This window comes from Nonomuraea salmonea (assembly GCF_042428605.1).
Taxonomy (GTDB): Bacteria; Actinomycetota; Actinomycetes; order Streptosporangiales; family Streptosporangiaceae; genus Nonomuraea; species Nonomuraea salmonea.
Window position 1 is genome coordinate 282,694 of the sequence record NZ_JBHMCF010000012.1, and the last position, 47,457, is coordinate 330,150.

The 47,457-nt window shown below is 72.6% G+C and carries 29 protein-coding genes (1 of these 29 only partly in view); 16 read left to right on the forward strand and 13 right to left on the reverse strand.

Features of this window, described 5'->3' with window-relative positions; translation table 11 throughout:
- Positions 1-2,137, forward strand: the 3' portion of a protein-coding gene (locus ACFFR3_RS17790) for an Orn/Lys/Arg family decarboxylase (RefSeq protein ID WP_379483449.1). It extends 101 nt beyond the left edge of the window; only the last 2,137 of its 2,238 coding nucleotides appear in the window; its start codon lies off the left edge, out of view; it ends in the stop codon at positions 2,135-2,137.
- Between the two features lie 204 nt (positions 2,138-2,341).
- Here the strand turns inward: ACFFR3_RS17790 and ACFFR3_RS17795 are convergent, their stop codons facing one another.
- A complete protein-coding gene (locus ACFFR3_RS17795; RefSeq protein WP_379483450.1) occupies positions 2,342-3,244 on the reverse strand; it encodes a 4-(cytidine 5'-diphospho)-2-C-methyl-D-erythritol kinase in 903 nt (300 codons plus the stop codon).
- A 423-nt stretch (positions 3,245-3,667) separates the two neighbouring features.
- Here ACFFR3_RS17795 and ACFFR3_RS17800 point away from each other — a divergent pair, with 423 nt between their 5' ends.
- Positions 3,668-4,654 (forward strand): arginase family protein, encoded by a 987-nt coding sequence (locus ACFFR3_RS17800; RefSeq protein WP_379483451.1) that lies wholly within the window; start codon positions 3,668-3,670, stop codon positions 4,652-4,654.
- Between the two features lie 601 nt (positions 4,655-5,255).
- Here the strand turns inward: ACFFR3_RS17800 and ACFFR3_RS17805 are convergent.
- On the reverse strand, positions 5,256-5,789 hold the full coding sequence (locus tag ACFFR3_RS17805; RefSeq protein ID WP_379483452.1) for an NlpC/P60 family protein: 534 nt from the start codon (positions 5,787-5,789) through the stop codon (positions 5,256-5,258).
- A gap of 827 nt (positions 5,790-6,616) precedes the next feature.
- Between ACFFR3_RS17805 and ACFFR3_RS17810 the strand changes: the two genes are divergently transcribed.
- The 3 genes from ACFFR3_RS17810 to ACFFR3_RS17820 are packed head-to-tail and all read left to right on the forward strand — an operon-like array spanning position 6,617 to position 20,696.
- Complete coding sequence (locus ACFFR3_RS17810) at positions 6,617-11,455, forward strand: non-ribosomal peptide synthetase (protein ID WP_379483453.1); 4,839 nt, start codon at positions 6,617-6,619, stop codon at positions 11,453-11,455.
- Positions 11,452-19,638, forward strand: a complete 8,187-nt coding sequence (locus ACFFR3_RS17815; protein ID WP_379483454.1) for a non-ribosomal peptide synthetase/MFS transporter — start codon at positions 11,452-11,454, stop codon at positions 19,636-19,638. The genes ACFFR3_RS17810 and ACFFR3_RS17815 overlap by 4 nt, the downstream gene beginning before the upstream one ends.
- Positions 19,635-20,696: a threonine ammonia-lyase gene (locus ACFFR3_RS17820; RefSeq protein ID WP_379483455.1), complete on the forward strand. Its 1,062-nt coding sequence runs from the start codon at positions 19,635-19,637 to the stop codon at positions 20,694-20,696. The genes ACFFR3_RS17815 and ACFFR3_RS17820 overlap by 4 nt, the downstream gene beginning before the upstream one ends.
- Here ACFFR3_RS17820 and rsmA read toward each other — a convergent pair.
- Positions 20,693-21,553, reverse strand: a complete 861-nt coding sequence (gene rsmA, locus ACFFR3_RS17825; RefSeq protein WP_379483456.1) for a 16S rRNA (adenine(1518)-N(6)/adenine(1519)-N(6))-dimethyltransferase RsmA — start codon at positions 21,551-21,553, stop codon at positions 20,693-20,695. The two genes, ACFFR3_RS17820 and rsmA, sit on opposite strands and share 4 nt — an antisense overlap.
- 46 nt (positions 21,554-21,599) lie before the next feature.
- On the opposite strand from rsmA, the gene ACFFR3_RS17830 reads away from it, so the two are divergent.
- Positions 21,600-23,909, forward strand: a complete 2,310-nt coding sequence (locus ACFFR3_RS17830; RefSeq protein WP_379483457.1) for a serine/threonine-protein kinase — start codon at positions 21,600-21,602, stop codon at positions 23,907-23,909.
- Positions 23,906-25,099 (forward strand): hypothetical protein, encoded by a 1,194-nt coding sequence (locus ACFFR3_RS17835; RefSeq protein WP_379483458.1) that lies wholly within the window; start codon positions 23,906-23,908, stop codon positions 25,097-25,099. The genes ACFFR3_RS17830 and ACFFR3_RS17835 overlap by 4 nt, the downstream gene beginning before the upstream one ends.
- A 111-nt stretch (positions 25,100-25,210) precedes the next feature.
- Here the strand turns inward: ACFFR3_RS17835 and ACFFR3_RS17840 are convergent, their stop codons facing one another.
- The 4 genes from ACFFR3_RS17840 to ACFFR3_RS17855 form a co-directional block, all read right to left on the reverse strand.
- A complete protein-coding gene (locus tag ACFFR3_RS17840; protein WP_364371774.1) occupies positions 25,211-26,125 on the reverse strand; it encodes a resuscitation-promoting factor in 915 nt (304 codons plus the stop codon).
- Positions 26,126-26,208: 83 nt separating this feature from the next.
- Positions 26,209-27,063, reverse strand: a complete 855-nt coding sequence (locus tag ACFFR3_RS17845) for a TatD family hydrolase (RefSeq protein WP_364371777.1) — start codon at positions 27,061-27,063, stop codon at positions 26,209-26,211.
- A gap of 34 nt (positions 27,064-27,097) precedes the next feature.
- Positions 27,098-28,879 carry a methionine--tRNA ligase gene (metG, locus tag ACFFR3_RS17850; RefSeq protein ID WP_364371780.1) on the reverse strand — a complete coding sequence of 594 codons (1,782 nt, stop codon included), beginning with the start codon at positions 28,877-28,879 and terminating at the stop codon, positions 27,098-27,100.
- A 113-nt stretch (positions 28,880-28,992) separates the two neighbouring features.
- Positions 28,993-30,216, reverse strand: a complete 1,224-nt coding sequence (locus ACFFR3_RS17855; RefSeq protein ID WP_345390371.1) for a glycosyltransferase family 2 protein — start codon at positions 30,214-30,216, stop codon at positions 28,993-28,995.
- A gap of 99 nt (positions 30,217-30,315) precedes the next feature.
- Here ACFFR3_RS17855 and ACFFR3_RS17860 point away from each other — a divergent pair, with 99 nt between their 5' ends.
- Complete coding sequence (locus tag ACFFR3_RS17860) at positions 30,316-31,872, forward strand: hypothetical protein (protein ID WP_364371783.1); 1,557 nt, start codon at positions 30,316-30,318, stop codon at positions 31,870-31,872.
- On the opposite strand, the gene ACFFR3_RS17865 is transcribed toward ACFFR3_RS17860, so the two are convergent.
- Both ACFFR3_RS17865 and rsmI read right to left on the reverse strand, forming a co-directional pair.
- The gene (locus ACFFR3_RS17865) at positions 31,799-33,352 is read right to left on the reverse strand and encodes a dolichyl-phosphate-mannose--protein mannosyltransferase (RefSeq protein ID WP_379483459.1); all 1,554 of its coding nucleotides are present in this window, start codon (positions 33,350-33,352) and stop codon (positions 31,799-31,801) included. The two genes, ACFFR3_RS17860 and ACFFR3_RS17865, sit on opposite strands and share 74 nt — an antisense overlap.
- 43 nt (positions 33,353-33,395) lie before the next feature.
- Positions 33,396-34,244 carry a 16S rRNA (cytidine(1402)-2'-O)-methyltransferase gene (rsmI, locus tag ACFFR3_RS17870; protein ID WP_379483460.1) on the reverse strand — a complete coding sequence of 283 codons (849 nt, stop codon included), beginning with the start codon at positions 34,242-34,244 and terminating at the stop codon, positions 33,396-33,398.
- A gap of 78 nt (positions 34,245-34,322) precedes the next feature.
- Between rsmI and ACFFR3_RS17875 the strand changes: the two genes are divergently transcribed.
- The 3 genes from ACFFR3_RS17875 (at position 34,323) to ACFFR3_RS17885 (ending at position 38,269) form a co-directional block, all read left to right on the forward strand.
- Positions 34,323-35,951 (forward strand): dolichyl-phosphate-mannose--protein mannosyltransferase, encoded by a 1,629-nt coding sequence (locus tag ACFFR3_RS17875; protein WP_364371792.1) that lies wholly within the window; start codon positions 34,323-34,325, stop codon positions 35,949-35,951.
- A 112-nt stretch (positions 35,952-36,063) separates the two neighbouring features.
- The gene (locus ACFFR3_RS17880; protein WP_379483461.1) at positions 36,064-37,257 is read left to right on the forward strand and encodes a hypothetical protein; all 1,194 of its coding nucleotides are present in this window, start codon (positions 36,064-36,066) and stop codon (positions 37,255-37,257) included.
- Positions 37,258-37,333: 76 nt separating this feature from the next.
- Positions 37,334-38,269: a DUF5996 family protein gene (locus ACFFR3_RS17885; RefSeq protein WP_364371798.1), complete on the forward strand. Its 936-nt coding sequence runs from the start codon at positions 37,334-37,336 to the stop codon at positions 38,267-38,269.
- A 186-nt stretch (positions 38,270-38,455) separates the two neighbouring features.
- Here the strand turns inward: ACFFR3_RS17885 and ACFFR3_RS17890 are convergent, their stop codons facing one another.
- Positions 38,456-39,694 (reverse strand): RNA polymerase sigma factor, encoded by a 1,239-nt coding sequence (locus tag ACFFR3_RS17890; RefSeq protein WP_379483462.1) that lies wholly within the window; start codon positions 39,692-39,694, stop codon positions 38,456-38,458.
- 11 nt (positions 39,695-39,705) lie between these two features.
- Positions 39,706-40,116 (reverse strand): YciI family protein, encoded by a 411-nt coding sequence (locus ACFFR3_RS17895; RefSeq protein ID WP_364371804.1) that lies wholly within the window; start codon positions 40,114-40,116, stop codon positions 39,706-39,708.
- Between the two features lie 113 nt (positions 40,117-40,229).
- On the opposite strand from ACFFR3_RS17895, the gene ACFFR3_RS17900 reads away from it, so the two are divergent.
- A complete protein-coding gene (locus tag ACFFR3_RS17900) occupies positions 40,230-41,006 on the forward strand; it encodes an alpha/beta fold hydrolase (protein ID WP_364371807.1) in 777 nt (258 codons plus the stop codon).
- A gap of 320 nt (positions 41,007-41,326) precedes the next feature.
- Positions 41,327-42,496, forward strand: coding sequence for a Cmx/CmrA family chloramphenicol efflux MFS transporter (locus tag ACFFR3_RS17905; RefSeq protein WP_345390399.1), 1,170 nt, complete (start codon positions 41,327-41,329; stop codon positions 42,494-42,496).
- Here the strand turns inward: ACFFR3_RS17905 and pip are convergent.
- Complete coding sequence (gene pip / locus ACFFR3_RS17910) at positions 42,483-43,433, reverse strand: prolyl aminopeptidase (protein WP_345390402.1); 951 nt, start codon at positions 43,431-43,433, stop codon at positions 42,483-42,485. The genes ACFFR3_RS17905 and pip overlap by 14 nt on opposite strands.
- A gap of 157 nt (positions 43,434-43,590) precedes the next feature.
- Between pip and ACFFR3_RS17915 the strand changes: the two genes are divergently transcribed.
- The gene (locus ACFFR3_RS17915; RefSeq protein WP_364371813.1) at positions 43,591-44,373 is read left to right on the forward strand and encodes a hypothetical protein; all 783 of its coding nucleotides are present in this window, start codon (positions 43,591-43,593) and stop codon (positions 44,371-44,373) included.
- Between the two features lie 5 nt (positions 44,374-44,378).
- Here ACFFR3_RS17915 and ACFFR3_RS17920 read toward each other — a convergent pair whose 3' ends face one another.
- The gene (locus ACFFR3_RS17920) at positions 44,379-45,599 is read right to left on the reverse strand and encodes a cytochrome P450 family protein (RefSeq protein ID WP_379483463.1); all 1,221 of its coding nucleotides are present in this window, start codon (positions 45,597-45,599) and stop codon (positions 44,379-44,381) included.
- A 130-nt stretch (positions 45,600-45,729) separates the two neighbouring features.
- Between ACFFR3_RS17920 and ACFFR3_RS17925 the strand changes: the two genes are divergently transcribed.
- Positions 45,730-46,206, forward strand: coding sequence for a GNAT family N-acetyltransferase (locus ACFFR3_RS17925; protein WP_345390416.1), 477 nt, complete (start codon positions 45,730-45,732; stop codon positions 46,204-46,206).
- A 267-nt stretch (positions 46,207-46,473) separates the two neighbouring features.
- A partial coding sequence (locus ACFFR3_RS17930) for a rhamnogalacturonan lyase family protein (protein ID WP_446686044.1) occupies positions 46,474-47,457 on the forward strand: 984 nt, incomplete at its 3' end.

Sequence of the window (47,457 nt, forward strand, 5' to 3'; positions counted from 1 at the left end):
GCTCCACGTACGCTGGACCCACCGCGACCACGACGCCCTGGCGGTGACCGGATCGGACGCGTCGCTCACGGCGGTGCTGGCCTCATGGGACGCGCCCGGCGCCGAACACCTGCTGGGCGCCGTCGCCAAACGGTTCCGCGGGCTGCCCGTCTTCCTGATGGCGCAGGAGCAGGAGCTTCCGCTGTGGGTCTACGAGGTCATCCACGGCTACGTCTACCCGCTGGAGGACACCCCGCGGTTCATCGCCGGGCGCATCGCCCACGCCGCCGACCAGTACGCCGAGAAGATCCTCCCGCCCTTCTTCGGTGCGCTCCGCCGGCTGCAGGACCATCATCACTACTCCTGGCACACCCCCGCGCACGCCGGGGGCGTGGCGTTCCTCAAATCGCCTGTGGGCCGGGCATTCTTCGACTTCTACGGCGAACGGCTGCTGCGCACCGACCTGTCCATCTCGGTCACCGAACTGGGCTCGCCCCTCGACCACACCGGCCCCATCGGCGAAGCCGAGCGCAACGCCGCCCGCGTCTTCGGCGCCGACCGCACGTTCTTCGTGGTCAACGGCAACTCCACGGCCAACCGCGTCGTCGGCCACCACGCCATCGCCCGCGACGACACCGTCCTCGTGGACCGCAACTGCCACAAGTCGGTCCAGCACGCGCTCGCCATCAGCGGCGCCCGCCCGGTCTACCTCGTGCCCGAGCGCAACGGGCTGGGGCTGGCCGGTCCCATCCCGCCCGCCGCGCTGGCGGCGGCCGCGCTCAGGGCCCAGGTGGCCGCCCATCCCCTCGCCTCCGGCGACCCGACCTACGCGGTGATCACCAACTCGACGTACGACGGTGTGTGCTACGACGCGGTGCGGGTCGGCGAGCTGCTGGGCGCCAGTGTGCCTCGCCTGCACTTCGACGAGGCATGGTTCGCCTACGCCCGGTTCAACCCGCTCTACGCCGGCCGCTACGGCATGGCCGTCGACGAGCACACGCTGCCCGGTCCCGGCCGTCCCACCGTGTTCGCCACCCAGTCGACGCACAAACTGCTGGCGGCGCTGTCGCAGGCCGCGATGCTGCACGTCCGCTCCTCGGAGCGGGCGCCGGTCGACTACGACGCGCTCAACGAGACCTACCTCATGCACGCCTCCACGTCGCCGCTCTACCCGATGATCGCCTCGCTCGACGTCGCGGCGGCGATGATGGACGGCCCGTCGGGAGTGTTCCTCACCGGGGAAGCGATCACCGAGGCAGTCCGGTTCCGGCAGGCGATGACGCGCCTGGCCGCCCGCATCCGCGACGACGGCACGCGGGCCTGCTGGTTCTTCGGCGTGTGGCAGCCTCCCGTCGTCACCGATCCGCGCACCGGGCGCACCGTCCCGTTCGCCGACGCCGACCCGGCCCTGCTGTGCTCGGAGCCCCGATGCTGGACGCTGGAGCCGGGCGCCGGCTGGCACGGGTTCGACGGCATGTCCGAGGGCTACTGCCTGCTCGACCCGATCAAGGTGACGATCACCTGTCCGGGCGCCGATGCCGCCGCCGGCACGCTCGACTGGGGCATCCCGGCCCGCGTCGTGGCCGCCTACCTGCAACGACGCGGCATCGTGGTGGAGAAGACCGGCGACCACACGTTGCTGGTGCTGTTCTCGATGGGGATCACCAAGGGCAAGTGGGGCACCCTGATCGACGCCCTCACCGACTTCAAGAACGCCTACGACGCCGGCCTCCCCCTGTCGGAGGTCCTGCCCGGCTTCGGCCCGCCCGCGATCTCCCTGCGCGAGCTCTGCACCCTGGTCCACGACAAGCTGCTCGACTCCGAGGTCGGCAAGCTCCTCGACCAGGTCTTCACCTTCCTGCCCGAGCCCGCGACCACGCCGGCCGACTGCTACCAGGCCATGATCCGGGCGCGCACCGAACGTGTCCCGCTGAGCCGCCTGCCGGGCCGGGTCGCCGCGGCCCCGGTGGTCGTCACTCCGCCGGGCATCCCCATGCTGATGCCCGGCGAGGCGACCGGTCCCGCCGACGGGCCGCTGCTGGCCTACCTGCGCGTCCTGGAGGACTTCGACCGGACCTTCCCCGACCTGGCCACCGACATCCACGGCGCCCATCGCGACACCGACGGCCGCTACTGGATAGAGGTCCTCAAGCACTGACCGCGCAAGCGGATCAGACCACACAGGGCCGGGTCATGCGGGACCGGGTCACACGGGGTCGGGTCACACGGGACCGGACCACGCGAGGCGGGTCACGCGAGGCGGGTCAGGCGGGACCGGACCACCCGAGGCGGGTCACGCGGGACCGGACCACGCGGAGCCAGATCACGCGGGACCGGAGCACCCCGAGCCGGACCACGCGGGTCAGATCAAGGTTGCGCCGTGAACGGGGCCGTGGGCGGCGACGGCCGTGTGGGCGGTGCCCGTCGTAGTCAGGCTGTGGGCGAGATCGCGGGCGTGGGTGGCGTCGATGGCGAGGAACGCGCACGTCGGGCCCGAGCCGGAGACGATCGCGCCCAGGGCGCCGTGCTGGCGGCCGGACTCAAGCGTGGGGGCGAGCTCGGGGCGGAGGTTGAGCGCGGCGGGCTGGAGGTCGTTGCTCAGATGGGTGCCGAGCGCGTACGCGTCGCCGGTGCCGAGCGCCTCCATGAGGGAGTCGTTGAGCGTCGGCCACGGCACGTCGGCGTCGGAGGCCGCCCGGAGCCGGTCGCACTCGGCGTACACGCTGGCCGTCGACAGACCCCCATTGGCCAGCGCGAACACCCAGTGGAACGTGCCCCCGGTGGGCAGCTCACTCAACTGCTCACCGCGCCCGGTGCCGACCGCCGTGCCGCCGATCAGCGAGAAAGGGACGTCGCTGCCGAGATCACCGGCGATCTCCATGAGATCGTCCATGGGCAGCCCCAGACCCCACAGCTCGTTGCAGGCGACCAGCGCACCCGCCGCGTCGGCGCTGCCGCCCGCCATGCCGCCCGCGACGGGGATGCTCTTGTGGATGACGAGTTCGGCGCCGTAGCTGCGACCGGCGTGCTTGGCGAGGGCGCGAGCGGCTCGGATGGCGAGGTTGCTGTCGTCGGTCGGCACCTGGTCGGACCACTTGCCGTTCACCTGGACGGTGATCCCCTCCGACTCCTTGGCCACCACCTCATCGAAGATCGACACGGCATGGAAGACGTTGACCAGGTCGTGGTAGCCATCTTCCCTGAGCGGGCCGACAGAAAGCTGCACGTTGACCTTCGCGGGCACACGTACGGTCACCGAACTCATCGATCTTCTGCCACTCTCATTACTTGCCGGGGTCAAGGACACTCGATGTTATCGGGGCGCGGAGCCCTGACATGCGGTTCTCGAAATATGACGCCGGCCTCTGCCGCCTCCTCACCACAGAGAGTCAAGTTGGTCACCATTTCCCCTGATCCCCCTGCTTGATGAGGTGCGCCCTCTTTCCGCCGCCCCTCCGGAAGGGTCGGAGCGTGCTCCCCAGCGCATCGCGGTAGCCCCGAACGAACCGCAGCACGCCGCGGGGCACAAGGCGGTCGCACCGGACGAACCGCAGCACGCCGCGGGGCACAAGGCGGTCGCACCGGACGAACCGCACGCCCGGGGCACGAGGCGGAGGTTGGACAGGGTTTCCGCGCTTTGCCAGGGTGAGTGAGTGCGTCGGGGTGATGGCTGCTCGGGTGAGGAGTGGTGGACGTGGTGACGGTGGTGGAGGTCCCGCAGTGGCGGGGGTCGGGCGCACCCACGGCGGAACGGCTGAAGGAAGGGGCACGACTGCTCGCCGACATGGTGGGAGCCGGGCAACGGGTACGGGTGACGGTGGAGGACGACCTCGTCACCACGGCGGCCCGGGTGCGTACGGCGCTTGAACAGGCGTCCGAGGACTTCGTGGTCACCACCGGCGGAGACTGCGGGGTCGAGCTGGAGCCGGTGGCGGCGGCCCGCCGACGCTACGGAGACCGGCTGGTGGTCGTCTGGTTCGACGCCCATGGCGACCTGAACACCCCTGCCTCCTCGCCCTCCGGCGCCTACCACGGCATGGTCCTGCGCGCCCTCACCGGCGACGGCCCCGTGGGCCTGGTGGCCGGCGACCCGCTGACGCCACGCCAGATCGTCCTGGCCGGAGGGCGTGACCTTGACGCCGCGGAAGAGTCGTTCATCGAGGCCGCCGGGATCCGCCACGTCCCAGGGCCGGACGCAACGGCCCTGATCGAGGCCATCGAGCTCTGCGGCACTGAACGCCCCCACGAAGGCCCCTCCGGAACGGCACCACCCCACGAAGGCCCCTCCGGAACGGCACCACCCCACGAAGGCCCCTCCGAAGCGGCACCACCTCACGACGCCGACCTGACAACGCCACAGCGTCAGGACACGACGGCACGCGACGCGCGCACCGGGATCACGGCATCGCGACGGATGACGGCAGGGGGCGACGGCACCGTTGTGTATGTGCACATCGACTTCGACGTGCTGGATCCGGAGATCTTCACGAGTGTGGGATCGCCGGCACCCGGTGGGTTGCGACCCGAGGAACTCCTTTCGCTGGTACGTGCGGTGGGCGAGCGGTTCGACGTCGTGGGGCTCGGGCTCATGGAGTACGAGCCCGCTCGTAAGGAGGATCAGGAGCTGCTGTCCTCTCTGGTGACGGACCTGGTGGCGGCCTGCGGCCCCGCGTGAGTCCTTGGAGACACCCGACCGTCTTGGAGGCACTCGACGCCTCAGGCGCGCCGACCTGTTCGAGCCGCCAGCCTGGCGAACCGCAGGAGCGGCCCGAGCACCAGGCCGCCGCCGCCGAGGAGCCGCCGGAAAACCAGGCGTTGTAGTGGACGGACGGAGGAGCGAGGATGATCGAACGTGCCAAGGGGCGCCAGCGGCCACACGGCCCCGGCAGCCGACGACCGTGTGACTCGCCCGGTAGCCGACAGCCGCGTGAGAAGCTGACCGCACCCGGCTCCCCAGACAGAAGCCGGCCGACCGCGCCCCGCTCCCCCGGACCGAGGCCAGTTGACCACACCCGCTCCCCCCAGACCGAAGCCGGATGACGCCACCCGCTCCCCCCAGACCGAAGCCGGATGACGCCACCCGCTCCCCCCAGACCGAAGCCGGATGACGCCACCCGCTCCCCCCAGACCGAGACCGGCCGGCCGCACTCCGTTATCCAGACCGAAGCCGCAGGGGCGGCACCCCGCTGCCTCCCTCCAACCGAAGCTGGATGGCGGTGCGTGGCGGGTGAGTCGGGTCGGGGTGTGCCGTGAGCGCGTGGGGCTGAGGGCGGGGGTCAGCCTGGGCGGACGGCGCCTCTGAATGTCGCGCGGTAGTAAGGGATGTTGAGGAAGCGGGTCTTTCTGACCACGTCGCCGGTTTTCGGGGCGTGGATCATGAGGTCGCGGCCGAGGTAGAGGGCGACGTGGGTGGGGGCGCCGGTGCCGCCGCCGAAGAAGAGCAGGTCGCCGGTGCGGCGGGCGGCCAGCGGGATGCGGCGGCCTTGGCGGTATTGGGCTCCTGTGTAGTGGCTGAGGCGCACGCCGGCTCTGGACCAGGCGTAGAGGGTCAGACCGCTGCAGTCGAAGCCTCGGGTTCTTGAGCCTCGGCCTATGCCCAAGGTGGGGCCTTTGGAGGAGCCTCCGCCCCAGGAGAAGGAGACGCCCAGCTGGGTCAGGGCGGCTGCGGCGGCGATCTGTCCTCTTGTCAGGGCCTTCTTCGTGGCCACCGCTTGGGCGGGGGTGGTGGCGGTGGTCAGGAGGGCTATGACGAAGGAGATGAGCAGGGCGGGGTGGAGGGTGAGCCAGAGGAACACGGAGTGCTTGGTCATCGGTGCCTCCCAGGGCGAACGGGGGTGGGAGGCCAGGATGCGAGGCTGATCGGGGTCAAGATTGGGCCGAACGTGGTTCTGGGGACAGCGGGCGCGAGGAGGGTCAGCCTGTGGATGCGGCCGTGGACCACCGATCGGAAGCCGGGATCGGTCGTGGCTCTCGCGCCACCCGCAACACCGACCTCGCCACCAGCGAAGCCGCACAACCGCGAACCCATTGGCTCGGCGGCGGACGACACCAACTCGACCCCCGACGACACCAGCGCGGGCACCGGCGGTGTTGGTTTCGGCTTCCAGCGAGGTGGGTGGTCGGCCTCCGATGAGGTGGGCGGTCGGCTTTCCAGCGAGGTGGGTGGTCGGCCTCCAGTGGGGTGGGTGGTCAGTGCCCAGTGGGGTGGGTGGTCGATGTCCAGTGAGTGGGTGGTCCTGTTACCGAGGGAACTGCGGGGCGGGTTTCTGGCGGTGAGGGTGGCGGGACGGGGAGATCGGGGGCGGGGGTTCCTCGGCGTTCGACGGACGTCCAGTTGGGACCGGTTTGTTGGGGTTGGGGTGATATGACGTGCAAGCGGCATATCGGCGAGTTCCAAGCGAACGGCAAGGCAGATCACCGATGCTGCTTGCGGAGCATAATGATCTTCTGCGGACAAAATGACCTAAAGGAGAACGACCTCGCGCGGCGAACGACCGCGCCTATCACGCGACGGTGAACCGCCCGCGCGATCCCGCGCGCCCAGCGACGACCTCGCCCGGGGCCCGCGTGCCGCTCTGGAGGAGCGGGCCCAGCCGCCCACCCGGGCACGTTCGACCCTTGCTCGAAAGAAGGACATATGAACACGGATGCGACGGGCGCGAACCGCCCTCTCACTGGCCTGCCCGGCCGGCTCCACGAGGCCCTGGAAGCGCAGCGCCGGCGCACGCCCGATCGCGTCGCCGTCGTCGCGGGCACGAAGCGGCTCACCTACGCCGAGGTCGACCGCATGGCCAACGGGGTCGCCAACGCTCTGAAGGCACGGGGCGTCGGGCGCGGCGACCTGGCGGGGATCTGCCTGGACCGCGACGAGTGGCTGGTGCCCGCGCTGATCGGGGTGCTGAAGGCGGGCGCGGCGTACGTGCCGCTCGACCCGGCCTACCCGGCGGAGCGGTTACGTTTCATGGCCGAGGACTCCGGCGCGCAGGTGGTGGTCACCTCGGCCGTCAAGCGCGACACCGCGTCCCTGACCGGCGCCGCCACCGTGCTCGTCGACGACACGACGCCCGCCGAGCACGGCCCCGAGGTGCCGGGCGAGCCCAGTGACGCCGCGTACGTCATCTACACCTCAGGCTCCACCGGCCGGCCCAAGGGCGTGGTCGTCGAGCACCGCAACACCCTGAACCTGGTGCGCTGGGAGGCGGCCAACTACACGGCAGAGGAGTTGAGCGGCATGCTGGCCGGCTCCTCCATCTGCTTCGACGCCTCGATCACGCAGATCTTCACCCCGCTGTCCGCGGGCGGGACCGTGATCATGGCGGACAGCATCCTGGCGCTGCCGACGCTGCCGGCCCGCGACGAGGTGCGCACGGTCTTCGGCGTACCGTCCGCGCTGTCGGTGCTGCTGCGTGAGCCGCTGCCGGAGGGCGTGCGCATGGTGCTGTCCGGTGGCGAGCGGCTGACCGCCTCCCTGGTCGAGCGCGCGTTCGCGAACCCGGGCGTGCGCCGCGTGCTCAACATGTACGGCCCCACCGAGTGCACCACCGGCAGCACCATGTACGACGTGCGCCGCGGCCACGAGGGCGACCCGCCGCTGGGCGGCCCCATGGCGAACGCGCTGCTCAGCATCCGCGACGCCGACGGCGGACCGGTTGCGGACGGAGAAGTGGGCGAGCTGTGGATCGGCGGCCCCGGCGTGACCCGTGGCTACCTGGGCCACGAGTCGCAGGCGTTCCGCACCGAGCCGGACGGCTCCCGCGTCTACCGCAGCGGCGACCTGGTCCGGTGGGTGGACGGCGAGCTGCGGTACGTGGGCCGCGCCGACGACCAGGTCAAGATCCGCGGCTACCGGGTGGAGCTGGGCGAGGTCGAGTCGGCGCTGGAACGTCACCCCGCCGTGCGCCGCGCGGTCGTGCTCGCGCACACGGACGACGACGGCATCGCCTACCTCGTCGGGCACGTGGAGGCCCCGGGCGTGAGCGAGCCCGAGCTGCGCGGCTGGCTGCGTGACCGCCTGCCCGACCACCTCGTCCCGGCCAGGATCGGCGTGGCCGACGAGCTGCCGATCGCCCCCATGGGCAAGGTGGATCGCGCGGCCCTGCCCAAGCTGCGTCCCGCTCGTACGGGGAGCGAGGCGCCTGTCGCGCCGCGCACGGACGACGAGCGCCTGGTGGCCGAGGTGATCGCGGACGTGCTGGGCCTGCCCGAGGTGGGCGTGCACGACCGGTTCGCCGACCTGGGCGGGCACTCGCTGGCCGCCGCCCGGGTGGTGATCGAGCTGTCCCGGCGGCTCGGGCACACCGTGCCGCTGGCCTCGTTCCTGATCGAGCCGACCGCGGCCGGGCTGGCGGCGCGCCTGCGCGAGCCAGGCTCGGCGCCGCTGCGGCGGACCGGCGCGACCCGGCACCCGCTCACCGCCGCGCAGCGCGAGTTCTGGACGCTGCGCCAGCTCCACCCGCACAGCCCGGTCACCACAGTGTCGGTCCGGCTGCGCGTGCGCGGTCTCGGCGGGAGCGCGCCGCTGCGCTCGGCGCTCGACGCGGTCCTGCGCCGGCACGAGGCCCTGCGCAGCACGGTCGCGGTCGGCGAGGACGGCCTCCCGTACGCGGTCGTGCACCCGCCCGTCGCCGTCCCCCTGGTCGAACACCCGGCGGGCGCTGACCCGGTGAAGGTGGCGCGGACGGCGGCGGAGCACGTGTTCGACGTGACGAGCGAGGTGCCGCTGCTGCGCGCGAGCCTCTGCCCCGCGGGGGACGACGTGGCCGAGCTGGTGCTCGTGACCGATCACCTCGCCTTCGACGGCGGTTCCGTGGGCGTGCTGATGGAGGAGCTGGCCGCCGAGCTGGCGGGAGAGAACGTTCCCGAGCCCGCGGTGCAGCTCGGCGACGTGGCGGTACGCGAGCAGGAGGACCGGCCTGACCTTGAGCGGCTGCGGGAGTTCTGGCGGGACGAGCTGGCGGGCGCGCCGGTGGCGGGGCCGCCGCCCGCCGATCTGACGACGGGCCGGGTGATCAGGGCGCTGCCCGAGGAGTTCACGGACGGCGTGGCGGCGCTGGCGCGAGCGTGCGGCACGACCCCGTACGCGGTGTACCTCGCCGCTCTCGCCCTGGCCGCCGGAGAGGCCGACACGCTGGTCGGCATGGTCGCGGCGCGGCGCGCCGAGCCGGAGCTGGCCAGGATCGTCGGGCCGCTCATCGACACCGTGCCGGTACGGCTGCGGCCGGACGCCGCGCCGACCTTCCGCGACCTGGTCAGGCAGGCCGGGGAGGCCGCGACGCGGGCGCTCGTGCATCAGGAGATCCCGCCCGCCGAGCTGCCCCGCTCCCCCGTGCTGCTGGCCATGCAGCACGCCGAGGTGCCGGTGCGGGCCGGCTGTCTCGACCTGCTGACCGAGGTGGGCTCAGGCGCGGCGGTGCACGAGTTCAGCGTCCTCGTCAACCGTACGGTCGAGGGCTCCGAGCTGCACCTGGAGTACGCGGTCGCGCTGCTCTGCAGGGAGACGGCCGAGGCGTACCTCGACCGGCTGCTGTACCTGCTGCGGCGAGCCGTGGCCGAGCCTGACCAGGGGATCGCCGCGTTCGAACGGGTCACCCCGGACGAGCGCGCCGCGCTGCTGGCCCGCGCGGCCGGGCCGCGGCTGCCCGACGACGTGCCGGCGGTGCCGGTGGCGCTCGCCGCGCACACGACGGGGACGGCGGTGGTCGGTCCTGACGGCGCGACGCTGAGCCACGCCGAGCTGAACGACCGCGCCGACCGGATCGCGGCCGGGCTGCTCGCGCACGGGGTGTCTCGGGGGGACGTGGTCGGCGTCCGCGTGCCGCGTGACCTGATGGTGCCCGCGGTGCTGCTGGGCGTGTGGCGGGCGGGAGCGGCGTACCTGCCGCTCGACCTGGACCACCCGGACGAGCGCCTGCGCCTGCTGGCCGCGGACGCGGGCGCCCGCGTGGTGCTCACTCGCGGCGAAACGCCCTCAGAAGTGCCATCTGAAGCGCCCTTCGAAGCCGACGCGCCTCAAGCGGGCGCGTCTCAAGCGGGCGCGTCTCAAGCGGGCGCGTCTCAAGCGGTACTGGACGGGCCGGTGATGCTCGATGCGGATCGGCTGGCGGCGGGTCCCCATGCGGACCTGCCCGAGGTCGGTGCCGAGGATCTGGCGTATCTCACCTACACCTCCGGCTCCACCGGCGCCCCCAAGGGCGTCGAGGTCACCCACGGCGGCCTGGCCGCACTCGTGGCCGGCATGATCCAGACCCTCCGGCTCGGCCCGGACGACGTACAGCCCGCGGTCTCGCCGCTGAGCTTCGACGCCTTCGCCTCCGAGCTGTGGAGCGTCCTGACCGCCGGCGGCACGTCCGTGATGGTGGACAGGACCACGGCCGAGGACGGGCACGCGCTGGCGGAGCTGATCACCACGAGCGGGGCCACGGTGGTCGACCTGGTGCCTACGTCGTACCGGATGCTGCTGGCGGCCGGCTGGACGGGCGGCCCCGGGCTGCGCGCCGTCGCCGGCGGTGAGGCGCTGGACCCGGCGCTGGCCGAGCAGATCCTGCCGCGCGTCGGCGAGCTGTGGAACGCGTACGGCCCCACCGAGACCACCGTCACCTCGACGCTGCACCGGGTGCGCCCGCACGAGGGCGACCGGGTGCCGATCGGCTCGCCGATGCCGGGTGAGCGGGCGTACGTGGTGGACGCGCACCTGCGGCTGGTGCCGCCGGGGGCGGTCGGCGAGCTGCTGCTGGGCGGGGCCGGCGTGGCGCGCGGCTACCGGGGCAGGCCCGACCTGACCGAGGCCGCCTTCGTGGCGGACCCGTTCGCGCCGGGCGGCCGCTGCTACCGTACGGGCGATCTGGCGCGCTGGCGGCAGGACGGGACGCTGGAGTTCCACGGCCGCCGCGACCACCAGGTGAAGGTCCGCGGCTACCGGATCGAGCTGGGCGAGATCGAGGCCGTGCTGCGCGAGGTCACCGAGGCCGCGGTGACCGTGGCGGGCACGGAGACGGGCACGGAGATGGGCACGGAGGCGCACGCCCACCTGGTCGGCTACGTCACGCCGGAGACGGCGGACCTGGCCGCGATCGAGCGGCACGCCCGTTCCAAGCTGCCCGGCCACATGGTGCCGCGCCGCTGGGTCGCCCTGCCGGCCCTGCCCACGCTGTCCAGCGGCAAGGTGGACCGCTCCGCGCTGCCCGAGCCTGACACCGGCCCCGACCCGGCACGGGTCGCGCCGGCCACCGACGCCGAGCTGCTGGTGGCCGCCGTCTGGGCCGAGGTGCTCGAACGGCCCGAGGTCTGGGCGGGCGACGACTTCTTCGCCCTCGGCGGCGCCTCGTTCGCCGCGACCAGGGTGGCCGCGCGCCTGCGCGAGATGTTGCAGGTCGCGGTGCCGGTGCGGTTGTTGTTCGACCGCCCGGTGCTGGCCGGCTTCGCCGCCGCGCTTGAGGAGCTGCTGGCCGCTGAGCTGACGGAGGGGAACGAGGGATGACCGAGGTACGTGAGGACCGGATCGCCGGCCTGGTCCGGTCCAGGCTCGCGGCCGCGCTGAAGCAGGCGGAGAAGGCCCCCGGCATCCCGGCGACGTCGGCCACGGACATGCCGCTGTCGCCCGCGCAGGAGCGGCTGTGGTTCCTGGCCCAGCTGGAGCCGGACACGGCGGCGTACAACGTGCCGCTGACGCTGCGGCTGCGCGGCCCGGTGGACGTCGACGCCCTCACCGGCGCGGTCGCGGACCTGGCGGAGCGGCACTGGATCCTGCGCGGCGTGATCGAGGACGGCCGGGTACGCCCCGTCGGTGACGTGCACGTGCCCGTCGTGGACCCGGCTGACCTGGAGCGCGAGCTCAATGAGCACGCCTGGCGGCCGTTCCGGCTGGACGCCGAGCCACCCCTGCGCGCGACGGTGTTCCGGGTCGCCGGCGACGAGTGCGTGCTGGCGCTCACCCTGCACCACATCGCCACCGACGCCTGGTCGGAGCGCGTGCTGCTGGACGACCTCGCCCGCCTGTACGCCGCCCGCCTCGGCCTGGAGCCGCCCCCCGCTCCTCCCGCCCTGCAGTACGCGGACGTCGCCGCGTGGGAGGCCGACCGGCCCGACACCGACCTCGACTGGTGGGCCGGGCACCTGGCGGGCCTGCCGCCGGTGCTCGACCTGCCGCTCGCCCGCCCGCGCCCGCCCGTCCCCGGGTGGGCGGGCGCGGCGGTGCCGGTCGAGGTGCCGGCGCCGCTGGCGGCGAAGGTGCGCGCGGTGGCGGGGACGTCGCCTTTCATGGTGTTCCTGGCCGGTCTGCAGGCGTTGCTGAGCCGCCTGTCCGGCGTGGACGACATCGCCGTGGGCGTGCCGCACGCGGGACGTCACCACCCCGACGCCGAGCGGGTCGTCGGCTGCTTCGTCAACACGCTGGTGGTGCGCGGCGACACCGCGGGCGATCCGACGGGCGCCGAGCTGCTGGCGCGGGCGCGTACGGCGGCGCTGGACGCGTACGCGCACGCCGGCACGCCGTTCGAGCGGGTCGTGGAGCGGCTGCAGCCGGACCGGAACCTCGCGGTCACGCCGCTGTTCCAGGTGATGCTGAACGTCTACGAGACGGGCGCGCCGGTGTCGCTGCCCGGGCTGGAGGTCGAGGCGGGGACGACGGCCGCGCCGACCGCGAAGTTCGACCTCAACCTGGAGCTGGGCGACGACGGCACCGGCTTCTCGGGCGAGTTACGGTACCGGACCGACCTGTTCGACGAGGCGACCGTGCGGCGCCTCGTCGCCTGGTACCTGGAGCTGCTCGACGGCATGCTCACCGACCCCGGCGCGCCGGTGCGGCTGCCGGCCGGCGACGACCTGCGCGGCCCCGCCACGGACCTGACCGTGGACGTGCCGCTGCACGCGCTGGTCGAGCGGGTGGCCGACGCCCGCCCCGACGCGGTCGCGGTCGGCTCGCTCAGCTACGCGGAGCTGGACCGCCGCGCCAACCAGGTGGCCCATTGGCTGCTGGCGCGCGGGGTGCGCCAGGACGAGCCGGTCGGCGTGCTGCTGGAGCGGCGGCCCGAGCTGGTGGTCGCCATGCTCGGCGTGCTCAAGGCGGGCGCCGCCTACCTGCCGCTCGACCCGGTCTACCCGGAGCGGCGCAACGAGGCGGTGGTGGCCGACGCCGGGGCGCGGATCGTGGTCACGGACGCCGAGCTCGCCGCCGCCGCGGACGGGTCGCGCGAACGTCCCGACGTGGCCGTACGGCCTGAGCACCTGGCGTACGTGATCTACACCTCGGGCTCGACCGGGCGGCCGAAGGGGGTCGCGGTCGAGCACCGGCACATCACGCACTACCTCGGCGCGGTGGCCGAGGCGCTCCCCGAGGGGCTGACCTCGTTCGCGCTGGTGTCCACCGCCGCGGCCGACCTCGGCATGACGAACGTGTGGTGCGCGCTGACCACGGGCGCCACTCTCCACCTGATCGACCACGAGACGGCCACCGACCCGGCCGCGTTCGCCGCCCGCCTGGCGGCGCACCCGGTGGACGCGATCAAGATGGTGCCCAGCCAGCTCGAACTCCTCGGCACCGCCGCGCTGCCGCGGAAGCTGCTGATCCTGGCCGGTGAGGCGGTGCCGGCGGACCTGGTGGCGCGGGTCCGCGAGGCGCGGCCCGGCCTGGAGGTGCAGATCCACTACGGCCCCACCGAGACCACGGTGTCGGTGCTGGCCTGCGACGCGAGCGAGAGCGCCCCCGGGCGGGCGCCGTTGGGCCGGCCGCTGCCCGGCGTGGTGTGCCGGGTCGCCGACCGGTCGGGGCGGGCGCTGCCGGCCGGCGTGCCTGGCGAGCTGTGGATCGGCGGGCCCAGCGTGGCGCGCGGCTACCTGGGCCGCCCCGACCTCACCGCGGAGCGCTTCACCGATGGCTGGTACCGCACCGGCGACCGCGTCAGGGTGACGGGTGACGGGCTGGTCGAGTTCCTGGGCCGGATCGACGACCAGGTGAAGGTCCGCGGCTTCCGCGTCGAGCTGGGTGAGGTCGCCGCCGCGCTGCGTGCCCTGCCGCAGGTCGCCGAGGCGTACGTGCAGCCGGTCGGCGCCGGCCTGGAGCGGCGGCTGGCCGCCTGGGTGACGCCGGCGACGGTGAACGTGGCCGAGGTGCGGGCGGCGCTGCGCGAGCGGCTGCCCGACTACATGGTGCCGGCCGCGATCGGCGTGCTGGAGGCCCTGCCGCTCACCCCGAACGGCAAGGTGGACCGGGCCGCGCTGCCCGAGCCCGAGGCGGGGCCCGCGGTGCGGGTGCCGCTGGGCACTCCGGCGGAGCGCCTGGTGGGCGAGGTCTGGACCGACGTGCTCGGGCTCGCCGAGGTGTGGGCGGACGACGACTTCTTCGCGCTCGGTGGGCACTCGTTCGCGGCGACCCGGGTGGCCGGGCGGCTGCGGGAGCGGCTGGGCGCGGCGGTGCCGGTGCGGCTGCTGTTCGAGCACCCGGTGCTGGCCGACCTGGCCGCCGCGCTCCCCCGCCCGGCCGGCGCCGAGCGGGTGCGGCGGGCGCCGGTGGACGGGCCGGTGCCGCTGTCCGGGGTGCAGGCCAGGCTGTGGTTCCTGGCGCAGCTCGAACCGGACAGCAGCGCGTACAACGTCCCGGTGGCGCTGCGGCTGCGCGGCCCGCTGCGGGTGGAGGCGCTGCTGGGCTCGGTACGCGACCTCGCCGAGCGGCACCACGTGCTGCGCAGTGTGGTGGACGCCTCCGGAGCCGAGCCCGTGATGGTGGTACGTGACGCCGGCGAGGTGCCCGTGTCCACCGCCCGCGTGACCCGGCCGGAGGTCGGGGACGTGCTGGCCGCGCACCTCGCGACCCCGTTCGCGCTTGACCGCGAGCCACCGATGCGCGCGGTCCTGCTGGCCGTGGATGACGCGGGAGCCGATGCGGGGGATGACGGCGAGCACGTGCTGTCGCTCACCTTCCACCACATCGCCACCGACGCGTGGACGCGCGGGCTGCTGCTCGACGAGCTGTCCAGCCTGTACGCCGCCCGCCTCGGCCTGCGCCCCCCGCTGGCCCCGCCGCCCGCGCAGTACGCCGAGGTGTCGCCGGTCCCCGACCCGGCCGACCTGGACTGGTGGGCCGGGCACCTGGACGGCGTGCCGCCGGTGCTCGACCTGCCCACCGACCGCCCGCGCCCCGCCGTTCCCGACCCCGGCGGTGCCGCGCTGGACCTGGAGCTGCCGGCCGCGCTGAGCGAGCGAGTCAGGGCGGTGGCCGCCGCGTACCGGTCCACGCCGTTCATCGTGCTGCTGGCCGGACTGCAGGCGCTGCTGGCGAGGCTGTCGGCGACCGCGGACATCGCGGTCGGCGTGCCGGTCTCCGGCCGCGACCACCCCGACACCGAAGGGGTGGTGGGCTGCTTCCTCAACACCGTGGTCGTACGGACCGACGTGGGCGGCGACCCGACAGGCCGCGACCTGCTGGCCCGCGCGCGGGAGTCCGCACTGGGCGCGCTCGCGCACGCGGGCACGCCGTTCGACCGGGTGGTGGACCGGCTGCGGCCGGAGCGGAACCTGGCGGCCACGCCGCTGTTCCAGGTGATGCTCAACTACATCTCCGGCGTGGCCCGGCCCGAGCTGCCGGGGCTGGAGGCGTCCGAGATCCAGCTTCCTGAGCTGACCACCAAGTTCGACCTGAGCTGGCACGTCGTGGACGAGGGTCCTGGCGCGCCGCTGCGGGGCGGGCTCGCGTACCGGACGGACCTGTTCGAGCCTGGTACGGCGGACAAGCTGACCCGCTGGTACGTCTCCCTGCTCGACGGACTGCTCGCCGACCTGGACGCGCCGGTGGGCGCGGTGCCGCTGGAGCCGGTGACCGGGCCTGTCGTGGACGGAGGGCCGCCGCCCGAGCCGCCCGCCGGGGCGGTGCACCACCTGATCGAGCGCTGGGTGGACGAGACGCCCGGCGCCCCCGCGGTGGTGGGCGGCGACCGGGCCCTGACGTACGGGGAGCTCGAGTCGGCCGCGAACCGGATCGCGCACTGGCTCCTGGACGCCGGGGTACGCGCGGACGAGCCGGTCGGCGTGCTGCTGGAGCCGGGGGCCGACCTGGCGTGCGCGTTGTTCGGCATCCAGAAGTCGGGCGGCGGCTACCTGCCGATGGACCCGGCGTACCCGGCGGCGCGGATCGCCGCGATGCTGGAGGCGGCCGGGGTGCGGGCCGCGGTGACGGTGAGCGAGTTCGCGCCGCTGATCGGGGACGGCAGGCGGGTGCTGGCGCTCGACCGGCTGCCGTCCCTGCCCGACACCCGCCCCGAGGTGGACGTACGGCCCGAGCACCTGCACCACGTGATCTTCACGTCAGGGTCGACCGGCACGCCCAAGGCGGTGGCCGCCGAGCACGGCGGCGTGCTCAACTACCTGGGCGGCATGCTGCCGCGCATCGGCGTGCCGGGCGGGTCGTTCGCGGTGGTCTCGACGCCCGCCGCCGACTTCGGCCTGACCTGCGTGTTCGGCGCGCTGACCACGGGCGGGACGGTGCACCTGGTGCCGCGCGAGACCGCGATGGACCCGGCGGCGTTCGCCGGCTACCTGGCCGAGCACCGGGTGGACGTCGTCAAGTGCGTGCCGAGCCACCTGGAGCTGCTGGCCTCGGGCGGCGACCTGGCCGCCGTGCTGCCGCGCGAGCTGCTGATCCTGGCGGGCGAGGCGTGCCCGTGGGACCTGGTGGAGCGGGCCAGGGCGGCCCGGCCAGGGCTGCGGCTCCAGAGCCACTACGGTCACACCGAGTCCACGATGATCTGCCTGGTGTGCGACACCGAGGAGATCCCGGCCGACCGGCGGACCGGCATCGTGCCGCTGGGCCGTCCGCTGCCCGGCGTGTACGGCCACCTGGTGGACGCGGCGCTGCGCCCCGTGCCGCCGGGGGTGCCCGGTGAGCTGGTGGTCGGCGGCCCCGGCGTCACCCGCGGCTACATCGGCCGGCCCGAGCTGACCGCGGAGCGGTTCGTCCCCGACCCGCTGACCGGGGACGGACGCTGCTACCGCAGCGGCGACCTGCTGCGCGTCACCTCCGACGGGCAGATCGAGTTCCGCGGCCGGGTGGACGACCAGGTCAAGGTCCGCGGCTACCGCGTGGAGCTGGGCGAGGTCACCACAGCGCTGCGGGCGCTGCCCCAGGTCGCCGAGGCCGTGGTGCTGCCCGTCGGCGAGGGCAGGGCCAGGCAGCTCGCCGCGTGGGTGACGCCCGCGACCGTGGAGGCCGCGGCCGTACGCTCGGCGCTGCGCGAACGGCTGCCGGACTACATGGTGCCGGCGCACGTCGTGGCGCTCGACCGGCTGCCGCTCAACCCGAACGGGAAGATCGACAGGGCCGCGCTGCCCGAGCCGGTGGCGGAGCAGGCCGCGTACGCGCCGCCGTCGACGCCGAACGAGGAGCTGGTCGCCGGGGTCTTCGCCCACGTGCTCGACGTGGAGCGGGTGGGAGCGGGCGACGACTTCTTCGCCCTCGGCGGCGACTCGTTCGCCGCGGTCCGCGCGGTCACCCGGATAGGCCGCGGGCTGCGGGTGATCGACCTGTTCACCAGGCCCACGGTGGCCGATCTGGCCGCGTTCCTCGGCCGCGAGGACGGCGCCGAGGAGCGGGGCGGGCTGCTGCATCGCCTGGGCGGCGGGCGGACCAGCGAGTTCACGCTGGTGTGCGTGCCGTACGGCGGCGGCTCGGCGGTGGTCTACCAGCCGCTGGCCAAGGCGCTGGGCGACCGGGTGGAGGTGCTCTCCGCCGAGTTGCCCGGCCACGACCCCGCCCGCCCCGACGAGCCGCCGCTGCCGCTGGAGGAGCTGGTGGACGTGCTGGCCGCCGAGGTGGCGGCGAGCGCGTCGGGGCCGGTCGCGATCTACGGCCACTGCGTGGGCTCGGCGGCCGCCGTCGCGCTCGCGCGCCGGCTGGAGGCGGACGGCGTGCCCGTGCTGGGCGTCATCGCCGCCGCGAGCTTCCCCGCCGCACGGCTGCCCGGCGCGATCAGGCGGCTGTTCGGCGGCGACCGCTTCGTGTCGGACCGGATGTTCCGCGACGCGCTGCGCGCCTCGGGCGGCCTGCTCGACGACATGGACGAGGACGCCAAGCGCACCGCCGTACGCGCGATGCGGCACGACGCCGACCAGGCGCAGGAGTGGTTCACCCGGGAGCTGGCCGGCGAGGGTGCGCCGCTGCGCGCCCCGATACTCAGCCTGGTCGGTGAGCGTGACCGCGCCACCGAGCTGCACGAGGAGCGCTACGCCGAATGGGCCGCGTTCTCGCCCCGGGTGGAGCGGGCCGTGCTGCCCAGGGCCGGCCACTACTTCCTGCGTCACCAGGCCGAGCCGCTGGCCGCCCTCGTGCTGGAGCGCCTGACGCGCTGGTCGGCGGGCGCACTGCCCGATCCGGTACGCCCGCCGGAGCGCACCAGGCTGTGGCCCTTCTACACGGTGGCGGCCGGGCAGATCGTCTCGGGCCTCGGCACGGCGCTCAGCTCGTTCGCGCTCGGCGTGTGGGCCTACCAGCTCAGCGGCGAGATCCTGGACCTGGCGCTGGTCACGATGCTGGCGCAGATCCCGGCCGTGCTGCTCACCCCGCTGGGCGGCGCGCTGGCCGACCGGATCGACCGGCGCAAGATCATGCTGGCCTGCGACGCGCTGTCCGGGCTCGCCATGGTGGCGCTGGTGCTGCTGCTGATGACCGGCGAGCTGCGGTTCTGGAACGTCTGCGCCATCGTGGGCGTGACCTCGGTCGTGACGGCGTTCCAGCAGCCCGCGTGGCTGGCGGCGGTGGCGCAGCTGGTGCCCAAGCCGTACCTGCCGCAGGCCAACGCGCTGGCGAACGTGGGCTTCGGCATCGGCAACGTGGTCGCGCCGCTCGCGGGCGGCGCACTGATCGGCCTGTTCGGGCTGTCGGCGGTGGTGGCCGTGGACGTGGCCACGTTCGTGGTCGGCGTGGTGACGCTGCTGCTGGTGCGCTTCCCCGACCGGCTGTTCCACCGGCGCGAGGAGACGTTCACGGCGGCGCTCACCGGCGGCTGGCGGTTCCTGCGCAGGCGGCGGCCGCTGCTGGTGATGGCGCTCTACTTCGCGGTGGTGAACTTCTGCACCGCCCTCATGTGGGTGCTCGTCACCCCGGTCGTGCTGTCCATCGGCGACTCGGCCGACCTGGGCGTGGTGACCGCCGTCGGCGGCGTCGGCGCGGCCCTGGGCACCGGCGTGGTGCTGGTGTGGGGCGGTACCAGGCGCCGGGCCACCGGCATGATCGGTTTCGTCGCCGGGTCGGGGATCGGCGTCGTGCTCATGGGCGTGTGGCCGGTCGTGTGGCTGGTCGCGGCCGGGCTGTTCATCCGGCTGGCGTGCATGAGCATCGGCAACGCGCACTGGCTGTCGATCATCCAGGTCAAGGTGGGCCCCGAGCTGCAGGGCCGGGTGCTCGCCGTGAACATCATGATCGCCACGGCCATGCAGCCGATCGGCTTCCTCGCCGCCGACCCGCTGGCGGAGTGGGCCGGGCGGTTCACCGACGGGCCCGGCGGAGGCGCGGGAGCGGTGCTGCTGGCCAGCGGCGTGTTCCTGGTGGCGTGGGGCCTGCTGGGGCTGCGCTACCGGCCGCTGCACCACCTGGAGGACGTCGTCCCCGACGCCGCGCCGCCGTCCGAGGCCGCGGCCGACCTGGACGCCATCCAGGAGAGGGTGCTGAGCGCGTGAGCGTGGAAGACGTGCTGCGCACGACGCTGGTCACCGCCGCCGACGTCCGGGCGGCGGCGGCCCGCATCGCGCCGTACGTGCGGCGCACCCCCCTGCTGCGGCTGCCCGGCGAACGGCTCTGGGTCAAGCCGGAGAACCGGCAGCCGACCCGCTCGTTCAAGGTGCGCGGCGCGGTCAACGCCGTCGTCCGGCTGGCCAGGCAGGGCGTACGGCACGTGATCGCGCAGTCGTCGGGCAACCACGCCCAGGCCATCGCGTACGCGGCGGCCGAGCAGGGGCTGCGGGCGACCGTCGTGCTGCCGGACACCGCTCCCGAGCTGAAGGTGAGCGCGGCGCGCCGGCTCGGCGCCGAGGTGGTGATCGTGCCGCCCGCCCTGCGGGAGGAGGCCTGCCTGGCGCTGGCCGACCGGTTCGGCGCCACCGTGATCGGCTCCGACGCCTTCGACGTCATCGCCGGGCACGGCAGCGCGGGGGCCGAGGTCGTCCCCGACCTGCCGGACGCGGGGTCCGTCCTGGTGCCCGTCTGCAACGGCGGGCTGCTCGCCGGGATCGCGGTCGCGGTCAAGGCCGCCGACCCGGCGATCCGGGTGATCGGCGTCGAGCCCGAGCTGGCCGCCGACGGGGCGGCCAGCTTCCGGTCGGGTACGCGGACGGCGTGGCCGGTGGAGCTGACCTACCGCACGCGGGCCGACGGGCTGCGCGCTCCCGTGCTGGGGGCGCTGGCCTGGGAGCACATCCACCGGTACGTGGACGACATGGTGACCGTGACCGAGGACGCCATCGGCGCCGCCGCCCGCCTGCTCCAGCGGGAGCTGGGGGAACGCGCCGAGCCCAGCGGCGCGGTCGCCACGGCCGGCTACCTCGCCCACCGGGCACACCTGCCGCCTGGACCGGTCGTCGCGATCCTGTCGGGCGGCAACGTCGCGACCGGCACGGCGCCGGCGGCCCTTTCGGGGGGCGACGTCGCGACCAGCGCGGCGCCGACGGCCCTGCCGGGAGGCGACGTCGCGACCGGCACGCGGCCACTGATGCGGCCTGAGGTCGTCGAGCAGGGTTAGGGACGGTGCTCGGCTATGCGCGCGAAGGCGTGGACGTCCAGCTGCTCGCCGCGGGCTGAGGGGTCCACGCCGGCGGCGCGGAGGGCGCGTTCGGCGTCGGCCGGGCTGCCGGCCCAGGTCGCCAGGGCGGCGCGGAGGGTCTTGCGGCGCTGGGCGAAGGCGGCGTCCACGGCCTCGAAGACCTCTTCGCGGGTGGCCGTCGTGGGCGGCGGGTCGCGGCGGACCAGGGACACCAGCCCTGAGTCGACGTTGGGGACGGGCCAGAAGACGCTGCGGCCGACCGGCCCGGCCCTGCGCACGTCGGCGTACCAGGCGGCCTTGACCGACGGCACGCCGTACACCTTGGAGCCGGGGCCGGCCGCGAGGCGGTCGGCCACCTCCGACTGCACCATGACCAGCCCCTTGCGCAGGGACGGCAGCACCTCCAGCAGGTGCAGCACCACGGGAACGGCCACGTTGTACGGCAGGTTCGCCACCAGCGCCGTGGGCTCGTGGCCGGCCAGGTCGTCGGTTGTGACCTTCATCGCGTCAGCGTTGACCACCGTGAGGTCACCGGCGGGGGCGCGGTCGGCGACCGTGAGCGGGAGCTGGGCGGCGAGCACCGGGTCGATCTCGACGGCGACCACGTGAGCGGCCGACGGCAGCAGCGCGAGGGTGAGCGAGCCGAGGCCGGGCCCGACCTCTATGACCACGTCGTCAGGGGAGAGATCGGCGACGCGGACGATGCGCCGGACCGTTCCGGCGTCGATCACGAAGTTCTGCCCGAGCTTTTTTGTCGGACGAAGATCTAGCTTGTCCGCCAAAATACGTATTTCTGCAGGGCCCAACAGCCTCATCATCCAACCAGTCTCCCGCATCGAAGAACGTGTGATGGCGTACGGGGAGATCAAAGGAGAGGATGGCGTGGAACAGGAAGGAACGTCCCTCATGGAGCCAACGGGCGCCGCGCCGCTCCGGCCGACCGACTTGCGGGAGATCGGGCCGTACCGGTTGCTGGGCCGACTCGGCGAGGGCGGCATGGGGACCGTGTTCCTCGCCCGCGCGCCGACGGGGCGTTTCGTCGCACTCAAGGTGGTGAAGGCGGAGTTCGCCAACCAGGAGGGGTTCGCGGCGCGCTTCCACGCCGAGGTCGAGAACGCCCGGCGGGTGGCGTCGTTCTGTACGGCCCAGGTGCTGGACAACGGCAACACCGGCGACGGGCGGCCGTACATGGTCACCGAGTACATCGCGGGCACTCCCCTGTCCGCGCAGATCACGAACTACGGGGCGCTCGATCCCGGGCCGCTGCACGGCGTGGCGCTGGGGGTGGCGGCGGCGCTGGCGGCGATCCACGTCGCCGGGCTGGTGCACAGGGACCTCAAGCCGGCGAACGTGATCCTGTCCATCTCCGGGCCGCGCGTGATCGACTTCGGGATCGCGCGGGCGCTCGATCGTGAGACGGGGTTCACGATGTCCGGCGAACTGCTGGGCAGTCCGGGGTGGTGGGCGCCCGAGCAGGTACGCGGGGAGGCCGTCAGTCCTGCGGCCGACATCTTCGCGTGGGGATGTCTGGTGGCTTACGCCGGGAACGGGCGGCATCCGTTCGGGCGCGGCGACCCCATCACGCTCGCCACCCGCGTGCTCAACAACCCGCCCGACCTGGGAGCGCTGCCCGCGCCGCTCAACGAGCTGGTACGCCGGGCCACCTCCATGGACGCCGCCCTCCGGCCCAGCGCCCAGGACCTGCTGATCGCGCTGGTGGGCGGCACCGCCCCCGCCCCCACGACTGCTGCTCCGGTCGCCGACCCGCCGACGCTGGTGGCCACCGAGATGCTCGGCGAATGGGAGCCCCCGCAGAACGTCGTCAACGAACCCGACATCACCGCCACCTTTACCACCCCACCCCCTAGCGACGCGACCGGGGTGAAGGGTGGGGCGGTCGCCCCAGAGGCTGTTACGGGGCCGGGCAGCGACTCAGAGGCCGCCACCGGACCGGGCGCCGGCTCGGAGGCCGTTACCGGACCGGGCAGTGGCTCAGGGGTCGCGACCGGGCCAGGTGTCGGCTCGGGGGCCGTTACGGGGCCGGGCAGCGGCTCGGGGGTCGCCACCGGGCCGGGTGCCGGCTCGGGGGCCGGCAGGCAGCGGGGGGTTCCGCCTGCGGCCTCCGGCGCCGGTGCGGCGGGGCCCTCGCCGAGCGCGCCCGAGCACGACCAGGCGTCCATCGAAGAGCGGGCGCGCCGGGAGGAAGAGGCGGCCAAGGAGGAGCTGGCCCGCTGGAAGGTGCCCGGCCAGACAGAACCCCCTGCCGGTGCCGGGCGGGTGCTGGGGCTCTTCTCCTTCGGCAGGCGGTCGCGTGGAGCCGGCCAGGAGGACGGTGCGCCCTCCCAGCCAGGCGCCGACCAAAACGTCGGGACGGCGCGGGGAGGCGGCGAGTCAGCACCGGCCGGTGAGCCGGCGGCGGCCGGTGGGCCCGCGCAGAGAGATGGGGCCCCGTCCCGGAGCGGCGGAGCCGCGTCGGACAGCGGGCCCGTCCCGCGCGGTGAAGCCAGGCAAGGCGGCGGACCCCTGCCGGGCGGTGAATCTCTGCCGGGCGCTAAGCCTCTGCCGGAGGGTGTTCTGCCTGGGCGGAGATTAAGCGCGGAGACCCTGCCTGGGACGCGGGCTCCCCTGGGTACGCCCGTCGACGAGCCCGACACGCTCAACGGGACCCGCGCGCCGGGTACGCGGTGGCTCATCGCCGCCGTGGCGGCCGTGGCGGCGATCGTGGTGACGGTGGCGGTGCTGATCGCGACGTCCGGGCGCAACACGCCCATCACCGCGAACCAGGCCGCTCCCTCCCAGGTCGCCGGCAGCGCGAAGCCCAACGACGTGGGCCGCAGGTTCGCGCTCGGCCCGAACTTCGACGACCCGGTCGCGATCGTGGCGGTGGCGCCGGAGTGCGGGCTGAAGACGTACCAGGACATGTCTGCCGCCAAGGGACAGCTCTGCGTGGTCCGCTGGACGATGATCAACCCGGGCGGCGAGCGGCGCGAGCTGGTCCAGCCCGTGGTGACGATGGTGGACGACCGGGGCGCCGAGCACGACGCGGCCGCGCTCACGCTGCCCCCGGCCATCCTGCCGGGCGGGCGGCTGGACAGCGCGTTCGTGTTCGACATGGCGGCCTACCGCAGGCCGGTGACGATGACGGCGACCATGCTCGAGAACGGGCAGCAGATCGAGGTGGCGCTGGGATGATCAGGGCGTTGGTGCCGCTCATCGGGCTGCTGGCGGCGATGACGGGAGTTCCGGCCGTGGCCGACACGGCCGCGTGCGCGGGCGCGGCGGACTTCGACGGTGACGGGGTGGACGACGTCGTCGTCGGTGACCCGTTCGGGGACGAGCAGAAGGGGGCCGTGCACGTCCTGTCGGCGGGCAAGGTCGTGCCGGTCGCGGTGCCGGGGCCGGCCAAGGGCGACGGGTTCGGCTGGTCCGTACGTCTGGCGCAGGTCAACGGCGACGCCTGCGCCGACCTGGTGGTCGGGGCCCCGTACGCGGACGTGGACGGCGTCGAGGACGCCGGCGCCGCGTACGTGATCTTTGGCGGCCAGGCCGCTCCCCCGCTCCTCCTGACCGCGACGCAGCCGCAGCGGTTCGGGCACTTCGGCTGGTCGGTGGCGGCCCGGGGCGACCTGGTGGCGATCGGGGCGCCGTACGAGGACGAGGGGGACCTGCCCGACGCCGGTGCCGTGTACGTGCGCAAGGGCGCGGGCGAGCTGCGCCGCATCAGCCAGGAGAGCGTGGACGTGCGGGGCAACAGCGAGGTCGGCGACCAGTTCGGCTGGTCGCTGGCGTTCGGCCCGGAGAACGCGCTGGTCGTCGGCGTCCCGTACGAGAACGACGACGGCCTGGGCCGCCAGGTCGAGGACGGGAAGATCGACTCGGGCTCGGTGGTGTTGATCGACGACGTGCTGGCCGCGAAGCTCGCCTCGGTCAAGATCGACTCCCCGACCGGCGCCTCGGGCGACCGGTACGGCTACGCCGTCGCCTACGCCGAGGGCTCCGGGTACGCGATCAGCTCCCCAGGACCCGGCTACGTCGACCTGCTCGGCCCCGACAGGAAGCCCGTGCGGCGGGTGGAGCAGGGGGGCAAGGAGGCGTTCGGGTTCTCGATGGCGGCCTCGGCGGACGGCCGGCTGGCGATCGGCGCTCCCTACGGGGGCGGCGTGCGGGTGGTCTCTTGGAAGGACGCGGAGGAGGACCGGCGGCTGGAGGACGCGGACGGGCTGTTCGGCTCGGCGGTGGCGTTCAGCGGCAACAGGCTGTACGTGGGCCAGCCGGACGCCCGGCCGTACGGCCGGGTCGCGGTGGCGGGCAGGAACGCCGAGACGCTCCAGCCGCTCCAGCCCGCGAAGGGCGCCGACTTCGGCATCTCCCTCGCCGGCTGAAGCGCCCCTTGTCAGGAGCCCCCGCCGGTCGACCGGCGGCGGGGACCAGGCAGGGAGCAGACCGGGAGCAGACCGGGAGCAGGCAGGGAGCAGGCAGGGAGCAGGCGGTGGTCAGGTGGTGGGGAAGAGGCGGTCGCCGCAGGCCGGCCACTGCCCCTGCCACCGCCCGCCCACCTGCTGGTAGAGCACCTGAGCCCGGTACGTCTGCTCCTCCTCCGGCCACTCCGACGGCAGCCCCATCCCGCCCACCGACTCCCACACCGGCAGGCTGAACTGGTACATCCCGTAGTAGGGCCCGTCCGCGTTGTACGCCAGCGGATCCCCGTGCGACTCGCAGTGCGCCAGCGCCTTCCAGTCGAGTTTGACCACGTCGCGCGGAATCGGCACGGCACGCGGCGGGGTGACCGTGATGACCGTCCCGTCCTTGGGGAAGCTGTCGAGCGGCGGATCGACCAGGTAGCCGCGTCGCACCGGGATGCCCTGCCGGCGCAGCACCCCGCGCACGGTCCGCGCGGTGGTGCGGGAGGTGCGCCTGGTGTTACCGGTCATCACGTGCACCTTGCGCCGCGTGTAGAAGGTCAGGGACATGCCTTCGAGCGGCACCTCGTACGCGGGCGGCGCGGACAGCCGGCCGGCGGCGGGGGTCAGGTCGAGCTCGGCGAGGGCGTCGCCGACGTTGGTGGCGGTGACGAGGTGCCTGCTGGTGTGGCCGTCGAGGGTCAGCGTGATGGGACGCGCGCGGCGTACCTCGATGGTGGCGCCGTCGGTGACCTCTTTGTGGGCGGCGGGACGTACGACGTCGCCGAAGCCCAGCGACACGCCGGTGTCGTCGAGCACCTCGCCGACGGTGACCGCCATGGCGTGGACGGGCCTGCGCTCGCCGTCCACGATCACCGTCACCTCTTTGACGAGCAGCGACACGGTGACGAGCGCGCCGACGGCCACCGCGCCTGCCGTGCAGACGACGGGCGTCCACGGGGAACGCCACGGGAGCGGCGGACGGGGCGCACGCCTCTTTCCTCGCAACGGGGCCACCTCCGAGTAACCGGAAACGGCCCGAACGCTAGCGGGGGCGGCGCGGGCGCCCGGAAAGCTTCACCGAAAGATGGTCACCACTCGCCGAAGACCGTGATTCCGTTGCCGCTGATCGCCTCGCACAACCGGTCAGGATGGACGTTCTTGACCTCGGCGAGGCAGCGCAGGGTGAGCGGGATGAGGTAGGGCGCGTTGGGCTTGCCGCGGTGCGGGACCGGCGGCAGGTAGGGGGCGTCGGTCTCGACCAGCATCAGCTCGGCGGGCGCGACCGCGGCGGCCTCGCGCAGGTAGGAGGCGTTCTTGTACGTCACCGGCCCGGAGAAAGACATGAAATATCCGGCCTCGGCGCACTTTTTGGCCATCTCGGCGTCCCCGGAGTAGCTGTGGAACACCACGACGTCCGGCGCCCCCTCGGCGGCCAGCACCTTCAGCACGTCGTCGTGCGCCTCGCGGTCATGGATGACCAGCGCCTTGCCCGTCCGCTTGGCGATCTCGATGTGCGCGCGGAAGCTGGCGTGCTGGTCGTCCTTGCTCGCCCAGTCGCGGTAGTAGTCGAGCCCGGTCTCGCCGACGGCCCGCACCTCGGGCCGCCCGGCCAGCGCCTCGATCTCGGCGAGCACCTCAGGGGTGGCCGCGTGGGCCTCGTTGGGGTGGATGGCCACCCCGGCGTGGACGTCGTCGTGCCCGGCCGCCGCGTCGGCGTTCCAGCGCGAGGAGGCGAGGTCGTAGCCGATCGTGACGAGCCGCGTCACCCCGACCGCGCGGGCGTCGGCGAGGATGCTGCGCACGCTGGCCTCGGACGCCTGCGCGGCCTGCGCCACCGGGTCGCCCGACGACGCCTGCCGGTTGCCCACCATGATGTCGAGGTGGCAGTGGCTGTCGAAGACGGGCGAGGAAAGCGGCTCAGGCGCGGCGGGAAGCTTGCTCACGGGATCTACGGTAGCCCCCGCCGCGCGGCGCCGATCAATCGGCCAGCCGGGCCAGCTCCTCGTCGACGACCTTCGGGTCGAGCTTCTTGAACAGCGGCGACGGCGGCGCGAGCGGGATGCCCGGCTTGATCGGCCGGTGCTCCCAGCGGGCGGCGCCGTCGTATTCGCCGGTGATGACGGGGTAGGGCGTGCCGCCGTCCTCGTCGACCTCGCGGATCTCCGGCATGCCGGACCACACGCCCTCGCCGCCCAGCATCGCGTGGACCTTGTTGGAGGAGCCGGGCAGGAACGGCGTCAGCATGGTCTTGGCGTCGTCGACGACCTGGAGGGCGACGTGCAGGATCGACTTCTGCCGCTCAGGGTCGTCCTTGAGCTTCCACGGCTCCTGCTCGGCCAGGTATCTGTTGGCCTCGCGGACGACGTCGAACGCCTCGGTGATGGCGTTCTTGAAGCGGGAGCGGCCGAGCTCGGCGCCCACGGGCCCGAACGCGTTGCGCGAGCGCTCCAGCAGCGCCCGGTCGGCGTCGGTCAGGTGGCCCGCCTCGGGCACCGCCCCGAAGTTCTTCGCCGCCATGGAGATCGACCGGTTGACCAGGTTGCCCCACGCGGCCACCAGCTCGCCGTTGTTGCGGTTGACGAACTCCTGCCAGGTGAAGTCGGTGTCCTGGTTCTCGGGGCCGGCCACGGCGATGTAGTAGCGCAGCGCGTCGGCGTCGTAGCGGGCGAGGAAGTCGCGGACGTAGATGACGACCTGCCGCGAGGAGGAGAACTTGCGGCCCTCCATGGTGAGGAACTCGCTGGAGACCACCTCGGACGGCACGTTGAGCGCGCCGAGCGAGCCCGGCGAGCCGTCACGGGCGCCGATGCCGTTGTAGCCGAACAGCATGGCCGGCCAGATCTCGGCGTGGAAGACGATGTTGTCCTTGCCCATGAAGTAGTAGCCGCGGGCGTCGGGATTCTGCCACCACTGGCGCCAGGCGTCGGGGTCGCCCGAGCGCCTGGCCCACTCGATGGAGGCGGACAGGTAGCCGATGACCGCGTCGAACCACACGTAGAGGCGCTTGTTGGGCTGGTCGCGCCAGCCGTCGAGCGGGATCGGCACGCCCCAGTCGAGGTCGCGGCTGATGGCCCGGGGCTGCAGGTCGCCGAGCAGGTTGAGGGCGAACTTCAGCACGTTGGGCCGCCACTCGCCCTGCTTGGACTGCAGGTAGGAGCCCAGCACCTCGGCGAAGGCGGGCAGGTCGAGCATGAAGTGCTCGGTCTCGACGAACGTCGGCGTCTCGCCGTTGATGCGGCTCTTGGGGTTGATCAGCTGGATCGGGTCGAGCTGGTTGCCGCAGTTGTCGCACTGGTCGCCGCGCGCGCCGTCGTAGCCGCAGATGGGGCAGGTGCCCTCGATGTAGCGGTCGGGCAGCGTGCGGCCGGTGGACGGCGAGATCGCGCCCATCGTGGTCTTCGGGAAGATGTAGCCGTTGGCGTGGAGGCCCTTGAAGATCTCCTGCGTGACGGCGTAGTGGTTCTTCGTCGTGGTCCTGGTGAACAGGTCGTAGGACAGCCCGAGCCCGGTCAGGTCTTCGGCGATGACGCGGTTGTAGCGGTCGGCCAGGTCTTTGGCCGACACGCCTTCCTTGTCGGCCTGCACCTGGATGGGCGTGCCGTGCTCGTCGGTGCCTGACACCATCAGCACCTTGTTGCCCGCCATCCGCTGGTAGCGGCTGAAGACGTCGGACGGCACGCCGAATCCGGACACGTGCCCGATGTGACGGGGGCCGTTGGCATAGGGCCACGCAACGGCGGTCAAGATGTGCTGGGACATGGTTCCAAGCCTACGGGGTCGTTGGCGATCGTTTGTTCCGCGACTCCCCCTCGCGAAGGGGGCACGCGCGGGCCGGCGGAGCCTGGTGGCCCCGCCGGTGTGCGCGGGCGCATCTAGTGCTTGGTGGTCTCTTCGAGCGAGAGGTTGGCGGCGGCCTCCTCGGCCGCGGCGGCGGCGTTGTCGACGGAGGTCTCGCGGGTGCGGCGGATGCCCAGGATGCTGATGAACAGCGCCGCGAAGATGGTCTGGAAGCTCATGACGAGCGCGGTCGCCGACGGCACGACGATGCGCAGCGACTCGCGCGGGTCGAGCTCGCCGAAGCTGCGCACCTTCCAGTGGACCAGCGACATGACCAGGCCGACGAGACCGGCCAGCGCGAGCAGGCCGCCCGCGATGAGGCCCTTCTCCAGGCTCACCATGTCGATCAGCCGCCTGATGCGCGGCGACTCGGGCAGGAAGCCCTCCTCTGCCGCGTAGACCTTGGTGAAGACGGCGAACAGCGCCGCCTGGAACCCGATCACCACCAGGGCGGACGAGCCGACCAGCGTGTCGACGTCGAAGGCCAGCTCGCCGATCTCGACCGGGCCGAACGTCAGCGCGGTGCCGGCCACCAGGCCGATCACCATCATGAGCACGCCGGGGTAGAAGAACAGCCACTTGGGGCTGTAAAGGAGCAGGAAGCGCAGGTGGCGCCAGCCGTCGCGCCAGGAGCGCAGGTGCGGCGGCCTGGAGCGGCCGTCGGGCGAGAGCGTGGTCGGCACCTCGCGTACGTCGAGACCCGACAGCGTCGAGCGGACCACCATCTCGGAGGCGAACTCCATGCCCCCGGTCTGCAGCTGCAGCCGCAGGATGGAGTCGCGGCGGAAGCCGCGCAGCCCGCAGTGGAAGTCGCCGATCGCCGAGGGGAAGAACAGCCGCCCGATGAACGACAGCACCGGGTTGCCGAGATAGCGGTGCAGCGGCGGCATGGCGCCGGGCGCGATGCCGCCCTTGAAACGGTTGCCCATCACCAGATCGGCGCCGTCGCGCAACTGCTCGACGAACGGCAGCAGCGCGGTGAAATCGTAGGAATCGTCGGCATCGCCCATGATGACGTATTTGCCGCGAGCCGCCCGGATGCCGCCCATGAGGGCGTTTCCGTAGCCCTTCTCATCGACATGGACCACGCGGGCACCGGCGTCGCGGGCGAGCTGCTGCGAGCCGTCCGTGCTGCCGTTGTCGGCGATCAGGACCTCGCCCTCGATGCCGTGCTCCTCCATGCACGCCAGGGCCTTGCGCACACAGACTTCCACGGTCTCCGCCTCGTTGAGGCAGGGCATGACCACCGTCAGTTCCACGTGTCTACCCTTCAGTTAAGGCTCTTCCAGTGAACCATGATGCCCTGAACGTGACGGTGGTCGGGCACGGACCCGGAAACGACTGGCATTCTTTACAACATGGTGAGCGTCGCGGAGATTACCCCTGTGGACCACTCCGCCGCAGGTCGGGCAGCACGTCTGCTGTCCATGGTGCGCAGGCATCGGGTGTTCGCCGCGGCCTTCGGCGTCGGTGCCGTGCTGCGGCTGATCACCATGCTCGGCTACGGGCCTGCCATGTGGTTCAACGACTCCTACGAGTACGTCTCGGTGGCGCTGCACCCGCGGCCGCACCCGATCAGGCCCGACGGCTACAGCTTCTGGCTGATGCTGCTGCAGCCGTTCCACAGCTTCTCGCTGGTGGTGTTCACCCAGCACCTCATGGGCCTGGCCACGGCCTGCCTGATCTACGCGCTGCTGCGGATCAAGTTCAGGCTGCCGAAGTGGGGCGCCACGCTGGCCGCCGCGCCGGTGCTGTTCGACGCCTACCAGATCCAGCTCGAACAGCTCGTGATGTCCGACACGCAGTTCACGCTGCTGGTGGTCGGCGTGATCACGCTGGTGCTGTGGAAGCGGCGCCTGTCGTGGAAGGCGGGCGCGGTCGTCGGCTTCCTGCTGGCGCTGACCTGGCTGACGCGCTCGATCGGGCTGCCAATCCTGGCGCTCGTGGTGCTCTATCTCATCGTCAAGCGCACGGGGTGGCGGCCGATCGCGGCGGTGGTGACGGCGTGCGCGGTGCCGGTGATGGCGTACATGGGGTGGTTCGCCTCCGCGTACGGCAAGTTCGCCATGACCAACAGCGACGGCCTGATCCTCTACATGCGCACGGCCATCTTCGCCGACTGCAACAAGATGGACATCGACAAGTACAAAGAGGTCCAGCTTCTGCTGCTGTGCATCAACGACCCGGTCAATCAGCGCAAGGACTACGCACAGTGGTACCTGTGGGGGCAGGGCAACGGTGACGGCACCGGCACCGGCGAGGTGCTGCACCGGTGGGGCGCCAACAAGAAGTGGAGCGAGATCACCAACGACGCGGCCAGCGCGTTCGCCACGCGGGCGATCCTGTCACAGCCCGGCGACTATCTGAAGGTGGTCGCACGCGACTTCTTCCGCTCGTTCCACTGGGCGAGGCCGCGCTTCCCCGACGAGTCGACGTACAACATGTACCAGTTCAAGCCGTACGTCGAGATCGACGGCAACGGGCAGCCCAAGCGGCTGCCGAAGTGGTCCTCCTACGCGGGCGGCCGCACCGACACCGACGCGTTCGCCTACGAGCAGGGCCCGCCCGAGACGCGCGTCGTGCACCCGTGGGCCGACATCATGAGCGGCTACCAGAAGGTCTTCTACCTGCGCGGCATCATGCTCGGCGGCATCCTGCTGATCGGCCTGTACGGCGTGGTCGTGCGCTGGCGCAAGTTCGGCGGCCCCGTGGTGCTGCCGTGGCTGGGCGCGGTGGGCCTGCTGCTCGCGCCCGCGGCGACGGCCGAGTTCGACTACCGCTACGTGTTGCCGGCCGTCCCGCTGGCCTGCATCGCGGCGGCGATCACGCTGCGCCGCGGCGTCACGTGGGCGAACTGGTCGAAGTACTCACCCAAGAGGAGAGCAGCATCCGCGCCCAATACTGCGCGTAGCTGATGGTCTCGGCGCTCAGCACGGGCTGCAGCCACCAGAAGTTGACGAGCACGATGAGCGCGAACGCGCCGACGACGGCGGCGCCGACGGCCCTGCGGGCGGGCGGCGCGTCGCGCCTGCCGATGACGAGCCCGGCCACCAGCACGACGGCCAGCACCATGAACGGCAGCACGGGCGCCATGTAGAACAGGTACATCGTGCGGTTGTCGGCGACGGCGTAGTAGAACCACGGCAGCCAGCCGGCGGCGTAGGTGAGCAGCACGGCGCCCGCCCGCCAGTCGCGGGTGGCGGCGTACCACGCGACGAGGGCGACGAGGGCGACGGCGGAGCCGTACCAGAGGGCGGGGGTGCCGACGCCGATCACGGCCTGGGCGCAGTCGGCGGCGCCGCAGCCGGACTTCTCGCCCTCGTAGAAGAAGGCGACGGGGCGCAGCAGCAGCGGCCACGACCACGGCTCCGACATGTACGGATGCGGCGTCTCCAGACCGCTGTGGAAGCCGAGGACCTGAACGTGGTAGTCGAGCCAGGAGCGGACGGAGTCGAAGGCGAAGAACAGCGGGTTGCCCGAGGAGGTGGCCTGGTCCCAGTTGCGCCCCCAGCCGCGCGAGGTGGCGAACCAGCCGCTCCACGAGGCCACGTACGTCAGGGCCGGCACGAGGGCGAAGGCCCCTGCCGCGCCCGGCCCGTCGTACGCCAAAGTCCCCCTGTACGCCTCGCGCGCCCCCAGAGCCCGCCTGGCCCCGGCGTCCCACACGAGCGACAGCAGCGCGAAGGCCAGCAGGAAGAAGACCCCCGACCACTTGACCGCACAGGCGGCGCCCAGGCACACGCCGGCCGCGAGCCGCCAGGGCCGCAGCCCCAGCCGGGGCCCGCGCAACAGCGCGGCGTCATATCGGCCGGCCAGCCGGGCCCGCATGTCGTCGCGGTCGGCCACCAGGCAGGCGAACCCGGCCAGCACCCAGAACGCGAGGAAGATGTCCAGGATCGCCGTGCGCGAGAGCACGAGGTGCAGGCCGTCGAGCGCCAGCAGCAGCCCGGCCAGGCAGCCGAGCAGCGTCGAGCGGGTCATCCTGCGCGCCACCCTGGCGAGGATGAGGATGGTCAGCGTGCCGGCCACCGCCGCCGCGAAGCGCCAGCCGAAGGGGTTCATGCCGAACATCCACTCGCCGGCCGCGATCATCCACTTGCCGAGCGGCGGGTGCGCCACGAAGGACGCGCAGTCGTCGGGCTGCGGGCACTGCTTGAAGATGTCGAGGTTGCCGGCCAGCAGCCGCCGGTCGGCGATGGGGTTCTTGGCGTCGCCGAGCATGGTGCGCTCGACGCCCTCGGCGAGCAGCGAGTAGGCGTCCTTGACGTAGTAGGTCTCGTCGAAGACGACGGCCTTGGGCCTGCCGAGGTCGATGAAGCGGAGCAGGCCGCCGAAGACGGCCACCGCGAGCGGCCCCAGCCAGCCGGCGAGCGTGCCACCCTGGAACGGCGGCACCAGCCGGCCCGGTGATAACCCCCAATTACGCACCCTGCGCACCTTACGGGGTGGGGGTCTTCCCGTGCACGAGGTCGTAGAGCTCCCTCTTGGGCATGCCTGCCTCCTTGGCCACACCGGCGACCGCGGCGTTGCGCCGCTCCCCCTCGGCGACCCTGCGCTCGACCTCCGCGACCAGCGCCTCGGGGTCGAGCTCGACGTCGCCCGGCACGTGGCCGGCGACCACGACGGTGATCTCGCCCTTCACACCGCCCTCCGCCCACGCGGCCAGCTCGCCGAGTCCGCCCCTGCGGACCTCCTCGTACGTCTTGGTCAGCTCGCGGCACACCGCGGCCCTGCGGTCGGGCCCGAACGCCTCGGCCATCGCCGCCAGGCTGCTCGCCAGCCGGTGCGGCGCCTCGAAGAAGACCATCGTGCGCTCCTCGGTGGCGAGCGCCTTGAGCCGGCGGGCCCGGTCGCCCGGCTTGCGCGGCGGGAAGCCCTCGAAGCAGAACCGGTCGCTGGCCAGGCCGGAGATCGCGAGCGCGGTGGTGACGGCGCTCGGCCCGGGCAGCGCCGTGACTGGCACGCCGGCCTCGACCGCGAGGCTGGTGAGGCGGTAGCCGGGGTCGGACACGCCCGGCATGCCCGCGTCGGTGATCACCACCACCGTGCGGCCCTGCTTGAGCGTCTCCAGCAGCTCCTGCGCGCGGCCCGCCTCGTTCTGGTCGTAGTAGGACACCACCCGGCCGGTCAGCTCGACGCCGAGGTCGGCCGCGAGCCTGCGCAGCCGCCTGGTGTCCTCGGCCGCCACCACGTCGGCGCCCGCCAGCGCGTCGCGCAGCCGTGGGGAGACGTCACCCACCTGACCTATGGGGGCTCCTGCCAGCACCAACCTGCCGTTCCCTGTCACCTGACCATTGTGGCAGGGCATCCCAATTAGACCGTGTTTCTTGGGTAACCACCGCTCTGGGGCCCGTACGATGTCCGAATGGCGGTGACCGATTCTCCGTACCAGGCCTTCGAGCAGCCGAAGGACCCAGGCCCTTCCGAGGCTCGGTCCGTACGCGATCGTGTCGTGCCTCCCATGCGGGGCAGCGTGCTCTGGGGATGGATCGGGCCGCTGCTGGTCACCCTGTTCGGCGGGATCCTGCGCTTCCTGCAGCTCGGCGACCCCAAGGCCGTGGTGTTCGACGAGACGTACTACATGAAGGACGCCTTCTCGCTCATCACCCACGGCGTCGAGCACGTCACGATCAAGGACGCCGACAAGACGATCATGTCCGGCGGCACCGACATCTGGCAGGCGTGCGGCCAGCAGATCGACAAGTGCGCCTCCTACGTCGTGCACCCGCCGCTCGGCAAGTGGATGATCGGCGCCGGCGAGTGGATCTTCGGGCTCAACCCGTTCGGCTGGCGCTTCGCCGCCGCCCTCATCGGCACGCTGTCCATCCTCATCCTCGCCAGGGTCGCCCGCAGGATGACCCGCTCCACGCTGCTCGGCTGCTTCGCGGGCCTGCTGCTGGCGCTCGACGGCCTGCACTTCGTGCTCTCGCGCACCGCGCTGCTCGACATCTTCCTGATGTTCTGGGTGCTCGCGGCGTTCGCCTGCCTGGTGGCCGACCGTGACCAGGCGCGCGAACGGCTGGTCACCTGGTACGAGCACTCGCCCGTCTCCGTGTACGGCCCGTCGCTGGGCATCAGGTGGTGGCGGATCGCGGCCGGGGTGTGCCTGGCCTTCGCGATGTCGGTCAAGTGGTCGGGGCTGGCGTTCCTGGTGGCGTTCGCGGCCATGTCGCTGCTGTGGGACGCCGGAGCCCGCCGCGCGCTGGGGCTGCGCCGGCCGTACGTCGGGGCGTTCAACAAGGACCTGCCGCAGGCGACGCTGGCCTTCGGCGTGGTGCCGTTCGTGGCGTACATGGCGACCTGGATCGGCTGGTTCGCCACCGCCACCGGCTACGGCCGCAACTGGGACCAGGCCACCTCGTCGGGCAACCCGCTGTTCTTCCTGGTCGACTCCATGCGCTCGTGGATCCACTACCAGTGGCAGGTCTTCACCTTCCACAGCGGCCTGGAGACCCCGCACAACTACATGTCGGAGCCGTGGTCGTGGCCGCTGCTGCTGCGCCCCGTCGCCTTCTACTACGAGGGCAAGAAGGGCGGCTGCGGCGCCACCGACTGCTCCGAGGCGGTGCTCGGCGTCGGCACGCCGGTGATCTGGTTCGGGGCGCTGGCCGCGCTGGTGGCCCTCATCGCGTGGTACGTCTCCTCGCGCGACTGGCGGGCGGGGGCGGTGCTGCTCAGCTACGCGATGGGCTGGCTGCCGTGGTTCTACTTCGCCATCGCCGACAACCGGACGATGTTCCTGTTCTACGCCATGCCGATGGTGCCGTTCATGGTGCTGGCCATCACGTTGTGTGCGGGGCTGCTCATCGGGCCCGCCACGCCGACGGCCTCCGGCGCCATGCCGTTGCGGCGTACCGTCGGGGCCGCCGTGGTCGGCGCGTTCACGTTGCTCGCGCTGATCAACTTCTGGTGGCTGCATCCCGTACTGACCGGCGAGTTGCTCTCGTACACGGAGTGGAAGGCCCGCATGCTCTTCGAGAAACGGTGGATATGATCACGTTACAGTCGGCCCGATAGGGATTTCTTAGGTAGTCGCTGTGCAAGACCCAATACGCACCGGTTTCGGTCATCGTCAGGCCCGGGGTCGATACGGCAAACTTCGAGGCATGAGTGCACCGGATGTCACCGCCCTTCTCGCCGAGTTGGAGCGATCTCAGCCGGATCTGGCCGAGGAGGCCAGGACCGCCGTCGAATGGTTGACGGGTGGGGAGCCACTGGAGACGGTGACCCAGCTCGACGTCTGCGAGTTCCTCTGGTACACGTTGCCGCTCAAGGTCGGGCCGCAGGGTGGCGACCACGAGCGGCTGGCACGTTCGCTGGGGCAGCTGCTCCGGCTCGGCGGCTTGGACCGTTACGCCGAGTTGTGCGTGTCTCCGACCACCGTCCAGATCCTGCGCACCTACGCCCGCGAGGGCGAGGACGCCGGCACCAGCGCCTACCAGCAGGCCCTCGAGGCCACGGGCGTGCTCCCGCCCGACGTTCCCGAGCTGCAGTGGAGCATGATCATGGGGCCTGAGGAGCTGGGCGCGCACATCGCCTGCTCAGCGGCCCTTGAGCTGGCCATCGTGGCCGGCGAGGACGTCGACCGCACCGCGCTGACCCGGCGCTGGCTCACCGAGCCGCGCGCCGACCTGGGCGGCGACAGCTGGCTCAACCGGGTGCACGGCGAGCGGCTCAACCGCTGGGTGCTGGGCCGCGGCCCGGCGCGGCGGGAGCTGGCGCAGCCGTTCGAGGTGCGGCTGCACGCGCCGGTCTCGCCGCAGCCGCTGCCCGCCCTGCACCGGCTGCTGTCGCTCGCCGCCTCCGGCGAGACGCTGCCGCTGCGGCTCGCGCCGTCGCCCGAGGCGCTGCGGCTGCGCGATCTGGCCGAGCGCGAGCTGGGCGCGATCCGCCGCGACGGCGCCAAGCTGTCGATCACCGACTACGGGCTGCGGCTGCTGCATTCGAGGTCGGCCATGTGGTCGGCGGTCACCCGGCTGCTGCTCGCGCGGGGTGAGCACGAGTTCGAGGTGTCGGCCAGGGAGGCCGCGCTGATGCTGCTCGCCGACGGCACGCTGATGTCGCCGGCCAAGCTGATCGGGCGGGTGGCGGAGGTGGTGGGCGGCGAGGGCTGGCATCCGGCGACGAGCGTCGAGGACGTCACGGGCCCGGTGACCGACCTGGTTGCCCAGCTCACGGCGCTGGGGCTGGCGTTCAGCGACGAGCTGGCGGTGCGGATGGACCGCCCCGGCCAGCTCGCGGCGCTGGCGGCGCTGCGGGCCCACGCGCTGCGGCCGAGGAAGTACGTCAGCTCCGGGTGACGACCCCTGGCATCTGGGCAAATACTCCGAGTAGTTACGATTGTCGGGAAATGCCCTATGTCGGAGGGGGACCGTCATGGAGCTGTTCCCGGCCATGCCGCTGGCGGAATGGACCGAGGCAAAGGAGACCTTCCACAGGTTCGCACAGATCGTAGGAAAGATCAGGCTGGCGTCGAGCAACCGGCGCAACCACTGGTGGCAGGTGCCGTTCCACCCGACCGGGCGCGGGCTCACCACCCGCCCCATGGGCGGGCTCGGCGAGCAGCCGCTGTTCTGCGTCGACTTCGACCTCGTACGCCACCGCCTGGTCATCGACGTGTTCGACGGCCGCAGCGCCGAGTTCAGCCTGATCGGCAGGAGCGTCGCCTCCTTCTACGAGCGGCTCTTCGAGACGCTGGCCGGGCTGGGGATCCGGCCGGAGATCTGGGCGGTGCCGTTCGACCTCGGCGACGACACGCCGTTCGCCGAGGACACCCTGCACGCCCGCTACGACCCGATGCTCATCAACCGCTACTGGCGGATCCTCTCGCAGGTCGTGCAGCTGCTCGACCGGTACGCCGCCGACTACGCCGGCAAGACCAGCCCCGTCCACCACTACTGGCACACCTTCGACATAGCGGTGACCAGGTTCACCGGGCGGGTCGTCAAGGTCTCGCCGGAGACCGACCCGGTCACGCGGGAGGCGTACAGCTGGGAGGTGATCAGCTCGGGGTTCTGGTTCGGCGACAAGGAACGCCCCTGGCCGGCGTTCTACTCCTACACCGCGCCCGAGCCCGAGGGGCTGGCCCGCGAGCCGCTGCGGCCCGCGCAGGCCGAGTGGATCCCGGCGCGCGGCAGCCACCTGGCCGTCCTGCGCTACGACGACGTGCGGGTCATGGAGGACCCCGTGGGGGCCGTGCTGGAGTTCCTCGACAGCGCCTACCAGGCGGGCGCCCGGCTGACCGGGCTCGACATGGCGGCCCTGGCCTGCCCCGGCGGGGTCACCGACCCCTACTACGAGCAGCGGGCCTGAACACACGTGAGCGCCCGTCCTCCGAAGAGGGCGGGCGCCCGACGTGTGCGTACCGGTGTGCGTGTCGCCTCTCGGCGAAAGGCACAACGCGGCTCCAGCCGAACGGTAGTCCGCGAAGGCAATAGGTGAGGCCCGGGGACACTGGGCACACCGGCCACGGTTTATGTAACCACACCTGGGGCCGCATCATTCCCGGCCGCGCCGGTCGATCCTCGATGCCCTGCCGCGCAGGTAGCGCTGCTGGGGCAGGCTCAGGGCCCGCGAGGCCGCCTCCTCATACGCCTCCCGCGCCCCCGCGAGGTCGCCCGACATCTCCAGCAGGTGCGCGCGCACCGCGAACAGCCGGTGGTCGCCGGCCACCCGCTCGTCGTCCCCGAGCCGGTCGAGCAGCTCGAGACCGACGCTCGGGCCGCGGGCCATGGCGGCGGCGACGGCGTGGTTGAGCGCGACGACCGGGTTGTCGGAGATGCGCATCAGCAGCTCGTACAGGGCGGTGATCTGCGGCCAGTCGGTCTCCTCCGGCGTGCGCGCCTCGTCGTGCAGGGCGGCGATGGCCGCCTGGAGGCAGTACGGCCCCGGCGGCGCCATGGGCAGGGCCTTCGTCACCAGCTCGGTGCCCTCGGCGATGGAGGCGGCGTGCCACTTCGACCGGTCCTGCTCGGCCATCGGGACCAGCTCGCCGTCCGGCCCCGTACGCGCCGGGCGGCGCGCGTCGGTGAGCAGCATGAGCGCCAGCAGCCCGGCCGCTTCTGGATCGTCCGGCAGCAGCCGGTGCACGACGCGGGCCAGCCTGATGGCCTCGTCCGCCAGCTCGGCGCGGTGCAGCTCGGGGCCCGACGTGCTGGCGTACCCCTCGTTGAAGATCAGGTAGAGCACGTGCAGCACCGCGGCCAGCCGCTCCTCGCGCTCGGCCTTGCCCGGCAGCCGGAACGGCTGCCCGCTGTCCTTGACGCGCTGCTTGGCCCGGGTGATGCGGCGGGTCATCGTGGGCTCCGACACCAGGAACGCCCGGGCGATCTCCGCCGTGCCCAGACCGCCCACCGCCCGGAGCGTGAGCGCGACCTGCGCGGGCGGCGTCAGCGACGGATGGCAGCACAGGAACAGCAGGATCAGCGTGTCGTCACCGGCCGCCTCCTGCCGGTCGGCGGCCGGTGAGAGCCACTCGTCCGGCAGCGCGCGGGCGGCGACCGCGTCCTCGCGACGGCGGCGCGCCTGCTCGGCGCGCAGCAGGTCGGTCAGGCGGCGCGCGGCGACCGTGATCAGCCAGGCGCGCGGATCGTCCGGCACGCCCTGCTCGGGCCACTGCGTGGCCGCCGCGAGCAGCGCCTCCTGCACGGCGTCCTCGGCGGTCGCGAAGTGACCGTAGCGGCGCACGAGCGCGCCGAGCACCTGCGGCGCCAGCTCGCGCAACAGGTGCTCGGGCACCGCCCCGCCGTTCAGAACGCCATGTCCTCGACCGACTCGATGATCGGCCGGATGTCGGCGAACGCGTCGGCCCCGTCAGGCGACGGGCACTGCCCCAGCCGCAGCGCGATCTCGGTCGCCCTGTCGTAGCTCGCGCACTCCACCACCCAGTAGCCGGCCAGCACCTCCTGCGTCTCCGCGTAGGGGCCGTCGGTGACGAACGGGGCGCCGCCCCGCAGGCCCACCCTGCGGGTGTGCACCGGGGCCGCGAGGCCGCGCGTCTCGACCAGCTCGCCCGAGTCCTCCAGCTCCTTGTTGACCTCCGTCATGAACGCGTGCATGGCGGCCACGTCCTCGGGCTTCCAGGCGACGCCGCCGGTGTCCTTGCCGGCCATCTCGTCGTAGTTCCGCTGGGACGCGTACGAAAGGATCATGAACTTCATCGGTTTCGCCCTCTCTCTGGTGCCTTCAGCAGAGACGTCGGAGCCGTGGACGCGTACCGGACATCATGCCGCGAATTTTTCTCCGCGCGTTTCCTTGCGGCAGTATCGGAGGCGTGCCATACGCGACGACGCCCGACGGGGTGAAGCTGTCCTACCAGGTCCGCGGCCATGGGGAGCCGCTCGTGCTGCTGCAGGGGCAGGCCAACGACCACCGCTGGTGGGACTCCGTACGGGACGACTTCGCCGCCTATCGGACGATCACCCTCGACTGGCGAGGCACGGGCGGCAGCGACAAGCCGGACGAGCCGTACACGACGCGCGGGTTCGCCGCCGACGTGCTGGCCGTGCTCGACGACGCCGGAGTGTCGCAGGCGCACGTGTACGGCACCTCGATGGGCGGGCGGGTCGCCCAGTGGCTGGCCGCCGACCACCCCGGCAGGGTGGGGGCGCTCGTGCTCGGCTGCAGCTCACCCGGCGGCGCCCACGGCGTCGAGCGGAGCAACGACGTCCGCAGGTCGCTCGCCCAGCCCGACCGCGCCGCCGCCGGACGGGCCCTGCTGGAGCTCATGTACACGCCCGCCTGGCTGGCCGGGCACCCCGGCCCCTACTTCACGATCGGCGACCCCGGCATGCCCGCCCACGCCCGCCGCCGCCACCTGGCCGCCAGCGCCGGCCACGACGCCTGGGACGCGCTGCCCCGCATCACCGCGCCCACGCTCGTCGTCCACGGCACCGACGACGTCTTCAACCCGGCCGCCAACGCGCCCCTGCTGGCCGAGCGCATCCCCGGCGCCTCGCTCCAGCTCATCGAAGGCGCCAGGCACGCCTACTTCGAGGAATTCCGGCACGTCGCGAGCCCGACGGTGCTCGACTTCCTGGCCGCTTATTGAGTGGACGACCGGGGCGCGGCGTTGCTACGGTGCCGCGCATGGCCGGCCCCGAGGCATCAAGACGCCAGCCACCGGTCGTCCGGTGGCTGACCCGCCTGCCCCTCCATGTGAAGGGGCCGCTGCGGCATGGCCCGATCCCCCGGCTTCTCCTGACGCCGGGCCGCTGATCTCGCGCCCGTCCGGCTCCGCCTGATCTCGGCTGATCGCGCCCGCCATCCGGACCACCGACGACACAGGTCCCTGCCCAGTTCCTTCATCCGCGCGGGATGTTTCCCCCGCGCTCACCTGTGCCGGCCCATGTCCGGGTCGTGGAGTTTCTCATGCCTTTCGTGGTCTATCTGCTCGGGCTGGCGGTCTTCGCCCAAGGGACGTCCGAGTTCATGCTGGCCGGGCTGGTGCCCGGGATCGCCCGTGAGCTGGGCGTGTCCATTCCCGCCGCCGGGCTGCTCACCTCGGCCTTCGCCGCCGGGATGGTGGTGGGCGCGCCGCTCATGGCGGTGCTGAGCCTGCGCTGGTCCAGGCGGTCGGCCCTGCTGTCCTTCCTGGTCGCGTTCCTGATCGCCCACGTGGTCGGCGCGGTCACCACCGACTACGCGGTGCTGCTCGCCACGCGGGTCGTGGCGGCGCTGGCCAACGCCGGGTTCCTGGCGGTGGCCATGGCCACGGCGATCGCGCTGGCCCCGCCCCACGCCAAGGGCAGGGCCACGTCGATCCTGCTCAGCGGGGTCACGATCGCGTGCGTCGCGGGGGTGCCGGGCGGCGCGCTGCTCGGCGAGCTGTGGGGCTGGCGCTCGGCGTTCTGGGCGGTGGCCCTGGCGCTGGTGCCGGCGATCGTCGCCGTGCTGCGGTCGGTGCCGGGCGGCGCTCCCGGCGGCACCGTACGCGGCGAGGCCCGGGCCCTGCGCCACCCCAGGCTCCTCGTCCTCCTGCTGCTCGGCGCGCTGGTGAACGGGGCCACCTTCAGCACGTTCACCTACCTCGCGCCGCTCCTCACCGGCGTCACCGGCATCGCCCAGGTCTGGCTGCCGGGCCTGCTCGCGCTGTTCGGGCTGGGCTCGTTCGCCGGGGTGACGATCAGCGGCCGGCTCGCCGACACCCGGCCCAAGGTCCTGCTGGCGGCCGGCGGGGTGGCGCTGGCCGCGGGCTGGGCGCTCTTCGGGCTGGTGGCGGGGGTGCCGGTGGCGGCGGTGACGCTCGTCCTGGTCCAGGGGACGCTGTCGTTCGCGGTCGGCTCCACGCTCATCTCCCAGGTCCTGTACGCCGCCGCCACCGCGCCCACGCTGTCCGGCGGCTTCGCCACGGCGGCGCTCAACGTGGGCGCGGTGCTCGGCCCCTGGCTGGGCGGCCTGGCGATCGGCGCGGGCCTCGGCTTCCGCTCGCCGCTGTGGGTGAGCGCGGCCCTGGTGACGCTGGCCCTGGCGGTCGCCGCCGCCGCCCGCCCGTACCACCGGGCGGAGCCCGCCCGGGCGCGTCCGGTCAGCGAGGCGTGAAGCGCTCGATGGCGGCGTCCACGGCCTTCCTGAACGTCCCGCTGCCGGTGTGACCGGAGTCGTCGATGACGGTCAGCTCCGCGTCCGGCCAGACCTGGGTCAGCTCCCAGGCCGTGTTGAGCGGGCTGCTCAGGTCGAGGCGGCCGTGGATCAGCGCGCCGGGGATGCCGGCCAGCCGGTGCGCGTTCCGCAGCAGCACGCCCTCCTCCAGCCAGGCGGCGTGGGCGAAGTAGTGGGAGCAGATCCTGGTCAGGGCCAGCACGTCGGCGGGCGGGCGGTCGCTGTAGGCGCCGGGTGCGCCGTTGACCTCCATCGAGATCACCGCGTCCTCCCAGGTGACCCAGTCGATGGCGGCCCGCTCCCTGACCTCGGGGTCGGGTCCTGACAGCAGCCGCGCGTACGCCGCCACGAGGTCGCCGTCGCGCTCCTCCGGCGGCACGCCCTGCCTGAACCGCTCCCACTGCTCGGGGAAGAAGCGGCCGACGCCCCGGTAGAGCCAGTCGATCTCGGAGCGGCGGGTCATGGTGACGCCGGTGATGATGATCTCCGAGACCCGCTCCGGGTACGTCTCGGCGTAGGCCAGGATCAGCGTCGAGCCCCACGAGCCGCCGTACAGCAGCCACTTGTCGATGCCGAGGTGCTCGCGCAGCCGCTCCATGTCGGCGATGAGGTTGTGGGTGGTGTTGGTGGTCAGGTCGGTGTCGTGCTCGGCGGCGTGCGGGCGGCTGCGGCCGCAGTTGCGCTGGTCGAACAGGACCGTGCGGAACACCTCTGGGTCGAACCTGCGCCGTGAGCCGGTCGAGCAGCCCGACCCCGGTCCGCCGTGGACGACCAGCACGGGCTTGCCGTCCGGGTTGCCGCAGGTCTCCCAGTAGACGAGGTTGCCGTCGCCGGTGTCGAGCAGGCCGTGCTCGTACGGTTCGATCGCGGGACGCAAGGGGGCTCCTCTCAGATGTAACAGCGCTTCAATATATCGGCCGCCGCCGAGTCCCCGATCACCGGTAAAGAGGGCTAGATCCAACTATGGAGTAATCGAACCACCACTAAGGGTAATGATCGCAACAGTAAGTCGATCATCACTCATGGGGAGCAACATGTACAGGCAGGCCATCGCCGTACTGACCGCCACGTCCGCCGCCCTGCTCGCGCCCGCCGCGACCGCACACGCGGAGGACGATCCGGCCGTCACCCGCACGGGATGCAGCGACGTCGACGGCATCAAGATCAATGTGCAGCCGCCACCGCCCTTCACAGGGACGGTGACCGCCGACGACATCCGCGCGCTCATGGAGTCGATCGTCGCCGGCAGCTCGCTCCAGGGCTTCTTCGCGCCGGGGAACGAGGCCGAGGCCGCCGGCGAAGCCGCCGCCGGAGCCGCCGCCGGAGCCGCCGCTGAGGGCACGCCGCTGTCCGCTGCCGGCCCGACCCTGCCGCCCATCCCCAACCTGCCGCCGCTGCCCTGGCCCTTCCCCTCACCCAGCGTCACCCCGTCACCGGGGACGAGCCCCGCCGCGGCCGCCACCCCCGCCTCGCCCGACACGCGCGTCGAGACCATGCTCGAAGCCCTCGTCGACCGGGCCATCGCCTGCGCCCGCAGCACCAGGACCCCGAGCGCCCAGGAGGCGCGGACCCCGGAGACCGTCACCCGCTACCTCGAAGCGCTCGTCACCAAGCCGGTGTGCGCGGGCAACCCGGCGCCCGCGCCCATGCAGACCCCGGCCACGCTGCTCGACGTCCTGGGCGTGCCGCGCCTGCTCGACACCGTGCTGTCCAGCCCGCTGTTCTGCGTCCGCCCGGCCGACGCGAACAGCGCCACCGAGTCGGTCCTCGACACGCTCGGCATCATCCACGCCTTCGACGAGCTGCTCGCGGGCTGAGCCGGTCAGGCGGGCGGGCCGAGCAGCACGGGCAGCTCCAGCGGCCCCTCCGTGATCAGCGAGGACGTGTACGCGATCTTGTCGGGCGGCACCGCGAGCCGCAGCTCGGGGAAGCGGGCGAACAACGACGACAGCGCGATCCGCAGCTCCAGCCTGGCCAGCGGGGCGCCCAGGCAGAAGTGCGGGCCACGGCCGAAGCCCAGGTGCGCGTCCGGCTCCCTGGAGGCGTCGAAGGCGGCCGCGTCGCCGCCGTACCTGGCCGGGTCCGTACCGGCGGCCGAGAGCGCGACCGCGATGGGCTCGCCGGCCCTGATCGCCGTCCCGGCCACCCGCACGTCCTCGCGCGGATAACGGAACATCACGGTGAGCACGGAGTTGCGGCAGCGCAGCGCCTCCTCGACCAGCTGCTCCCATGAGCCGTGCGCCCGTACCCGCTCCAGCTGGGCCGGGTCCGCGCACAGGGCGATGACGGTGTTGGCGATGAGGTGCACGGTCGTCTCGTGCCCGGCGATGAGCACCACCCACAGCAGCCCCACCATCTCCTCGTGGGAGATGCGGTCGCCCTCCTCTTCCTGGACGCGGATGAGCCCCGTCGTCAGGTCGTCGCCGTCGCCGTCGCCGCGCTTGCGCCCGATGAACTCGCTCAGGTACGCCAGCAGCCCACCACCGGCCGCCGCCGCCTCGGCGGGCTCGGCGACGTGCGACAGCAGCACGTTCGTCCACTCCCTGATCCGGTAACGCTCGTCCTCCGGCACCCCGAGCAGCTCGCAGATCACCGCGATCGGCAGCGGCTCGCCGAACTCGCGCACCAGGTCCACCTCCTCGCCCGCGCGCGCCAGCCGGTCGAGCAGGTCGTCGGTGAGCTGCTGGATGCGCGGCTCCATGGCGGCCACCCTGGCCGGGGTGAACGCCTTGTTGACCAGGCCGCGCAGCCGCCGGTGGTCCTCGCCGTCCTTGGTCAGCAGGTGGTCGCCCTCGATGAGCTGGCGCAGCGGCCAGTCGGGGGCGATGGTGCCGTCGTGCAGGGCGGTGAAGGCCGCCGGGTTCTTGCCGTAGACCGTGCCGTCGCCGGTCAGGACCTCGTTCACGGTGTCGTACGAGGTCACCATCCAGGCCTCGACCGCGCCCGGCAGCTCGATGCGGACGACGGGGCCGCTCTCGTCCCTGAACCGGCTGAGCGTCTCCGAGGTGCGTTCACCGGCGACAGGAAGCTGCCGTGGTTCCACTGGGACCTCCCCATGGCCGACGTCACTCCACCATCCGCCGCCGCCCGCCACCGGCCAAGACCTCTGCGCTGTCACCCCCAGGCGATCAACACCTGCCGACCCGGACACATCCCACCCCTAAGGTGACGGGATGGACGCCATCGAGACCTCCCGGCTCACGCTCGTACCCCTGCGCCCCGAGCACGCCTCCGAGATGGCCGGGGTGCTCGCCGACCCGGCCCTGCACGCGTTCACCGGCGGGGCGCCGCTCAACGCCGTGGAGCTGCGCGCCCGCTACGAGCGGCTGGCCGCCGGGCCGCCCGGGTGGCGCAACTGGGTGATCCGGCTGCGCGCCGAGGACTGCCTGGTCGGGTACGTGCAGGCGACCGTCGAGGGACGTACGGCGGAGGTCGCCTGGGTGGTCGGCACCGCGTGGCAGGGCCGCGGCCTGGCCAGGGAGGCCGCGGTGGCGCTGGTCGAGCGGCTCGCGGACGAGGTGGACACGGTGATCGCGCACATCCACCCCGGGCACGCGGCCTCCCAGGCGGTCGCCGCCGCGGCCGGCCTGCGGGCGACGTCGCAACGGCAGGACGGGGAGGTCCGCTGGGAGCTGCCGGCCGGGAGCTGAAACGGGGAGGTCCGCCGGGGACGGGGCGGTCGCGAACTTGCGGACAGGGGTTGAGACGGGGGCGGCTGATGGCTTTAATACGCGCGGGCTCCGCCCCGCCCGTCGCCCTGGCAGAAGAGGAGCAGCTGTGAACGTCTCCGCAGGTCAGCGAATCTCTGAGATCGTCGGTGCCAGTGTGTTAGCGCTACCACGCCACCGTACCGCCGCATGAAAGTTTCTTCTCGCCCATTGGGAAAGCGCTTACCCCGAGCTGCAAAGGACCCCAGAATGCGCTTGAGCCTGGCCGCCGCGGCCGCCGTCCTAGCCCTGACCTCCACCGCCGTCGCCGCCCCCGCCCACGCCGCTCCCGCCAAACAGATGGAGGACCTGGACCGGGGGCTGATCAGCGTACGCTCCGGGTCGGGCAACCTCGTCTCCTGGCGGCTGCTCGGCACCGACCCCGACGGCGTCACGTTCAACCTCTACCGCGGCTCCACCCGGATCGCCTCCGGACTGAGCGGCGGCACCAACGTCCTCGACAGCGGCGCCGCCGCCGACGCCTCGTACACCGTGCGGGCCGTGGTCAGCGGCAGCGAGCAGGCCGCCTCCCCCGCCTCGCTCCGCTTCACCGGCGGCTCCTACCTGGACGTGCCCATCCAGCCGCCGTCCGGCGGCACCACCCCCGACGGCGTCTCCTACTCCTACAGCGCGAACGACGCCTCGGTGGGCGACCTCGACGGCGACGGCCGGTACGAAATCGTCCTCAAATGGGACCCGTCCAACGCCAAGGACAACTCCCAGTCCGGCTACACCGGCAACGTCTTCGTGGACGCGTACCGCCTCGACGGCACCCGCCTGTGGCGCATCGACCTGGGCCGCAACATCCGCGCCGGCGCGCACTACACGCAGTTCCAGGTCTACGACTACGACGGCGACGGCCGGGCCGAGGTCGCCATGAAGACGGCCGACGGCACCAGGGACGGCCGCGGCACGGTGATCGGCAACGCCGGCGCGGACCACCGCAACTCCAGCGGCTATGTGTTGTCCGGCCCCGAGTACCTGACGATGTTCAACGGCCAGACCGGCGCCGCGATGTCCACCGTCAACTACGACCCGCCGCGCGGCACGGTGTCGTCCTGGGGCGACAACTACGGCAACAGGGTGGACCGCTTCCTGGCGGGAACGGCGTACCTGGACGGCTCCCGTCCCTCTCTGATCATGGCGCGCGGCTACTACACCCGCAGCGTCATCGCCGCCTGGGACTTCCGCAAC

Coding starts and splice junctions, on each gene's coding strand:
- ACFFR3_RS17885 (WP_364371798.1), top strand. CDS start 37,334: ATGGAGCTGTTCCCGGCCATGCCGCTGGCGGAATGGACCGAGGCAAAG.
- ACFFR3_RS17805 (WP_379483452.1), bottom strand. CDS start 5,789: ATGACCAAGCACTCCGTGTTCCTCTGGCTCACCCTCCACCCCGCCCTG.
- ACFFR3_RS17880 (WP_379483461.1), top strand. CDS start 36,064: ATGAGTGCACCGGATGTCACCGCCCTTCTCGCCGAGTTGGAGCGATCT.
- ACFFR3_RS17915 (WP_364371813.1), top strand. CDS start 43,591: ATGTACAGGCAGGCCATCGCCGTACTGACCGCCACGTCCGCCGCCCTG.
- metG (WP_364371780.1), bottom strand. CDS start 28,879: ATGTCCCAGCACATCTTGACCGCCGTTGCGTGGCCCTATGCCAACGGC.
- ACFFR3_RS17835 (WP_379483458.1), top strand. CDS start 23,906: ATGATCAGGGCGTTGGTGCCGCTCATCGGGCTGCTGGCGGCGATGACG.
- ACFFR3_RS17810 (WP_379483453.1), top strand. CDS start 6,617: ATGAACACGGATGCGACGGGCGCGAACCGCCCTCTCACTGGCCTGCCC.
- rsmA (WP_379483456.1), bottom strand. CDS start 21,553: ATGCGGGAGACTGGTTGGATGATGAGGCTGTTGGGCCCTGCAGAAATA.
- ACFFR3_RS17795 (WP_379483450.1), bottom strand. CDS start 3,244: ATGAGTTCGGTGACCGTACGTGTGCCCGCGAAGGTCAACGTGCAGCTT.
- ACFFR3_RS17860 (WP_364371783.1), top strand. CDS start 30,316: ATGGTGAGCGTCGCGGAGATTACCCCTGTGGACCACTCCGCCGCAGGT.
- ACFFR3_RS17925 (WP_345390416.1), top strand. CDS start 45,730: ATGGACGCCATCGAGACCTCCCGGCTCACGCTCGTACCCCTGCGCCCC.
- ACFFR3_RS17905 (WP_345390399.1), top strand. CDS start 41,327: ATGCCTTTCGTGGTCTATCTGCTCGGGCTGGCGGTCTTCGCCCAAGGG.
- ACFFR3_RS17815 (WP_379483454.1), top strand. CDS start 11,452: ATGACCGAGGTACGTGAGGACCGGATCGCCGGCCTGGTCCGGTCCAGG.
- ACFFR3_RS17875 (WP_364371792.1), top strand. CDS start 34,323: ATGGCGGTGACCGATTCTCCGTACCAGGCCTTCGAGCAGCCGAAGGAC.
- ACFFR3_RS17895 (WP_364371804.1), bottom strand. CDS start 40,116: ATGAAGTTCATGATCCTTTCGTACGCGTCCCAGCGGAACTACGACGAG.